This window comes from Alicycliphilus sp. T452, assembly GCF_054512775.1.
The window spans coordinates 54,934-111,749 of the sequence record NZ_JBTNEH010000015.1; the positions used below are offsets into that span (position 1 = coordinate 54,934).

Here is a 56,816-nt window from a genome sequence, read left to right on the forward strand (position 1 = left end):
TGAGCGTGGAGGGGTCGAGTTCGAGCACGTGAAAGGGCTGGCCGCTGCGCCGCAGCGCGCGCAGGTAGGGCGGGAAGGCGCCCACCAGCGCCACGCGCTGGCCGGGCGCGATGGCGAGCGCGTCGAACGCGTCCCCCTCCACCACACGCGCGCCGGGCGGCGGGCCGTCCCGCTGCCACAGCGTTTCGGCCAGCGCGTTGAGCGTGGCGATGGCGAGCGCGCGGCGCAGGTCCTGCGGGCGGTACAGGTCCTGCAGCACCTCGGCCGCGCTGCGCCCTGCGATGCGGCCCGGCACGGGCATGGCCAGCGCGGAGCTCGGGCAGCACACGGCCTCGGGCACGCTCTTGACGGGCGTGGCGCACAGGCCGCCCACGCCGTTGTCGAGTTGCACACCCGTGAAGAAGATGCCCAGCACGGCGCGCGCGATGCGCAGGCGCTCCAGGGCCTGCGCGCCCAGGGCGCCCGCCACGTCGGCATGCAGCTCGGCCAGCAGGCCGTCGGTTGCGGCGTTCAGCATCGTGGTTTCTCCCAGGAGATGAAGGCCCAGCGCATGGGCGGGCCCGCGCGCTCGGCGGGCGTTGCCTGCCCGTACCAGGCGCACAGGCGCGTGGTTTCCGCCACGCTCAGCTCGCCCAGCGACCAGGCCACGCGGCGCGCGTAGTCGTCGAAGTCCTGCGCGTCGGCCAGGCGGCTTTCCTGCGTAAGGTAGGACAGGCAGGGGTGGATGCCCATGCGGTGCAGGATGTTGACGAGGTAGATGTAGTCCGGCACGGTGGGCACGCTGCGGCCGATCACGCGCTGGATGGCCGGGTCGATGAAGTGCCCGCCCGCGGGGTGTGTGAGGTAGACGCGCAGGCGCGCCTTGGCGTCCAGCTTGGAGAGCGCGGCGGCGATGTCGTCCACCAGCGTGGCGCGCGAGGCGACGGCGACGTCGCACACGGACACGTCGCTCCAGTCGTCCTCCCAGGCGCGGAGCAGCGTCTCGACGTGGGTAAAGCCCTGCGCGGCGGCCTGCGCGCGCAGGGTGTCCAGCATGGCGGCGCTGTAGTCCAGCCCCACCACGCGCCGCAGGCGGTGCGCCACGGCCAGCGCGATGGTGCCGGGGCCGCAGCCCACGTCGAGCAGCGATTCGGCGCCCGTGAAGTCCATGCGCGCGACGAAGTCCCGCGTGTAGTTGCTGCGCAGCGCCTTGGCGGCCATGCCCGCCGCGCGGGAGTCCCAGGCGCTGGCGGTCTTGCGCGTGCGCGCGGCGATGGCGAGGTGGTCGCGGTACAGGCGGCCGAAGTCGATGGCTTCTATGGTCATGCGGTCATCCAGTTCAAAGAGGCGGCCACGGCGCTCTCGCTCACGCCGTAGAGCGCGGCGAGCTGCGCCGGGGTGGCCGTGGCGCGCGGCGCGCCGATGGCTTGCAGCCGCCCGCCGCCCAGCAGCGCGATGCGGTCGGCGATGCGCAGCGCGTGCTCGGGCTGGTGCGTGGTCATGAGCACGGCCATGCCCTCGGCGCGCAGGCGCTCGATGTGCTCCAGCACGCGGATCTGGTTGCCGAAGTCCAGGCTCGCCGTGGGCTCGTCCATCACCAGCAGCGCGGGTTCCTGCGCCAGGGCGCGGGCGATCAGCGCGAGCTGCCGCTCGCCGCCGCTGATGGCCGTGTAGACGCTCGCGCGCAGGTGGGCGATGCCGAGCATCTCCAGGCATTGCCGCGCGGCCTGCCGGTCCGCCGCGCCCGGCGCGGAAAAGCGCCCCACGCGCGCCGCACGGCCCATGAGCACCACGTCCTCCACGGTGAAGGGGAACAGGCCCGCGTGCGCCTGCGGCACGTAGCCCACGTGGCGCGCGAAGGCCGCGCGCGGCCATGCGGCCACGCTCTGCCCGCTGCAGCGCACCTCGCCCGCCAGCGGCGGCAGCAGGCCGAGCAGCGTGCGCAGCAGCGTGGTCTTGCCGCTGCCGTTGGCGCCCAGCAGGCACAGCACCTCGCCCGGCGCGAGCGCGAAGGCCAGCCCCTGCGCCACGCAGCGCCGGCCGTGGCCGATGGACAGGCTCTGCGCCTCCAGCACCGCGCTCATTCATGCCTCCCCGAGCGGGCCAGCAGGAACAGGAAGAACGGCGCGCCCACCAGCGCGGTGAGGATGCCCAGCGGCACCTCGATGCCCGCCACGGTGCGCGCCAGCGTGTCGGTCGCCACCAGGAAGCCCCCTCCCAGCAGCAGCGACGCGGGCAGCAGGCGCGAGAACTCCGGCCCCACCAGCAGCCGCGCCACGTGCGGCACCACCAGCCCCACCCAGCCGATGATGCCGGTGAGCGACACCGCCGCGGCCGTGGCCAGCGTGGCCGCGGCCACCAGCACGAGGCGCAGGCGCCCCACGGCCACGCCCAGCGCCAGGGCCTCCTCGTCGGGCAGGCCCAGCAGGTTGATGCGCCAGCGCAGCAGCGCCATGGGCACCAGCCCCGCGAGCAGCGCGGGCGCGGTGGCGGCCAGGTCGCCGGGCGTGACGGCGTTCAGGCCGCCGAGCAGCCAGAAGGTGATGGTGGGCAGCTGCGCCATCGGGTCGGCCAGGATCTTGACGAGCGAAATGCCCGCGCCCAGCAGCGCGCCCACGGCCACGCCCGCGAGCACCAGCACCAGCACCGGGTCGTGCCGCCGCACCAGGCCCGCCACCGCGAGCACCGCCCCCACGGCCAGCAGCCCGCCCGCGAAGGCCAGCGCCTGCACCGCCGCGATCGGCAGGCCCAGGTAGATGGCCACGACCGCGCCCAGCCCCGCCCCGGCCGACACGCCCAGGATGTCGGGCGAGACCAGCGGGTTGCGGAACATGCCCTGGTAGGCCGCGCCCGCCGCCGCCAGCGCCATGCCCACGAGCAGCCCGGCGGCCACGCGCGGCAGGCGGATGCTCCACACCACCGTTTCCACGGTGGCCGGCAGGCCCGACTCGGTGCCCGTGAGGCGCGCGGCCACGGCGCGCCACAGGTCGCCCGGCGCGACGGAGAACTTGCCCGAGGCGAAGGCCGCCAGCACCACGGCCGCGAGCAGCGCCACGGCCAGCAGCCAGCGCAGCGGCATTGCTATCGATACAGGAGCTTCCAGCGCTTGGTGAGATTGCGCTGGGGCCCGATTCGACTCATATTCCAAGCCCTAGCCCTCCAGCAGCCTGCGCACGTCCTGCGCCGACAGGCTGGCGCCGTAGAACGACTGGTAGAAGCGCCGCACGGCCTCGGGGAAAGGCTCCAGCGCGCGCAGCGCCGGGTGGCCGGGGTGCAGGCGCTCCAGCAGCCAGCGCACGCCGATCAGGCGGTTCACGCCCGGGGGACCGTCCAGCCAGCCGAAGGGCAGCGCGGGCGCGCAGTGCACCCGCCCCGCGCCCACGGCGGCGATGCCGCGCCACAGCGGGTCGGCGAGCACGCGGCGCGCGAAGGCCGCGTCCTGCGTGACGATGACCTCGGGGTTCCACAGCAGGAGCTGCTCCAGCGACACGCGCGTGAGCGAGCCCTGGCCCGTCTCGGCCGCCACGTTGCGGCCCGCGCAGAAGTCCAGCAGCTCCACGTTGATGGAGCCGGCGCGACCCGTCTCCAGCCCGTCCGCGCCGCGCCCGTAATACACGCGCGGGCGCTGGCCTGGCGGCACGCTGGCGCGCACCCGCCCTGCCAGGGCTATTGACGCTTCGGCTTCAAGGGCCAGCCGCTCGCCGCGTTCGGCCACGCCCAGCAGGCGGCCCACCTCGCGCAGCTGCGCGGCGTGGTCGGCGATGCGGCCCTGCACCAGCACCGTGGGCAGGCCGGTCTGCTCGCTCACGCGGCGCACGCCGGAGACGTAGGTGGCGTCCGCCGTACCCGCGTCCAGCACCAGGTCGGGCGCCAGCTGCAGCAGCGATTCGAGCGGCACCGTGCTACCGCGCCCCGACAGGCGCCCCGTGTGCGGCAGCGCGCGCAGCTGCGGCCCGAGCAGCGCGCGCGCCTCGTCGCCGAGCGTGAGCGGCCAGCCGAGCAGCTTTTCGGGCGCGAGCGCCGCCACCAGCACGCCCGCGGGCGGGCCCGCCGCGAACACCTTGCGCACGCGCCCGGGCGGGGGCAGCGCGCCCGAACGCCCGCCGAATTGCGCGACGATCACGCTTTCCGCGCCTTGGGCGCGAACGCGCGCGGCCGCGAGCGCCAGCGGCAGCTGCAACAGCAGGCGCCGGCGCATCATGCCGGCACCTCGCGGCCCACGGCCAGCGTGAACCAGGACCGCAGCGCGGCCATGCGCGGGGGCAGCTCCTCGCCCATTCCGCCCGTGAACCGGCGCCAGGCATCGAGGTGCTTGGCCGCGACCACGGTGAGCACGGGAATGCCCTCGCCCGCCAGCGCCGCCAGCTCGGCCGCATGGCCGCCGCCCGTGGCCTCCAGCGCGCCGAAGCGGTTGCCGACGGCCAGGTGCACCCGGTCGGCCAGCGCCTGGCGCAGCACGCCGCTGGCCTGCGCGACGCCGTCCGGGTCGAGGCAGCACGCGCGCGAGAGCGGCCCGAGGTCCTGCGAGATGGAGAACACCTGGCCCGTGCGCATGTCCACGAGCTGCAGGCGCGGCTTGCCGCCGCCAGCGGCCGGCACGCACTGCTGCGCGAGCCCACCCACGCGCCAGCCCGCGCGCTGCAGGTCCTGGCAGAACTCCAGCACCAGCGCGTCGGCCGCGTCGCCGCCGTCCATGTCGCCGCAATACACCAGGGCCGCCAAAGGATGTGTCGCCATGTCGGATCTCCGCACGCAACCGGCATGGCCCGGGCCAGCCGCCGCCGCGCAAGGGCCGCCCCGCCGCACTGGGGGACGGTCAGAATCGTCAGAATCTATAGGTGCCATTAAGGTACCAGAACCGTCCGGGCATGGGGTGGCCGTCGGCCAGTTCGTACCACTTGTCGCCCAGGTTGTTCACGCCGAAGTCGAGCGCGAAATCCTTCGCGGGCTTGTAGACCGCCTTGATCCCGGTGGTGCCGAAGCCGCCGAGCTGCCGGTAGGCGCCGTCGAAGTTCACGCGGCGGCCCTGCTCGGCCTCCAGCGTGGCATGCAGCTCCCACTGCGCGCCGGGCAGCCAGCTGACGGCCGCGAACAGGCGGTGGCGCGGCGTGTCCACCAGCGTCACGCTGCGGTTGCTCAGGTTGGTGCGCCGCAGGTAGGTGTAGCTGGCGTTCGCGCTCCACTGGGCCGAGAACTGCTGCGCCAGCGACAGTTCCAGCCCCTGATTGCGCGTGCGGCCCACGTTCTGCGCCTGGTCGCAGGTGGTGCCGCCGCAGGCGCCGGAGGGCACCACCACGGTCTGGATCTGGTCGTTCACGCGGCTGTGGAACACGGCCGCCTGGCCCTTGCCGCCCGCCCAGGGCCGGCCGCTCACGCCCAGCTCGAAGTGGTTGGCGACCTCGGGCTTGAGGTCGGGGTTGGGCAGCGCCCGGCCCATGCGCGCGGAGTAGCGGTCCTTGATGGTGGGGAAGCGCGTCTTGTGCGAGACCACGGCGTACACCTCGTCGCCCTGCTGGGTGAGCGCGTAGCCCAGCCGGGCCAGGCCGTTGGTGGCGTTGGTCGAGCCCTTGGGCCAGTAGTAGACCTCCTTGGCGTCGCGCTTCTCATGGCTCGCGCCCAGGGTCAGGCGCCAGCGGTCGGACAGGGTGATGGTGTCCTCGGCCACCAGCGAGGTGGTCACGTCGCGGTAGAACTGGCCGGCGTCGTCGTGCTCGTCGACCTTGTAATGCGCGGCGAAGCGCAGCTCGTGGCTGCGCAGGCTGTAGTTGGCCCACTCGATGGTCGCGCCCTTGCTCACGTCCTTGTAGGCGCTCGTGGGGTCGTGGCGCGAGTAGGTCGCGTCGTTGTAGATGTCCAGCCCGTTCTCGTAGGTGTCGTGGTACACGCGCGTCTTGAGCACGTTGTCGCCGCCGATGCGCGTGGTGCTCAGGAAGTAGATGCTGTCCTTGTCCCAGTACGGCCAGCGCCAGTAGCGCACGGCGTTCCTCTGCGCGGACTTGCCGGTATAGACCGGGTTGCCCTTCTCGCCCTCCTGGCGCACGTAGCCCAGTGCGTATTCGTCGGTGGCGTTGGGCGTCAGGCCCAGCTTGAACGACAGGCGCTCGTCGGTGCGGTAGGCATTCTCGCGGCTGCCGCCGGTGTCCGTGGGCTTGCTCTTGTAGTCCTTGAACCCCTTGGGCAAGGGGAAGCTGTCGGCGTCCAGGTACGAGGCGCCCAGCTGGTAGTACCAGCTGCCCTGGTTGCCGCCCAGGTTGACCGCCGCCTTGCGCGTCTGCCCCGAGCCGAAGCCCAGGCGCGCATCGCCCTCGAACGGCTTGACCGGCTTGCGCGTGACGAGGTTGATCGCCCCGCCCAGCGTGTTGGGGCCGTAGAGCAGCGAGGCATCGGCCTTGGCGACGCGGATCTCGGCCAGGTCGAACGTGGTGAAGCGGCCGAAGTCCACGTAGCCGTCATAGGGCACGTACAGCGGCACGCCGTCGACGAACACCGGCACCTGGCGCGAGTCGAAGCCGCGCACGTAGATCATTTCCTCGTTGCGGGCGCCGACGCGCGAAATGCTCACGCCGGGCAGCAGCCGCGCCGCATCGGACACGGTGTCGGCGTTGTAGCGCGTAATCTCCTCCTGGCCCAGCACGGCCTCGTCCGCCGCATGGCTCTTCACCGGCGCGCCGATCACGGTCACCGTGCCCAGCTCGAAGACCCCGTCCGCCGCCTGCACGGCCCCCGCGGAAAGCCCCAACGCCAACAGCACCGGACCAGCCCCGCTGCGCCCGCGCCCCCGTTTCGCCGATACCCTCTCTGCCATTTCGACCTCCTCGATTCGCTATAGAAATTTCTATATAGCGGTGGACAAAACACATGCCGCTGCCTGGCCCAGGCTTGGCAGTGGCACTCCATGGTTTTCGTAATATATATCCAGATATAACGAATTGTGACGATCCGCGCCCTGGCTCTGATGTGAATCAATTCCGGCGCCCATCCGGAAGGAGGCAGCCGCCGCGGGGCTCCGTCCTACACGGCAAAGCGCCCTCCTGGGACTGCACGGAAAACGCGCGCGCCCATACTGGAGGGCAACGATCGCCCTTCACGCCCGGAGTGACGCCATGCCATCGCCCGCGACAGCACGGACACGCGCTTACCGCCTGGGCCTGGCGTTGCTGCTGGCCGGCGGCCCCCTGTGCCCGGCGATGGCCCAGACGGGCTTTGTCCCGCCTGCCCCGGCCATGGCATCCATGGAAATCTCCGGCGCCGCCGCCCCCCTGGATACGCAGGGCGAATCCCTGCGCCTGGACGTCACGCGCTGGATGCCGCCCGGCCGCGCCGGCAGCCTGGGATTCTCGCTCGGCCTGGTGCTGCCCACCCAGGCCGACCTGCGGCCGTACACCACGGCCGTGGCCCCGTGGGGGAGCGACATCGGGGTGCGCTGGCGCACGCCGCTGGGCAGCGGCCGCCACCTGGACATGGCCGTCTGGGCCCGCACGGCCCGGCCCGCCCAGGAGGCCGACGCCATGGGCATGATCTGGCACCGCGAGCAAGGCAGCTACGGCACGCGGCTGGAGGTGCAGTGGACCACCTCGCGCACCCGCGGCCTGGTGCCCGAGTTCGGCGCCATCGGCGTGCAGCTGCAGGGCGACTCGCGCCTGCTGCTGCGTGCGCGGGGCGGCGGGCCCATGCTGTACTACCGCACCAAATTCTGAAGCAGATGCGCCGCGCCCTCGCCCGCCGCGCGGCCCGAGGCAAGGCAGGCGGTGAGGAGGTAGCCGCCCGTGGGCGCCTCCCAGTCCAGCATCTCGCCCGCGCAGAACACGCCGGGCGCGGCGCGCAGCATGAGCTGCGCGTCCAGCGCCTCGAAAGGCACGCCGCCGGCGGTGCTGATGGCCTCCTGCAGCGGGCGCGCCGCCACCACGGTGATGGGCAGGGCCTTGATGGCGCGGGCCAGCGCCGCCGGGTCGGTCATGCCGTCCTTGCCCAGTTGCTCGTAGAGGATGGCGGTCTTGATGCCGTCCAGCCCCAGGCGGCCCTTGAGGTGGCTGGGCAGGCTGCGCGAGCCGCGCGGGTGGCGCACCCCGGCCAGCACGCGCTCGGGCGTGTGGTCGGGCAGCAGGTCCAGATGGAAGGTCGCATGGCCGTGCGCCGCGATCTCGTCGCGCAGCAGGCTGGAGACGGCGTAGACCAGGCTGCCCTCCACGCCCGTGGCCGTGGCCACGAACTCGCCGCGGCGCTCGAACCGGCGGCCCTGGCTGTCGGTGAACGACAGCGCCACCGACTTGAACGGCTGGCCCGCGAAGCGCTCGGCGAAGAACGGCGTCCAGCCCACGGCGGGCGCGGGGCCGCGCCCCAGCAGTTCGAGGAAGAACGCGCGGCGCGTCTCGCCCACCGGAGCGTCCACACGCGGCACGTCGAAGCCGCAGTTGGCCGGCACCAGCGGCGCGATGTCCACGCCGCGCTGCTCCAGCAACGGCACCCAGGCCCCGTCGGAGCCCAGGCGCGGCCAGCTGGCGCCGCCCAGCGCCAGCACCACGGCGCGCGCATCCGCCAGCGCCTCGCCCGCGGGCGTGGCGAAACGCAGCCGCTGCACGCCATCGTCGGCAGCGCCATCGGCCCAGCCCAGCCAGCGGTGGCGCATGTGCAGCTGCACGCCCTGGCCGCGCAGGCGGTGCAGCCAGGCGCGCAGCAGCGGCGCGGCCTTCATGTCGGCGGGGAACACGCGTCCCGAGGTGCCGACGAAGGTCTGCGCCCCCAGCGCATCGGCCCAGGCGCGCAGCTGCTCCGGGCCGAAGGCCCGCAGCCAGGGCGCGAGCTGCGCCTGGCGCGCGCCGTAGCGCGACAGGAACTGTTCCAGGGGTTCGGAGTGCGTGAGGTTCAGCCCGCCCTTGCCCGCCAGCAGGAACTTGCGCCCCACGGAGGGCATGGCGTCGAACACATGCGCGCGCAGGCCCGCGGCGGCCACGGCCTCGGCGGCCATCAGGCCGGCCGGGCCGGCGCCGACGACGGCGACGTCGCAGTGCGGCGCGCGGGGGGAAGGATCGGAGGAATCGGCCGGAACGGAAGACATGCGCCGATCATCCCAGATCGTCCGGGCCTTCCGCCGGAAAGCCCCGGCTGCTTTTCATTTGATAGCTGCCAGCGCTTACCCCGACTGGCTTGCAGGCCAATTTCACTTCAAATTCAGAAAATCGCTCCATTTCCAGGACGATCTGGTGAAAAACAGGCTATTTATTTCCGATTGGCGCGCCCATACCATTCAATCATGCGCCGACACAGGGCCGGCGCGCCACGCAAGCCTGGAGAAACCATGAGCACCCCCTTCAAGCAAGTCCTGTCCACCCGCAGTGCGCCCGACCGCCACTGGGTGGGCGACGGTTTTCCGGTCCACGGCATGTTCGGCTACGACGGCGAGGGCGTGGCCGAGCGCAGCCCCTTCCTGCTGCTGGACTACGCGGCGCCCACCCGGTTCGACCCCCACACCGGCTACCGGCGCGGCGTGGGCCAGCACCCGCACCGCGGCTTCGAGACCGTGACCATCGTCTACGACGGCGAAGTGGAGCACCGCGACTCCACCGGCGCCGGCGGCGTCATCGGCAAGGGCGACGTGCAGTGGATGACCGCGGGCGGCGGCATTCTCCACGAGGAATTCCATTCGCAGGCCTACAGTCGCAGCGGCGGCCCGTTCGAGATGGTGCAGCTGTGGGTCAACCTGCCCGCCAGGGACAAGATGACGCCCGCGCACTACCAGGGCATCACGGATGCGCAGATCCCGTCCGTCGCCCTGCCCGGCGACGCGGGCCGCGTGCGCGTGATCGCCGGCGCGTTCGGGGGCGCGCAGGGCCCGGCACGGACCTACTCGCCCCTGAACGTATGGGACGTGCGCCTGGCCGCCGGCAAGCTGGCCGACCTGCGCCAGCCCGAGGGCTGGAGCACGCTGATCGTGGTGCTGGACGGCACGGTGGCGGTCAATGGCGCCACCGCGCTGCACGCCGCAGAGATGGCCACGCTGTCCAACGCCGGCACGGGCGTGACCATCGAGGCCCGGGACGATGCCAAGCTGCTCGTGCTGGCCGGCGAGCCCATCGCCGAGCCCGTGGTCGGCTACGGCCCGTTCGTGATGAACAGCCGGCAGGAGATCGCCCAGGCGGTCGACGACTTCAACCGCGGGCGCTTCGGCAGCATGGGCCGATAGCGGGCGGGAGCGCGGCGCCGCTCCCTGCCCCCTATTGCCGGCACAAGGCGCCATGCTGTGAAATACTCCATTGAACGAGCGGAGACCCCCATGACCGACACCTTCACCCGCATCCCCGCCCGCACCGCCGAGATCGGCGGCGGCGTGCCGGTGGCGCGCATGCTGCCCTCGCGGCACAGGCGCACCATCGGCGCCTGGTGCTTCCTCGACCACGCCGGGCCGGCCCGCTTCGCGGCGGGACAGGGCCTGCGCGTAGGCCCGCACCCCCACACCGGGCTGCAGACCTTCACCTGGATGCTGGAGGGCGAGGTGCTGCACCGCGACAGCCTGGGCAACGAGCAGGTCATACGCGCCGGCCAGGTCAACCTGATGACCGCCGGCCGCGGCATCGCGCACACCGAGGAGTCGGTGGCCGGCGAGACGCGGCTGCACACGGCGCAGCTGTGGATCGCGCTGCCCGAGCGCGTGGCCGACATGGCGCCGCGCTTCGACCATTACCCCGACCTGCCGCGCTGGAACGAGGGCGGCGCCGAGGCCGTGCTGCTGGCCGGCGCGTTCATGGGCCGGCAATCGCCCGTGCTGGTGCACACGCCGCTGGTGGGCGTGGACTGGCATGCGCCGCGGGACGCGGCGCTCACGCTGGCGCTCGACCCCGCTTTCGAATACGGCCTGGTGCCGCTCACCGGCCCCGCCACAGCGCAGGGGCAGGCCCTGGCGGCCGACGAGCTGCTGTACCTGCCGCCCGGCGCCGGCACGCTGCGCCTGGAGCTGCCCGCCGGCACGCGCGCGCTGCTCATCGGCGGCGCGCCGTTCCGCGAGGACATCACCATCTGGTGGAACTTCGTCGGCCACGGCAAGCCCTACATCGCGCAGGCGCAGCGCGACTGGCAGGCGCACAGCGAACGCTTCGGCGAGGTGCGCGGCTTCGACGGCCCGCGCATCGAAGCGCCGCCCGTGCCCTGGGCGCCATAGGACCTGTGAACACTATGGCGAATCAGCCCTCCTCCAGCCCCAGCTCCACCAGGCGCCCGTCCCCGCTCAGGAACGCGGCCCCCACCGCTTCGCCGGGCACCTGCGCCCGCACGGCCTCGCGGTAGCGCTGGAGCTGGGCGACGAGATCGCCCTGGCGCTCGGGCTGCGCGGCGCTCTTGTAGTCCAGCACCCACCAGCGCGCGCCGCCGCGCCTCTCGCGCAGGCAGACCAGGCGGTCCAGGCGCAAGCCCTGGCCCTGGTGGGTGAGCGGCGCCTCGTTCACGGCCAGCTCCAGCCGCGTCTCGTCCCAGGCCCAGGCGCCCGCGCCGTTGAGGATGGCCTGGGCCATGCGGGCGGCGGCCCGGGCGGCGGGCAGCGGCAGGGCGAACTCGCGCGCGAGCTGCGCCAGGCGCTCCTGGCCCCAGCCCCGGGCGCGGGCCTCGGCCAGCGGCAGGCCGGCCACGCCGACCTGCTCCAGCAGCGCGTGCATGGCCTGGCCCTGGCGGGATGCCAGGCTGTCCTGCGCCGGCTGCCGTGGCGCGGCCACGGGCAGGCCGGGCGCCGCGGGCAGGCGCGGCAGCTCCAGCAGGGTGAAGGTGCCGTCGCCCGCATCCTGCGCGCCCATGGCGCCGGCCTGCGGGTCCGCGTCCTGCTCCATGAGCGGCGCCAGGCGCGCCCACCAGCTGCCGGGGTTGGCGCTGCCCGATTGCACGCAGGACAGCGCCAGGCACTGCTTGGCGCGCGTGACGGCGACGTACAGGGTGTTGAGCGCCTCGCGCTGGCGCTCGGCCTGCTCCGCCGCCATGGCGCCCTCGGCGCTGGGCGGCGGGCTCGATTCGCTGGCCAGGAAGATGAAGCGCCGGGGCAGCGGCTCTTCGCCGGGCCAGTCGACGAGTACGGCCATGGTCTCGGCGTTCTTGGGGCGCGCGTCGGTGTCCAGCAGCAGCACGCTGTGGGCTTCCAGCCCCTTGGCGCCGTGCACGGTGAGCAGGCGCACGGCCTGGGCGTCGGCGCGCGCGGGCGCCGCGATGCCGCCCTTCCTGAGCGCGCGCACGAAGGCGTAGGGCGTGAGGTAGCGCCCGCCGTCCTGCTGCAGCGCGGCGCCCAGCAGCGCGCGCAGGTTGGCCAGCACGCCGGCGCGCTGCGGCGCGGGCGCGCAGGCGGCAAAGCGCGCCAGCACGTCGCCATGCTCGTAGATGGCCTGCAGCGCGTCGTGGGGGGGCAGCCTGTCCACCCATCCCCGGTATAGAGCCAGATCGGCCGCCAGGGCGCTGCAGTCAAGCGCCAGCAGCTCTTGTTTTTGCAGCAGATCGAACCAGCTCAGGTGCGCGTGCCGTTCCTGGCGGCGCAGCAGGGCCAGTTCGGTGAGCAGCGCGTCGTCGGCGCCGAACAGCGGCGACTTGAGCGCGCGCGCCAGCGACAGGTCGTGCGCGGGCGAGACCAGCGCGTCCAGCAGCGCGACGAGGTCCTGCACCTCGGGGGCCTGGGCCAGGTCGGCCTTCTCGGGCTGCACGCAGGGGATGTGCAGGGCGCGCAGGGCCTCTTCCATGCGCGCCAGGCGTTCGCGCTGGCGCGCCAGCACCATGATCTCGCTGGCGGGCAGGCCGGCGGCCAGCTGCGCCGCCACCCATTGCGCGGCCTGGGCGCTCTCGGCCATGCGCAGGGTTTCCTCGGCCTCGTGGCGCGGCGCGTTCAGGCTGTCGCGCCAGGCGAGCGGGTCGGCCGCGCCGCCTCCGGCGCGCGCGTCCGTCCGGGCGATGGGCGGCAGGCGCAGCAGCCGGCCCGCCTCCTGCGATTCGGTCGTGTGCGCGCGAAAGCCTTCGTATTCCCGCTGCGCCTGCGCGGCCTGCATGGCGGCGTTGACCACGCCGATCACGCCCTGCGCATTGCGCCGGGTGTGGTCGCAGGCCAGCAGGTCGCCGCCGAGCGCCTCGCGCACGAAGGCCTGCGCGGCCTTGAACACCTGGGGCTCGGCGCGGCGAAAGCGATAGATGCTCTGCTTGGGGTCGCCCACGATGAACACGCTGGGCGGGCGCTGCCCCCCGCCCGCGCCCGCGTAGCCCGCCAGCCAGGTGTGCAGCGCCTGCCACTGCAGCGGGTTGGTGTCCTGGAACTCGTCCACGAGCAGGTGGCGCACGCGCGCGTCCAGCCGCTCCTGCACCCAGCCGGAGAGCACGGGGTCGGACAGCAGCGTGAGCGCCGTGCGCTCCACGTCGTTCATGTCCACCCAGCCATGCGCGCGCTTGACCGCGCCGAAGCATTCGATCAGGCGGCGCGAGAGGCGCGCCATGCGCTGCTGGTGCAGCCATGCGGCGTGCTGGCGGCAGGCGTCGCGCAGCGTCTGCGCCTCGTCCTGCGCGGCGGTGACGGCCTCGGGGCGCGACTTGCCGAAGGCGCGCGGCGTGCCCTCGCCGTCCTTGGTGAACAGCGCGGCCAGCACGCCGCTCCAGTCGCCGGCCTGCAGGGCGGCCATCAGCTCCGCCCCCTTGGCGGCGAAGCTCGGTGCCAGCGGCATGAGCGCGCGCGCCGCGTCTTCGAGCATGGCCCGCCCGGCGGCGCGGCGCAGCAGCCAGTCGCCCGGGTGCTCCACGCCGGCCAGGCGTTCATAAACCTCGCCGAACGGCGGCACCGACGCATCGACGATGCCCGCCTCGTCCGACAGCAGGAACTCCACGCGCTTGTCCAGCGCCGCCTCCAGCGCCTTGTGCGTCTGCGAGCGGCCATGCGCGGCGACGACGGCCTCGTAGTCGGCGCGCAGCGCGTCGTCGCCGGCCACGGCCTCCAGGTACGGCCGCCAGACCTCGGCCTTGGCCTGCGCGTCGTCTTCGAGCAGTTCGTAGTGCGTGGGCAGGCCGCGCTCCTGCAGCAGCGCCAGCGGGGCCGTGGAGAGCAGCGCGGCAAACCAGCTGTGGAAGGTGCGGATCTGCAGCGGGCGGCCGCTGGCCAGCAGCTGCTGGTACAAGTTTCGTAGCTGCTCGCGCTTTCCCCGTGCGGCGTCAAGGCCGATTCCGCGTGCAACCAGCTCCCTTTCGAGATCCTCGGGCGCGACGTGGGCGAACTGCTCCAGCCATTCCTGCAGGCGCTGGCGCATCTCGCCGGCGGCCTTCTTGGTGAAGGTGATGGCCAGGATCTCGTGCGGCGCGCTGCCGTCGAGCAGCGCGCGCAGCATGCGCGAGACCAGCATCCAGGTCTTGCCCGCGCCGGCGCAGGCCTCCACCGCCACGCTGCGCGCGGGGTCGCAGGCGATGGCGTAGAAGGCTTCGCGCGAGACCGGGCGGCCGTTGTGTTCGTAGGCGGCTCTATTCATTCCAGAAATCCTTGCGGCACAGGCCGCGCGCGGCGCACCAGTCGCACACGCTGCCCTCGCCCAGCGCGGGCAGGCCCGCGCCCTGCGCGATGCGGTCGAAGTCGTCGCGTATGCCGGCCAGCAGCGCGTCGCGCAGCTGCTCCACATCGGACGCCTCGAAGGTCCTGGTCTCGCCGCGCTCGCCCACGTTCACGTAGGCGGCACGCAGGGGGCCGCGCCCTTCGGGCATGAGGGCGGCGTAGAAGGCGAGCTGGGTGTCTTCGGTGCCCGCCTGCACGCGCGCCCTGGTGGCCTGGCTGCCCTCGGTCTTGTAGTCGATGACCAGGGAGGCGGCGCGGCCTTCTGCGTCTTTGGCCTCGTCGATGCGGTCGAGCTTGCCCACCAGCTCCAGGCTGCCCTGCCCGAGCGCCAGGCGCTGCTGCGCCTGCACCTCGGCCTGGGCGAACTGCGCGCCGCCGGCCTCGTGCTCGTCCAGCCAGCGCAGGTAGCCGTCGCGCAGCTGCGGCCAGCCGCTCGCGTAGGGCAGGAAGTCGCTGCCGGCCAGGCCCAGCTGCTCGCGCGCCTGGCTGGCCGCGGCGTCCAGGCGCGCGCTGCGCTCGGCCGCGTCCCGCGTGGGCGCGTCGCGCAGGCCTTCGTGGAAGCGCTGCAGCACCGCGTGCAGCCAGGTGCCGAAGTCGCGCTTGTCCAGCTCGGACTCCAGCTCGTCCTGTTCCTGCAGGCCGAGCTGGCGCAGCGCGTAGAAGCGGTAGGGGCAGTGGCGCAGGTCGGCATAGGCCGATGCCGACAGCTGCGCCACGGGCAGGCGCGCGCCCACGGGCCAGGGGCGCGGCGTGGCGCCGGGCGCAACGGCGCGCGGCAGGCGGGTGTCCTGCGGCGCCTGCGCATGCAGGGCGGGCGGCAGCGCCAGCACCAGGGGGCTGGCCAGCAGCGGCTCTCCGCCCTCGCTGCCGCGCCACAGCACGTCTACCCAGGGGGTCTGCAGGGCGTCGGACCAGGCGGCGCGCTGGGCGGCCTCCAGCGCCTCGCGCGTGGGCAGGGCCAGGGCCTGGCGCTGGGCCTGGGTCCATGGCCCGGGGGGCTCGGGGGCGGCCTGCAGGCGCTTTTCGTCGCAGCCGGCCAGCACCAGGGCGGCGAAGGGGCGGGCCAGCAGCTGCGGCAGGGGCAGCACCACGAGGTCGGCGGCCGCGTCCTGCTCCCAGTCGGGCTTGAAGCGGGTGGCCTCCAGCACCTGGTCGGCCCAGTGGCCGAAGTCGCCCGGCGAGAGCCCGCGCCCCGCCCCTTCGGCGTCGGCCAGGCTGTCCTCCAGGCCCTCGGCCAGGTGCAGCTCCAGCAGCACGCGCTCGCCCGCGTCGTCCTGCTGCAATGCATCCCACTGGCCGCTGGCCTGCAGAAGCTGGCGCAGGCCGCGCAGCCATTCGGCCAGGGGGCGCGCGGCGCGCATCGGCGCGCGCAGGGCCTCGACCTGCGCGACGGTGGCGGCAATGGCGGGCCGGCCCTGGGCGCGGCCCGGGGCGCTGCTCCAGCGGCCCACGGCGTTGCGGCGCAGCCATTGCTCCAGGGCGCGCAGGGCCGGCTCCTCGATCGCGGGCACGGCCTTGAGCCAGTCGAGCACCGCATCGCTGCCCGCGTCCCAGGCGCAGGCGCGCAGCGCCGCCATGGCCTGGGCAGCGGCGCGGGTGGTGGACAGGGTCCAGCCGTTCTCGTCCCTGGCCGCGAGCCCCGCGCCCTGCAGCAGCGCGGTGATGCGCCGCACCAGCGCGCGGTCGGTGCCGGCCAGGGCCACGGGCACGCGGCCGGCCTGCACGTGGGCGATGGCGCAGGCGGCGGCGCGCTGGGCCTCGTCCTCGGCGTCCAGCGCGCGGTGCAGGCAGACCCGCCCCTGGCCCGCGGGCGCCTGCCACAGCGGCAGGGCCAGGGCCCTGTCGCCCCAGGCCGCGCACAGTGCCTGGGCCAGCGCGTCGGGCTGAAAGCCCTGCAGCAGCACCAGCGCATCCACGGCGGCGCGCACGCCGGGCTCGAACAGCACGTCGGTCGCATGGCGCGAGGCGGCCACCCATTCCAGCGCCACGCGCGCCACGGCGGCCTCGTAGCGCAGGGCGCTGCCCTCGCCCGCCAGGCCCAGCACACCGCGCTGGCGCTCAAGCCACTCGGCGCGCCGCCCCGGCGCCACGGCGGCGGCCACGGGGGCGAGCTGGCCGGCCGCCTCCAGCAGCGGGGCGAGCAGCATCTCGCGCTGCGCGGCGAGGCCCGCGCGCTCCAGCAGCGCGGCGCCGGTGAAGCGGTCGCGCGCCACGTCGTGCGCGAAGTCCAGGCCCTGGGGCACGAAGCCCGCCAGCTGCCGCGCCCAGTTGCGCGTGGTCTCGAAGCGCGGCGCAAAGCCGTCGCCCTGCCAGCGCGCCCATTGGCGCTGCGCCTCGGCCATGAGCTGGGCATAGGGCACGAGCACCACGGCGCGCGCCGGGTGCACGCCGCGGCGGCGGACATGGGCCTGCACCGCCTGCAGGGCGCCCCGCCACATGGGTGCGGCGGCGCGGGCATCGTCTTTCGCTATGACTGTCATAGCGTCTGGCGGGCCGGGCACACCGGCGGATGGGGGATTGGTTTCTGTCACAATGGTCCGAATTTAACCTCTGACCCATCCGCCAAATCCCAAGGAACACCCATGGCAAGCGACCTCATCAAGCAACTGTCTGACGCCAGCTTCGAAGCCGACGTGCTCAAGTCCTCCACGCCCGTGCTGGTGGACTACTGGGCCGAATGGTGCGGCCCCTGCAAGATGATCGCCCCCATCCTCGACGAAGTGGCCGGCGCCTACCAGGGCAAGCTGCAGGTGGCCAAGATGAACGTGGACGACAACCGCGAGATCCCCGCCAAGTTCGGCATCCGCGGCATTCCCACGCTGATGCTGTTCAAGGACGGCCAGCTGGCCGCCACCAAGGTCGGCGCCATGAGCAAGGCGCAGCTCACGGCCTTCATCGACCAGCAACTGGGGTGATGCGCCCCGCGCTGGCCAGCCCGGTGCGCGGCTGGCCGGCGTGCAGTGTGAAGGCGCGGGAATTTTCCTGTCATAATCCGCGCTGATCCCCTAGCCGCACATATCCAGCAGCGGCCGGTTCCGGTCACTGGCTCGCCAGGGCAACCCAAGGCCCGCATGGCACGCAGCCGCCTCCCTTCCAGTCCCAAGACATACATCCACTCCGCCGCAGGAGTCATTTCATGCACCTTAACGAACTCAAGGCACTGCACGTGTCCGAGGTCCTCAAGCAGGCCGAAGCCCTGGAAATCGAAAACGGCGGCCGCATGCGCAAGCAGGAGCTGATGTTCGCCATCATCAAGAAGCGCGCCAAGGCCGGCGAGCAGGTGTTTGCCGACGGCGTGCTCGAGATCCTGCCCGACGGCTTCGGCTTCCTGCGCAGCCCCGATTCCAGCTACACCGCCAGCACCGACGACATCTACATCAGCCCCAGCCAGGTGCGGCGCTTCAACCTGCACACCGGCGACATGATCGAGGGCGAGGTGCGCACGCCCAAGGACGGCGAGCGCTACTTCGCGCTGACCAAGCTCGACTCCGTCAACGGCGGCCCGCCCGAGCAGAACAAGCACAAGGTGATGTTCGAGAACCTCACGCCGCTGTTCCCCAAGGAGCAGATGAAGCTCGAGCGCGACATCAAGGGCGAGGAGAACATCACCGGCCGCATCATCGACATCATCGCCCCCATCGGCCGCGGCCAGCGCGCGCTCATCGTCGCGCCCCCGAAGAGCGGCAAGACGATGATGATGCAGAGCATCGCCCACGCCATCACGGCCAACCATCCCGACGTGCACCTGATGGTGCTGCTGGTGGACGAGCGCCCCGAGGAAGTGACCGAGATGCAGCGCTCGGTCAAGGGCGAGATCATCGCCTCCACCTTCGACGAGCCCGCCGCGCGCCACGTGCACGTGGCCGAGATGGTGATCGAACGCGCCAAGCGCCTCGTGGAGCTGAAGAAGGACGTGGTGATCCTGCTCGACTCCATCACCCGCCTGGCGCGCGCCTACAACAACGTCGTGCCCTCCAGCGGCAAGGTGCTCTCGGGCGGCGTGGACTCCAACGCGCTGCAGCGCCCCAAGCGCTTCTTCGGCGCGGCGCGCAAGGTCGAGGAAGGCGGCAGCCTGACCATCATCGCCACGGCCCTGGTCGATACCGGCAGCCGCATGGACGAGGTGATCTTCGAAGAGTTCAAGGGCACGGGCAACTGCGAAATCCACCTGAGCCGGCGCCTGTACGAGAAGCGCGTGTTCCCCGCCATCGAACTCAACAAGAGCGGCACGCGCCGCGAGGAACTGCTGCTCGCGCCCGAGATCCTGCAGAAGACCCGCATCCTGCGCCAGTTCATGTACAACATGGACGAGATCGAGGCCATGGAGCTCATGATCAAGAACATGAAGGCCACCAAGACCAACGTGGACTTCTTCGACATGATGCGCCGCGGCGGCTGAGCCGGGCGCGCAGCCGTTGTGCCATAATCGAGAGCTTTTTGCGGAAAGTACGCCAGGCTGGCTGGCACGGCTCCCGCTGACCTGAAAGAGAAATCATGAAAGAAGGCATTCACCCCAACTACCGCGAAGTGCTGTTCGTGGACCTGTCCAACGGCTTCAAGTTCGTGACCCGCTCCTGCGTGAACACGAAGGAAACCGACACCTTCGAAGGCAAGGAATACCCGCTGTTCAAGCTGGACACCTCGTCCGAATCCCACCCCTTCTACACCGGCACGCAAAAATCCGTGGACAACATGGGCGGCCGCGTGGAGCGCTTCCGCAACCGCTTCGGCAAGACCGCAGCGAAGTAAGCAACGCAGCCCCCGCCCACCGGCGCGTGGGCCCGTTGCAGCACGCCCCAAGGCAGCCCGGCTTCACCGCGCTGCCTTTTTTCTTGCCGCCAGGGCCCTTCCCGTCCAACCGCAACGCCGCGCAGCCCGAGTGATCCATCCCACGCCCGCCATCGTCGCCCAGAGTGCCGTGCGGCCCCTGCCCCGCTGGGCCCTGCTGCTGCTGTGCCTGGCCTATGCCATACCCGGCTTCGTCGGGCGCGCGCCCTGGCGCCATGCCGACGTGGCCTCGTTCGGCTACATGCATGAGCTGGCCCTGGGCCGCACGGACTGGATGAACCCGCTGCTGGCCGGCATGCCGCCCGATGGGGATGGCCTGCTGCCCTACTGGCTGGGCGCATGGGCCATCGACGCCCTGAATGGGTGGCTGTCGCCCGCGATGGCGGCCCGGCTGCCGTTCATCGCGCTGCTGCTCCTGACCCTGTCCGCCACCTGGTACGGCGTGTACTACCTGGCGCGCGGCCCTGGCGCCCAGCCCGTGGCCTTTGCCTTCGGCGGCGAGGCCAGGCCCGCCGACTATGCCCGCGCCATCGCCGATGCCGGCCTGCTGGCCCTCATCGCGAGCCTGGGGCTGGCCCAGCTGTCGCACGAAACCACCGGCTACCTGACCCAGCTGTGCGGCACGGCGCTGCTGTTCGCCGCCGGCGCCGCCATGCCCTGGCGCATGGCATGGCCGGTGGCCGCCGCCGTGGCCGGCCTGCTGGGCCTGGTACTCAGCGGCGCGCCGACGCTGGCCGTGCTGCTGGGGCTGGGCTGCGCCTGGCTGGTGTGGTGCGGCAAGGAGGCGCCCGCGACCCGGCGCGGCGCAGCGTCGGCAGTGCTGCTGGCATCGACGCTGGGCGCCGCCCTGCTGGCCTGGCTGCTGGACCTGTGGGCCTGGCGCATCGAGGGCTTGGGCGACGGCAAGGAGTGGCACAGCCTGCTGCGCCTGTTCATCTGGTTCAGCTGGCCGGCCTGGCCGCTGGCCCTGTGGACGCTGTGGCGCTGGCGCCGCCTGATCGTCAGCCGGCAATGGCACCGCCACCTGCTGCTGCCGCTGTGGTTCGTGCTGGTGGCCGTGGGCGCCACGCTGACCACGCGGCCCTCGGACCGCGCGCTGCTGCTGGGCCTGCCGGCGCTGGCGACGCTGGCGGCCTTCGCCCTGCCCACGCTGCGCCGCAGCATCTCGGCGCTGATCGACTGGTTCACGCTGCTGTTCTTCAGCGCGTCGGCCATCGCCATCTGGGTCATCTGGCTGTCGGTGCAGACCGGCGTGCCCGCCAAGCCCGCGGCCAACGTGGCCAGGCTGGCGCCGGGCTACGAGCCCGCGTTCTCGGCCCTGGCCTTCGGCGTGGCCCTGGCGGCCACGGCCGCCTGGTGCGCGCTGGTGGCCTGGCGCACGGCGCGCAACCGCCCGGCCATCTGGAAGAGCCTGGTGCTGCCCGCCAGCGGCGCCACGCTGGGCTGGCTGCTGATGATGACGCTGTGGCTGCCGCTGCTGAACTACGGCCGCAGCATGGAGGCGCAGGTGGCGGGCGTGGCCGCCGCCATCACCGACAGGCAGGGCTGCGTGGCCAGCTATGGCCTGAGCCGCGCCCAGATCGCGGCCCTCACGTACCACGGCCAGTTGCGCGTGGAGGCGGTCTCCGAGCTGCCGCTGTGCAACTGGGCCGTGGCCGACGCGGCCATGGGCCCGGCCGTGGCGACGCTGCTGCCGCCTGCGGAATGGCGCGCGGTGGCCAGCATCGGCCGCCCCACGGACCGCAACGACAGGATACTGGTGCTGCACCGCGTGGACGTGGAGCGCTGATGTCCGAGCTGTCCATCATCTCGCGCCACGCGTTCACCGTGCTGGCCGGGCAGCTGGCCGTGATGGCCTTCGGCGTGACCGACACCATCGTCGCCGGCCGGCATGCGCAGGAGTCGCTGGCCGCGCTGTCCATAGGCTCGGCCGTCTTCATCAGCGTGTACGTGGCGCTGATGGGCGTGCTGCAGGCGCTGCTGCCCGTCTGGGCCGAGCAGCGCGGCGCGGGCGCGCAGGGCGCCATAGGCGCAAGCGTGCGCCAGTCGCTGTACCTGTGGGCCGTGGCCTGCGTGCTGGGCATGGCGGTGCTGCTCTCGCCCGGCCCCATCCTGCAATGGACCGAGGTGCCGCCGCAGCTGCGCGCCGAGGTGCGCGCCTACCTCGCGATCCTGGCCTTCGGCCTGCCGCCGGCGCTGCTGTTTCGCATCTACAGCACGCTGAACCAGGCCCTGGGCCACCCGCAGCTCGTGACCTGGCTGCAGGTGGGGTCGCTGGCGCTCAAGGTGCCGCTGTCGATCTGGTTCACCTTCGGCGGCGCGGGGCTCGCCCCCCAGGGCGCGGCGGGCTGCGCCTGGGCCACGCTGGCGGTGAACTACGGCCTGCTGCTGGTGGGCTGGAAGATGCTGCGCGGCCACCCCATGTATGCGCCGCTCGCGCTGTGGCGCCCCATGGAGCGGCCCGACGGGGCGCAGCTGGGGCGCTTCATGCGCCTGGGGCTTCCGGCCGGGCTGTCGATCCTGGTGGAGGTCACCTCGTTCACGCTCATGGCGCTGTTCATCGCGCGCCAGGGCGCGCTGGCCTCTGCCGCGCACCAGATCGCATCCAACCTGGCCGCCGTGCTCTACATGGTGCCGCTGTCGCTGGCCATCGCCACCAGCGCGCGCGTGAGCTACTGGCGCGGGGCCGGCGACGAGCAGCGCGCCGGCGCCACGGCCTTGAAGGGTTTTTGGCTTGCAGCGCTCATGGGGTGTGCTCTTGCAGCTACGCTTTCAATAGCACGACAACCCATCGCCAGCCTGTATTCGACCAGCGCCGAGGTGGTGGCACTGGCCACTTCGCTGCTGCTGTGGGTGGCGGCCTACCACGTGGCCGATGCGCTGCAGACGCTGTGCATCTTCGTGCTGCGCAGCTACCGCATCACCCTCGCGCCGCTGCTGGTCTACGGCGTGCTGCTGTGGGGCGTGGGCCTGTATGGCGGCTACCGGCTGGCCTACCACGGCCTGGCCGGCTGGGGGCCGCTGCACTCCCCCGCCCCGTTCTGGGCCGCCAGTGCCGCGGCCCTGGGCGTGACGGCGCTGGTCTTCAGCGCGCTGCTGCTGGGCGTGCTCAGCCTGCAGCGGCGCCACTTTGCGCGGCGGGACTGACGCCGCGCACGCGCGCCGCCGGGAAGCGCACGCCGAACACCGAGCCCTGCCCCAGCACGCTGGAGATCTCCAGCGCGGCCCCATGGCGCTGCACCACGTGCTTGACGATGGCCAGGCCCAGGCCCGTGCCGCCCGTGTCGCGCGAGCGGCTGCGGTCCACGCGGTAGAAGCGCTCGGTGATGCGCGGCAGGTGCTCGGGCGCCAGGCCCGGGCCCGTGTCGCGCACCGTGAAGCGCGCGCCGCCGTCGGCCAGCAGCTCCCACGCCACGGTGATGCTGCCGCCCGCGGGCGTGTAGCGCACGGCGTTGTTGACCAGGTTGGCCAGGGCGCTTTGCAGTTCCGCGGCGATGCCCGCCACCTGGCCCGCCGCCTGCGCCTGCGCGGGCGTGGGAAAGACGAACCTGTGCTGCTGCGCCGGCGTGCGCGCGAGCGTGGCCGAGAGCGCGCGCGCCTCGTCCTCGCAGTGGCGCAGCAGAGCGCAGACCGGCACCCACTCGGCCATGCCCGGCGGGGGGCTGCCCTCCAGGCGCGACAGCGTCAGCAGGTCCTGCACCAGGTGCTGCATGCGCGCGGCCTGCTGCGCCATCAGGCCCAGGTAGCGCGCGCGCTCGTCCTCCTGCAGCGGCAGGGTCTGCAGGGTCTCGACGAAGCCGACCAGCACCGTGAGCGGCGTGCGGATCTCGTGCGAGACGTTGGCCACGAAGTCGCGCCGCATGGCCTCGGCCTGCTCCAGCGCGGTGACGTCGCGCGACAGCATGAGGCGGCGCCCGTCGCCGTAGGGGTGCAGCTGCACCGACAGCGTGACGGGGTGTGCGGCGCTGCTCTCGCGCCCCGGCAGCAGCACGCCCTGGGCGTAGTCGCCCGCGGCCAGGTAGTTGCTGAAGGCGGGGTCGCGCAGCAGGTTGCCCACGGACTGCATGAGGTCCCGCTCGGCCTGCAGGCCGAAATGCTGGGCCGCCGTCTGGTTGCACCATTCGATGCGGCCCTGGGCGTCGAGCAGGATGACGCCGTTGGGCGAGGCCTGCAGGGCCGCGAGGAATTCCTGCAGGCGCGCGTCGCTGGCGGCCGCCCGCTGCTCGCGCTGGCGCAGCAGGCGGCGCATGCGGTCGCAGGCCTCGCCCCACGGGCCGCGCAGCGCCGGGGCCCGGGCCGGCTCGCCGTCCTGGCGCAGCCAGCGCAGCACGCGCAGGCCCTGCCAGGATTCCCAGCCCCAGCACAGCCAGGACGCCAGCGCCACGCCCGCGGCCAGCCCCCAGGGGCCGGCGGCCCAGCCGCCCGCCGCCGCGCCCAGCGCCTGGGCGCACAGAAAGATCGCAAAGCGCCAAGGCATGCCGTGCTTACCGGTAGGTTTGAATGAAATAAGACTCTAGCGCAATACCATCAAGCGCTGGCAGCTATCATTTTCACTTTCCGCCCTGCGCCGTGAGGCGGTAGCCCGCGCCGCGCACGGTCTCCAGCATCGGGCTGGCCTCGCCCAGCGCCTCGCGCAGGCGCTTGACGTGCACGTCCACCGTGCGCTCCTCGATGTAGACGTGGTCGCCCCAGATCTTGTCGAGCAGCTGGGCGCGGCTGTGCACGCGCTCGGCGTGCTTCATGAGGTAGTGCAGCAGCTTGAACTCCGTCGGCCCGAGCTTCAGGGGCTGGCCCTGGAAGCTCGCGCGGTGCGTGGCGGCGTCCAGGCTCAGGGCGCCGATGGCGACGCTGTCGGCCACCTGCTCCGGCGCCCGGCGGCGCAGCACGGCGCGTATGCGCGCGAGCAGCTCCTGGGTGGAGAAGGGCTTGGTGATGTAGTCGTCGGCGCCGGCATCGAGCCCCGCCACCTTGTCGGGCTCGTCGCCGCGCGCCGTCAGCATCAGGATGGGCACGCCCTTGGTGCGCGCGGTGGAGCGCCACTTGCGCGCCAGCTGCAGGCCGCTCATGCCGGGCAGCATCCAGTCGAGCAGGATCACGTCGGGCAGCACGGCGTCCAGCTCGCGCTGGGCGGCCTCGGCGTCCTCGGCCCAGATGGGCGTGAAGCCGTTGTGGCGCAGGTTCACGGCGATGAGCTCGGCGATGGCGGCCTCGTCCTCGACGACGAGGACATGGGGAAAGGGTTTCATTGCACGACCGATTCGATGTCTTCCAGGGCGGTATGGCGCACGTCCTTGCCCTCCACCAGGTAGATGATGAGCTCGGCCACGTTCTTGGAGTGGTCGCCGATGCGCTCGATGGCCTTGGCCAGGAACAGCAGGTCCAGGCTCGCCGAGATGGTGCGCGGGTCTTCCATCATGTAGGTGATGAGCTTGCGCACGAAGCCGTCGAACTCGCGGTCGATCAGGTCGTCCTCCTTGAGGATGGCCAGCGCCGTGCGGGTATCGAGGCGCGCGAAGGCGTCCAGCGCCTTGCGCAGCAGGCCCGCGGCCAGGTCGGCCGCCATGCGCAGGTCGCTGCTGGGCAGCGAGCGCGCCGCGCCGCTCTCGATGATGGAGCGCACCATGCGCGCCATGCGCGTGGCCTCGTCGCCCATGCGCTCCAGGTTGGCCGTGGCCTTGGAGAACGCCATCAGCAGCCGCAGGTCGCGCGCCGTGGGCTGGCGCCGCGCGATGATGGTGGTGAGCTCGTGGTCGATCTCCACCTCCATCTGGTTGACGCGCTGCTCCAGCGTCTCGACCTGCGCGGCCGCCTCCAGGCTGAACTGCGACAGCGCGGCGATGGCCTGGCGGATCTGCGACTCGACCAGGCCGCCGAGCTCCATGACGCGGCCCGAGACCTGGTTGAGCTCGCTGTCGAACTGCGAGGAAAGGTGCTTGTCGGTCATCCGAATCTCCCTGTGATGTAGTCTTCCGTCTCCTTGCGCCGGGGCTTGAAGAACATCTGCTCGGTGGCGCCGAACTCCATCAGCTCGCCCAGGTACATGTAGGCCGTGTAGTCGCTGCAGCGCGCCGCCTGCTGCATGTTGTGCGTGACGATGACCACCGTGTACTCGTCCTTCAGCTCGGCGATCAGTTCCTCGATCTTGGCCGTGGAGATGGGGTCCAGCGCCGAGCAGGGCTCGTCGAGCAGCAGCACCTCGGGCCTGATGGCGATGCCGCGCGCGATGCACAGGCGCTGCTGCTGCCCGCCCGACAGGCCCGCGCCGCTCTGGTGCAGCTTGTCCTTCACCTCGCCCCACAGCGCGGCCTTCCTCAGCGCCCATTCCACGCGCTCGTCCATGTCGCTGGCGCTCAGGCTCTCGAACAGCTTCACGCCGAAGGCGATGTTGTCGTGGATCGACATGGGAAACGGCGTGGGCTTCTGGAACACCATGCCCACCTTGGCGCGGATCAGCGCCACGTCCTGGCGGCTGGCGAGCAGGTCGTCGCCGTCGAGCAGGATCTGCCCCTCGGCGCGCTGCTCGGAGTAGAGCTCGAACATGCGGTTGAAGGTGCGCAGCAGCGTCGACTTGCCGCAGCCCGATGGCCCGATGAAGGCCGTGACCTTGTTCTCGGGAATGTCGAGGTTGATGCCCTTCAAGGCATGGAACCTGCCGTAGTAGAAGTTCAGGTCGCGGACCGTGAGCTTGGGCCGCGCGGCGGCGGCGGTGTTCTTGGTGGAAGGCATGTGCGTCTTTCCAGGGAGCAATCCTGCTTCTTTACTTTTGGCGCGTGAGCACGCGGGCCAGTATGTTCAGCCCGAGCACCGCCAGCGTGATGAGGAACACCGCGGCCCAGGCCAGCTGCTGCCAGTTCTCGTACGGGCTCATGGCGAACTTGAAGATGGTGACCGGCAGGCTGGCCATGGGCTTGGAGAGATCCGAGTTCCAGAACTGGTTGTTGAGCGCCGTGAACAGCAGCGGCGCGGTCTCGCCCGAGATGCGCGCCACGGCCAGCAGCACGCCCGTGATGACGCCGGCGCGGGCGGCGCGCAGCGTCACCATGAGGATCACCTTCCACTTGGGCGCGCCCAGCGCGTAGGCGGCCTCGCGCAGGCTGGCGGGTACCAGTATCAGCATGTTCTCGGTGGTGCGTATCACCACCGGAATCACGATCAGCGCCAGCGCCATGATGCCCGCCCAGGCCGAGAAGCTCTTGAAACGGGCCACGACCACCGCGTACACGAACAGGCCGATGACGATGCTGGGCGCGGACAGCAGGATGTCGTTGACGAAGCGCGTGGTGGCCGCGAGCCAGCCGCGCGGGTCGTACTCGGCCAGGTACACGCCCGCCATGATGCCGATGGGCGTGCCCACGAAGGTGGCCAGCAGCACCATGACGAAGGAGCCGAAGATGGCGTTGGCCAGCCCGCCCGCCTCGTTGGGCGGCGGGGTCGTCTGCGTGAACAGGGACGCGCTCAGCCCCCCCAGGCCCAGGCGCATGGTCTCCCACAGGATCCACACGAGCCAGAACACGCCGAACGCCATGGCCAGCAGCGACAGGGCCAGCGCCACCTGGTTCATGCGCTTGCGCGCCGCGTAGCGGGCCTGGCGCGCCCGCGCCAGGTCGGCGCCTGCGATGAGTTTCTGCGAGGTGCTCATTGGATAACCTCCGTGCTTCGCACTGCGGTGCGAGCCCCCTTCGGGACGGCCGTGCGGGGGCTCATGCGCGCGCTCCTTCGTTCTTCTTCAGGCGTGCCAGCAACAGCTTGGACAGGGACAGCACCACGAAGGTGATGAAGAACAGCACCAGCCCCAGGTAGATGAGGGACGCCTGGTGCAGGCCCTCGCCGGCCTCGGCGAACTCGTTGGCCAGGGCCGAGGTGATGCTGTTGGCGGCCTCGAACATCGACAGCGAATTGAGCTGGTTCATGTTGCCGATCACGAAGGTGACGGCCATGGTCTCGCCCAGCGCGCGGCCCAGGCCGAGCATGACGCCGCCCAGCACGCCGGTCTTGGTGTAGGGCAGCACCACCTTCCACACCACCTCCCAGGTGGTGGCGCCCAGGCCGTAGGCCGACTCCCTGAGCAGGGCCGGCGTGACCTCGAACACGTCGCGCATCACCGAGGCGATGAAGGGAATGATCATGATGGCCAGGATGATGCCGGCCGACAGGATGCCTATGCCCACGGGCGGTCCCGACACCAGCGCCCCCAGGTACGGCACGCCGGAGAACAGCGCCTGCAGCGGCTGCTGCACCCAGGTGGCGAGAATGGGGCCGAACACCATCAGGCCCCACATGCCGTAGACGATGGAGGGCACGGCCGCCAGCAGCTCGATGGCCGTGCCCAGCGGGCGCTTGAGCCAGGCGGGCGAGAGCTCGGTGAGGAACAGCGCGATGCCGAAGCTCACCGGCACGGCGATCAGCAGCGCGATGAAGGACGTGGCCAGCGTGCCGTAGATCATCACCAGGCCGCCGTATTCGTTGCCCACCGGGTCCCACTGGCTGCGCACCAGGAAGTCCAGGCCGTAGCGCTCGATGGCCGGCCAGGCGCCATGCACCAGCGAGGCCAGGATGCCCAGCAGCAGCGCCAGCGTGAGCAGCGCCGCGCCGCGCGCCAGGGCGGCGAAGATGCGGTCGGCCAGGGCGCCGGAGAACATGCCGGCGCGCGGCGGCAGGGAGCCGCCGAAGGCGTCGGCGGCCGCCTGCGGCGGCGCCTGGCGGGTGGTCAGCGTAGTGGACACGGTGGTTGCCAGATTACTTCAGGACGATGGGCTGGCCCGCGCCGTCCTTGATATCGGCCCAGGACTTCATGATCACGGCCTTGACGCTCTCGGGCATGCTCACATAGTCCAGGTCGGCGGCGGTTTTGTCGCCCTCCTTGTACGCCCACGCGAAGAACTTCAGCGCCGTGGCGGCCTGCGCCGGCTTGTCCTGCGCCTTGTGCATCAGGATGAAGGTGGCCGAGGTGATGGGCCAGGCCTGCCTGCCGGGCTGGTTCGTGAGGATCTGGTAGAAGCTCTTGCTCCAGTCCGCGCCCGCGGCAGCCGCCTTGAACGTGGCCTCGTCGGGGGACACGAACTGGCCGGCGCCGTTCTGCAGCTGCGCGAACGTCAGCCTGTTCTGCTTGACGTAGGCGTACTCCACGTAGCCGATGGAGTTGGGCAGGCGGCCCACGAAGGCGGCCACGCCCTCGTTGCCCTTGCCGCCGGCGCCCAGGGGCCAGTTCACGGCCGTGCCCTCGCCCACCTTGTCCTTCCAGTCGGCGTTCACCTTGGACAGGTAGTTCGTGAAGCCGAAGGTGGTGCCCGAGCCGTCGGCGCGGCGCACCGGGGCTATGGTCGCGTCGGGCAGGTTCAGCCCGGGGTTCAGGGCCTTGATGGCCTCGTCGTTCCACTTGGTGATCTTGCCCAGGTAGATGTCGCCGAGCACCTGGCCGCTGAGCTTGAGCTGGCCGGGCTGCATGCCCTTGATGTTGACCACGGGCACGATGCCGCCGATCACGGTGGGGAACTGCACCAGGCCTTTCTTCGCGAGCTCGTCGTCCTTCAGCGGCGCGTCGGACGCGCCGAAATCCACCGTCTTGGCCTCGATCTGGCGCAGCCCGGCGCCCGAGCCCACGGACTGGTAGTTGATCTTCACGCCGGTCGCCTTGTGGTAGTCGGCCGCCCACTTGGCATACAGCGGCGCGGGAAAGCTGGCGCCCGCGCCCGTCGCTTCCTGCTGCGCCCAGGCGCCGGAAAACGCGCCCATGGCCACCACACCCGACGCCAGAACCCGAATCGCGGAGAGTTTCATGAAACAGACCTCTTGGTTGAAAAAACTCGATGCCGCCACTCTAGGTGCCGTTTGTGACATCGCCGTGACACCCGTCCGCCATCGCCTGAGCCCTGCCACGGGCATGTCACGCGGCTGTCGCAAACGCCGCGTACGCTCCCGCCGCCGGTCACGAAACACCCACTCCACCATGCCCCTCCAAGCCGCCCTGCCCCGCGCCGCCACGCCCCGCGGGGCGCTATGCTGCGGTGCTTGAAAACCCGCGCACAGCACGCATCCCCATGCAGGACGGAACATTGCTCGCGGCCGTGGACCTGGGCTCCAACAGCTTTCGTCTCGAAATCGGCCGCCTCGACCATCGGCAGATCCACCGCGTCGAATACCTCAAGGAAACGGTGCGCCAGGGCGGCGGCCTCGACGAAGACCGCAACCTGACGCCCGCCGCCATGCAGCGGGGCTGGGACTGCCTTGCCCGCTTCGCCGAGCGCCTGGCCGGGTTCCCGCGCCACCACGTGCGCGCGGTGGCCACGCAGACCCTGCGGGAGGCGCGCAACCGCGAGGACTTCATCGCGCGCGGCAGCGAGGTCCTGGGCTTTCCCATCAACATCGTCTCCGGCCTCGAGGAGGCGCGGCTCATCTACCAGGGCGTCGCCCGGCTGCTGCCGCAATCCGACGAAAGGCGGCTGGTGGTGGACATCGGCGGCCGCTCGACCGAGCTGATCCTGGGGCGGCAGTTCACGCCCGCCGCGGTGGCGTCCTGCCGCGTGGGCAGCGTCGCCTGGTCGGCGCGCCATTTCGCCGACGGCGCGCTCACGCGGCAGGCCTTCGAATCCGCGGAGACCGCGGCCAAGGCCGTGCTGGACGAGGCCATCGGCAGCTACCAGCGCGGCGCCTGGGACGTGGCCTACGGCGCCTCGGGGACCGTGGGCGCGGTGGGCGCCATCCTCGCGGCTGCGGGGGGAGAAAAGGGAGTGATCCGGCGCGACGGCCTGGAATGGCTGCAGGAGCAGCTGCTGCGCGCGCGCCATGTCGACCGTGTGCGCCTGGACGGGCTCAAGGACGACCGCCGCCCCGTGATCGGCGGCGGCGTGAGCATCGTGCGGGCCGTCTTCGAGCTGCTCGACATAGACCGGATGGCCGTGGCCCAGGGCGCGCTGCGCCAGGGAGCCCTCTACGACCTGCTCGACCGCGAGCAGCCGGAGACCGACCTGCGCTCGGACAGCGTGCGCGCGCTCATGCGGCGCTTCGCCGTGGACCACGAGCACGCCGAGCGCGTCGCGCAGCTGGCCTGCCGCCTTTTCACGGATGCCGCCCCGCCCGGCAGCGAGCGCGCCGCGCGCAAGCTCGGTTGGGCCGCCCGCCTGCACGAGATCGGCCGCCGCATCTCGCACGGCGACTACCACCACCACGGCGCCTACATCCTCGACCACGCCGACGCGGCCGGGTTCGCGCTGCCCGAGCTCCACCGCCTGAGCCTGCTGGTGCTGGGGCACCGCGGCAAGCTGCGCAAGCTGCAGGCCGCCGACCTCGGCGACCCGGTGTTCGCGCTGCAGCTCATGTGCCTGCGCACCGCCGTGGCCCTGTGCCACGCGCGCCGCGCGCCCGACGTGGAGGGCATCACCCTGCGCCTGGAGGGCCGCCGCTGCATCGTGCGGTCGCGCCAGGGCTGGTCCGCCAGCTATCCCCAGTCCGCGCATCTGCTGCGCGAGGAGGGGTGCGCGTGGCAGAAGACGCCCTGGGAGTTCGTGGCTGATCTTTCGTGATTTGGTCTTTGGAACGAATTTGGCTCCAGGGCTTGTCTGGCAATCGCTTGCAGCTATCTTTTCTGGTATGGGTTGTGGGTTTTCATGGCGCTGGCCGGGATGTGCGCCCGGCGGCGCACTCACTTTCTTTTGCTTCGCCAAAAGAAAGTGAGCAAAGAAAAGGCGACCCTGCTGTCCGTGTCCCTTCGCTTCGCTGCGGGCAACCTGCGGTGCTCGCGCATGGGGTGTGCCGCATAACTCACTGCGCGCTGCGCGCTCCGTTCGGACAAATGCGGCAAGTCAGTTCACGAAGCATGGGCGCTTCGACGCCCATGCCCACCCCATGCGCTGCGCTCCTCGGCACGGCCAGAAGGGAACCCGCGACACGGGCCATCGCTGCGCTCGGCCTGGATCGCGCGGGCGCTACGCGCCGCGAAGGCGGGGCCGAGCGCAGCGATGGCCCGTGTGGCGGTTCCCCCCTGTGGCCACGCCACAGGTTTGCCCCGTAGCGCAGCGTAGGGGTCGCAGACTTGGGGGCGTGTTCTTTGCTTCCTTTCTTGCACGAGCAAGAAAGGAAGTCGCCCGCCGGGGCGAGTCCCGGCCAGCAACATCCGCCTCAGAGATGATCCGGCGACTGCACCGCGAGCAGGATGGTTTCGACACTCTCCTGCCTCTGCCGGTGCCTCAGCCACCACACCGCCCCCTTGCGTATGGAGCATTCCTGCGCCCGCATGCCCAGCAGCCGCGCCACCACCTGGCCCAGCATGGGCTGGTGGCCCACGACGAGCACCGCGCCGCGCGTGCGGGGCCACTGGACCAGTTCCAGCAGGTCGTCGGAGCTGCCGCCGGGCAGCAGTTCGGCCCGCAGCTTGTACTTGCGGCCCAGCGTGCGGACTGTCTGCTCGGTGCGGCGCGCCGGGCTGGCCAGCACACGCAGGCCGTCGGGCAGCTGGCGGTCCAGCCATACGGCCATGCGGGCCGCCTGCTTCTCGCCGCGCGGCGTCAGGGGCCGCTCCAGGTCGCCGTCTTCGCCGGGCAGGTTTTCCGCCTCGGCGTGGCGCCACAGTATGAGATCCGTCATGCGCCCGCTGCCATGGGCGCGTAGCGCGCCATGAGCGCGCTCTGGGCGCCCTGACCGTCCAGCGCGCGGGGCGCGCGGCGGTAGCTGCCGCCGGGCTCCAGGCGCCATGCGTCCCGGTCGTCGTGCAGGTAGGCCACCAGGCACTCGTCGATGATGCGCTGGCGCAGCTTCCTGTCGGTCACGGGCCAGGCCAGCTCCACGCGGCGCAGCATGTTGCGGTTCATCCAGTCCGCGCTGGACAGGTACAGGTCTTCCTTCGCGCCGCCGCGGAAATAGAACACGCGCGTGTGCTCTAGGAACCGCCCTATGACCGAGCGCACGCGTATGTTGTCGGTCACCCCGGGCACGCCCGCGGGCAGCATGCAGGCGCCGCGCACGATGAGGTCCACGCGCGCGCCGCGCTGCGCGGCACGCATGAGCGCCTGCATCAGGGCGGCGTCCGTCAGCGCATTCATCTTGGCCACGATGCGGCCGCCTTCGCCCCGCTCGGCCGCAAGGCCCACGGCGTCTATCCTGCCGATCAGGAAGCCGTGCAGCGCGAACGGCGCGATCACGAGCTGCCGCAGCCTGGGCAGGCGGTTCTGGTTGGCCAGGTGGTCGAAGACCGCGTCCATGTCCGCCGTGAGTTCGGCGTTGGCCGTCAGGTAGCTGATGTCGGTGTACAGGCGCGCGGTGCGCGGGTTGTAGTTGCCGGTGGACAGGTGGCCGTAGCGCCGCAGGCGGCTGCCCTCGCGCCGCGTCACCAGCAGCATCTTGGCGTGGGTCTTGAGGCCCACGACACCGTAGACCACCTGTGCGCCGATCGACTCCAGCGCCTCGGCCCAGTTGATGTTGGCCTCTTCGTCGAAGCGCGCCTTGAGCTCCACCACGGCCGTCACCTCCTTGCCGCGGCGCACCGCCTCGCGCAGCAGCTCCATGAGCTCGGAGTCCGCGCCCGTGCGGTAGATGGTCTGCTTGATCGCCAGCACCTGGGGGTCGTTCACCGCCTCGCGCAGGAAGGCCACCACGCCCTCGAAGCTCTCGAACGGCTGGTGGATGAGCAGGTCGCGCCGGCGCATCTCGGCCATGACCGACGCGGAGCGCGGCAGCCGCGCCGGCCACGCCGGGCGCCAGGGCGGGAACAGCAGCGCCGGGTCGTTCACGAGGTCCACCATCTGCGCCAGCCGCACCAGGTTGACCGGCCCCTGCACCCGGTACAGGGCCGCGGCGGGCAGCCCGAACTGCGACTGCAGGAAGTCCGAGAGGAAGCGCGAGCAGCCGGACGACACCTCCAGCCGCACGGCCTGCCCGTAATGGCGGTGCTGCAGGCCCTGGCGCAGCACGGTGCGCAGGCTGCGCACGTCTTCCTCGTCCACCGCCAGGTCCGAATGGCGCGTCACGCGGAACTGCGAGAACTCGCACACCTCCCGCCCCGGGAACAGGTCCGCCAGGTGCGTGCGGATGATGCTGGAGAGACTGACGAACTGCACGCCCGCCGGGGCCACCTGCTGCGGCAGGCGCATGATGCGCGGCAGCGCGCGCGGCACCTTGACGATGGCGATCTCGTTCTCGCGCCCGAAGGCGTCGCTCCCGCGCAAGCGGACGATGAAGTTCAGCGACTTGTTCGCCACCTGCGGAAACGGATGGGCCGGGTCCAGCCCCACGGGGATCAGCAGCGGCCGCACGTCGCGCCGGAAGTACTCGCGCACCCAGCGCCGCTGCGCGGCCGTGCGCTCGCCATGCGAGACGATGCGTATGCCGCGCGCCGCGAAGGCGGGAATCAGCGAACCGTTGTACAGCGCATACTGCCGCTCCACTAGGTCGTGGGCCTTGACGGCCAGGGCCTCGAAGGAGTGCAGGCTGTAGCCCTCCTTGGCGTCCCCGCCCTCGGCCGCCGCCAGGTGGGCCGCGGCCCGCACCTCGAAGAACTCGTCCAGGTTGGACGAGACGATGCACAGGTAGCGCAGGCGCTCGAGCAGCGGCACGTCCTCGCGGACGGCCCAGTCCAGCACGCGCTCGTTGAACGCCAGGATGCTGTGGTCGCGGTCGAGCGGATGGAACGGGTGCGCGGGCGCCGGCGCCTTGTCCGCGGCGCGCCCGGCCGCCTCTTCCGCGTCCCGCCCCTCCACGGATTCAGCGGGGGCGGGCGAAGGCTGGAAAGGGGGCATGGCTTCAAGCAGGTAACGAACGTTGCCGGCCAGTATTTGCCCTGCAGGTGACAGGCGCGTGACAGCAGCGCCTGCCGCCGCACCGGCAGTACCTGGCATCGCGGTGCCGGGCCCGTGTCGGCGCCGTGTCGAACGGATCCGCCGATGCGTCTATTCCTTTACGGCAGCAAGGAATAGGGTTGGAGCTCTATACAATTTGGTACAAATAGCGGTTTACGTTCATCAACCCTCTGGACTCTCGTCCATGTCCCACCCCCTCGCCGCCCTCGCGCCCGGGCTGGCCTCCTCCACGGCGCTTCAACGCATCCTGCGCGAACAGCAGACGCTGCTGGACAGCGCCGGGGTGGGCATCGCCTTCATCCGCAGCCGCACGGTGCTGCGCTGCAACCAGCGCTGCGCCGAGATCTTCGGCCTGTCCTCGCCCGAAGAGGCCGTGGGGCGCAGCAGCGAAGGCCTGCACCCCAGCCGCGCCGCTTTCCGCGAACTCGGGCGCGCGGCATTCCCGGTCCTCTCCCGGGGGCAGGCCTACCGCGCCAAGCGCCAGCTCAGGCGCAGCGACGGCCGCCTGTTCTGGGCGCACCTGACGGCGCGGCTGATCAACCCGCACGACAGCGGCGAAGGCTCGCTCTGGATCATCGACGACATCGACGCGCAAAGGCATGCCCAGGCCCTGCTCGACAGCGCCATGGTGAGCAGGCTGCAGCGCGAGATCGAAGACCGCCGCAGCGACCAGGAGCGCATCTACCGGATGGCACACTACGACGCCCTGACGCAGCTGCCCAACCGCGTACTGCTGGCCGAACGGGGCGAGGGGGCCATCCGCCTGGCGCAGGAAAACGGCACGCCGCTGGCCGTGATGTTCCTCGACCTGGACAACTTCAAGCATGTCAACGATTCGCTGGGCCACCGCGTGGGCGATGCCCTGCTGATGGAGATCGCCCGGCGCCTGCAGGGCACCGTGCGCGAGCGCGACACCGTGGCGCGCCTGGGCGGCGACGAGTTCGTGCTGCTGCTGCCGCGCGCCAACGCCCAGGGCGCGGCGCGCGTGGCCGCCAAGATGCAGGCGGCCGCCATGCAGCCGGTGCAGGTGGGCCACCACGAGCTGTCGCTCGCCCTGTCCATGGGCATCGCCCTGTTTCCCGAGCACGGCAGCGACTTCGAGACGCTGATCCAGTGCGCCGACACCGCCATGTACCGCGCCAAGGCCGCCGGGCGCAACAGTTTTCGCTTCTTCACGCCGCAGATGCAGGAACAGTCGGCGCGCGCCCTGCAGCTGACCAACGCCCTGCGCCGCGCGCTGGAGCGCGGCCAGTTCTCGCTGCACTACCAGCCGCAGGTCTCGCTCGCCACGGGCGCCGTGCACGGCGTGGAGGCCCTGCTGCGCTGGAGCCATCCCGAGCTGGGCGCGGTCTCGCCGACCGAATTCATCCCCGTGGCCGAGGACAGCGGCCTGATCCTGCCCATCGGCGAGTGGGTGCTGCGCACCGCCCTCGCCCAGCTGCAGGCCTGGCATACAGCGGGGCTGCCGCAGCTGACCATGGCCGTGAACCTGTCGGCCACGCAGCTGCGCCAGCCTCAATTGCCGCAGCTGGTGGAGCAGCTGCTCGGCGAACACCGCATCGCCGCCCCCATGCTGGAGCTGGAGCTGACCGAGAACGTGGCCGTGGACGACCCCCACACGGCCATCGCCAGCATGGAGCAGCTGCACGCCATGGGGGTGCGGCTGTCCATGGACGACTTCGGCACGGGCTATTCGTCGCTCAGCCAGCTCAAGCGCTTCCAGATCTACCGCTTGAAGATCGACCAGTCGTTCGTGCGCGACCTGGACCACGACGGCAACGACCGCGCCATCGTCAGCGCCATCATCCGCATGGCCCAGGCCCTGGGCATGCGCACCACGGCCGAAGGCGTGGAGACGGCGGACCAGCTGGCCTTCCTGCGCGAGCAGGGCTGCGACGAGGCCCAGGGCTATTACTTCAGCCGCCCCCTTCCGGCCGCGGAGCTGGAGCAGCACCGGCTGCGCCAGGCTTTTTGAAGCAAAAAACGCATCAACCGCTCATGGGGCAAGCGCAATAAGCTCTTATTTCAAGAGCACCATCGCCCCCTTGCTCACCCCGCGCGGGCCGCATCCGCCAGGCGCTGGGCACAGCGGCTGGCCTGTTCCGCGTCGCGCGCCTCGACCATCACGCGCAGCAGGGGCTCGGTGCCGCTGGCACGCACCAGCACGCGGCCGTTGCCGCCCAGGTCGGCCTGCACCTCGCTGGTCGCGCGCGCCAGGGCGTCATTGGTCTTCCAGTCCTGCCCCGGATTGAGCCGGACGTTGAGCAGCACCTGCGGGAACAGCGGCACGTCGGCCAGCAGATGCGCCAGCGTCTTCTGGCTGCGCACGCAGGTCTGCAGCACCTGCAGCGCGCTGACCAGGCCATCGCCCGTGGTGTGGCGGTCCAGCACCAGCAGATGCCCCGAGCCCTCGCCGCCCAGCAGCCAGCGCTGGCGCTGCAGCTCCTCCAGCACGTAGCGGTCGCCGACCTTGGCGCGCACGAACTTCACGCCGCGGCGCAGCAGCGCCTCCTCCACGGCCATGTTGGTCATCAGCGTGCCCACCACGCCGGGCACATGCTCGTCGCGGGCCAGCCGGTCGGCCGCCATGAGGTAGAGCAGCTCGTCGCCGTTGTACAGGCGCCCGTCGGCGTCCACCATCTGCAGGCGGTCGGCATCGCCATCGAGCCCGATGCCGAAGTCCGCGTGGTTGGCGCGCACGGCGCGCACCAGCGCCTCCGGGTGCGTGGCGCCCACCTCGTGGTTGATGTTCAGGCCATCGGGCGCACAGCCGATGGCGACGACGTCGGCGCCCAGTTCATGGAACACCTTGGGCGCGATGTGGTAGGCAGCGCCATGGGCGGCATCCACCACGATCTTCAGGCCGCGCAGCGTGAGGTCGTGCGCGAAGGTGCTCTTGCAGAACTCGATGTAGCGGCCCGCCGCGTCGTCGAGCCTGCGCGTCTTGCCGAGCGTCGCGGAATCGGCCCACACGGGCGGCTCGTCCATCGCGGCCTCCACCTCCTGCTCCCATGCGTCGGGCAGCTTCGCGCCCTGGGCGCTGAAGAACTTGATGCCGTTGTCGGGGTACGGGTTGTGGCTGGCGCTGATGACCACCCCCAGGCTGGCGCGCTGCGCGCGCGTGAGGTAGGCCACGCCGGGCGTGGGCAGCGGCCCGAGCAGGATCACGTCCACGCCGGCCGAATTGAAGCCCGACTCCAGCGCCGCTTCGAGCATGTAGCCCGAGATGCGCGTGTCCTTGCCGATCAGCACCGTGGGGCGCTCCTCGGAGCGGCGCAGCACGCGCCCCACGGCATGCGCCAGGCGCAGCACGAAGTCGGGAGTGATGGGGGCTTGCCCCACCGTGCCGCGGATGCCGTCGGTGCCGAAATATTTACGCGTCATGGCCTGGTTCTTCCTTGTCGATGGGTGTTGGCGGCGCATCCGCGCGGGCTGCGCCATGGCTTTGTGATTGCACCGCCTGCCAGACGGCCAGGGCCGCGACGGTCTCGCGCACGTCGTGCACGCGCACGATGCGCGCGCCCCGCTCCACGGCCAGCACCGCGGCCGCGACGCTGGGCGCCAGGCGCTCCTGCACGGGCAGGCCCGTGACGCTGCCCAGCGACGACTTGCGCGACCAGCCGGCCAGCAGCGGATAGCCCAGGGCCAGCAGTTCCTGCTGGCGCGCGAGCAGCGCGAAGTTCTGCTCCACGGTCTTGCCGAAGCCGATGCCGCAGTCCAGCACGATGCGGGATCTTTCGACCCCCAGGGCCCGCAGGTCCAGCGCCGAGCGCTCCAGGAACGAGAGCACCTGGGGCACCACGTCGCCCTCCATGGGGGCGCTTTGCATGGTCTGCGGGTCGCGGTGCATGTGCATCAGGCACACGCCGCAGCGCGCATGGCGCGCGACGACCTGCGCCGCCCCGGGGCGGCGCAGGGCCCAGATGTCGTTGACGATGTCGGCCCCCAGGTCCAGCACGGCCTGCATGACCTCGGGCTTGTAGGTATCGACGGAAATGGGGGCGCCCAGGCGCACGGCCTCGCGCACCAGCGGCACGACGCGTTCGAGCTCCTCGGCCAGGGGCACGGCCGGGCTGCCGGGGCGGGTGGACTCGCCGCCGATGTCGAGGATGTCGGCGCCCTCCTCCAGCAACCGCTCGCAGTGGCGCAGCGCGGCCTGCGTACCGGCGTGCCGGCCGCCATCGGAGAAGGAGTCGGGCGTGACGTTGACGATCCCCATGACCCGCGGGCGCGCCAGATCCAGGTCGAAGCGGGAGGTTTGCCAGAGCATGGTGGGGAGGCGGGCCGGTAGACGGCAAAACGGGGCACGAGGCCCCGTTGGACGCATGGCGCGGCGATCAGGCCGCCGACGGTGCAGGATCGGGCTTCACCGCAGGGGTGCCGCCACCGGAGCCGTCGCCACCCGACGAGGGAGTGCGCGGCGTCCAGTCCTTCGGGGGACGGGGCGCGCGGCCGGCCATGATGTCGTCGAGCTGCTCGGCGTCGATGGTCTCCCACTCGAGCATGGCCTTGGCCATGGCGTGCATCTTGTCCTGGTTGTCCTCGATCAGCTTGCGGGCCAGGGCATATTGCTCGTCGATGATGCGGCGCACCTCGGCGTCCACCTTCTGCATGGTCTCTTCGCTGATGTTGGTGGTCTTGGTGACCGAGCGGCCCAGGAACACCTCGCCCTCGTTCTCGGCGTACACCATGGGGCCCAGCGCCTCGCTCATGCCGTACTTCATCACCATGTCGCGCGCCAGGTTGGTGGCGCGCTCGAAGTCGTTGGAAGCGCCCGTGGTCATCTGGTGCATGAACACCTCTTCGGCGATGCGGCCGCCGAACAGCATGGCGATCTGGTTGAGCATGTACTCCTTGTCGTAGGAATAGCGGTCTTTCTCGGGCAGGCTCATGGTCACGCCCAGGGCGCGGCCGCGCGGGATGATGGTGACCTTGTGCACGGGGTCGCACTTCGGAAGAAGCTTGCCGATGAGCGCGTGGCCGGCCTCGTGGTAGGCGGTGTTGCGCCGCTCCTCCTCGGGCATGACCATGCTCTTGCGCTCGGGGCCCATGATGATCTTGTCCTTGGCCTTCTCGAAGTCCTGCATCTCCACGGTGCGCGCATTGCGGCGCGCGGCCATCAGGGCAGCCTCGTTGCACAGGTTGGCCAGGTCGGCACCGGACATGCCGGGCGTGCCGCGCGCGATGATGGCGGGGTTCACGTCCTGGCCCACGGGGATCTTGCGCATGTGCACGTTCAGGATCTGCTCGCGGCCGCGGATGTCGGGCAGCGTCACGTAGACCTGGCGGTCGAAACGGCCGGGGCGCAGCAGGGCCGCGTCGAGGATGTCGGGGCGGTTGGTGGCGGCCACCACGATCACGCCCAGGTTGGTCTCGAAGCCGTCCATCTCCACGAGCATCTGGTTCAGCGTCTGCTCGCGCTCGTCGTTTCCTCCCCCCAGGCCCGCGCCACGCTGGCGGCCCACGGCGTCGATTTCGTCGATGAAGATGATGCAGGGGGCGTTCTTCTTGGCGTTCTCGAACATGTCGCGCACGCGGGCCGCGCCCACGCCGACGAACATCTCGACGAAGTCCGAGCCCGAGATGCTGAAGAACGGCACCTTGGCCTCGCCCGCGATGGACTTGGCCAGCAGCGTCTTGCCGGTGCCCGGCGGGCCGACCAGCAGCAGGCCGCGCGGGATGCGGCCGCCGAGCTTCTGGAACTTCTGCGGGTCCTTGAGAAAGTCCACGACCTCCTTGACCTCTTCCTTGGCCTCGTCGCAGCCCGCGACGTCGGCGAAGGTGACGGTGTTGTTGTTCTCGTCGAGCATGCGCGCCTTGCTCTTGCCGAAGCTGAACGCGCCGCCCTTGCCGCCGCCCTGCATCTGGCGCATGAAGTACACCCACACGCCGATGAGCAGCAGCATGGGGCCCCAGCTGACCAGCAGGGTCATGAGCAGCGACCCCTCCTCGCGCGGCTTGACGTCGAACTTGACGTTGTTGTTGATCAGGTCGCCCACGAGGCCGCGGTCCAGGTAGGTGGCCGTGGTGCGGATGCGGCGGTCATCGTTGGTCGTGGCCAGGATCTCGGTGGCGCCGCCGGGCCCCTCCTGGATCGTGACGCTCTTGATGCGGTGGCTGCGCACATCCTCCAGGAACTCGGAATAGCCGATGGAGCCCGCGCCCGCGCCCACCCGGGTGTCGAACTGTTTGAACACCGTGAAGAGCACCATGGCAATGACCAGCCAGACGGCGACTTTTGAAAACCACTGATTGTTCAAGCGGGGCTCCAGATTCAGAAAGGGTGAACGGCCATGACGGCGTCATGCAGGCGTCCTGGCGCAATTGGGGTTCATTTTAGGCGTTTCAACCCTGGTCCAGGGACCATTAACCCCGGCATGGCCCATGGTCAACCCTTGAGCCCGATCCCCAGCAGAAAAGTCTCCGACGACTTGTCCCGCGACGCCTTGGGCTTGACCGGCTTGACCACGCGGAAGGTGTCCTTGAACAACTGCACCAGCTGGGTGTAGCCGCTGCCGTGGAACAGCTTGACGACCAGCGCGCCGTCGGGCTTGAGATGGTGCACCGCGAAATCGACGGCCAGCTCGATCAGGTGGGCGATGCGCACGGCATCGACCGACTCCACGCCCGAAAGGTTGGGCGCCATGTCCGACACCACCACGTCCACAGGGCGGCCCTGCACCGCCTGCTGCAGGCGCGCGAGCACCTCCTCGTCGCGGAAGTCCCCCTGCAGGAAGGCCACGCCCTCGATGGGCTCCATGGGCAGGATGTCCAGCGAGATGATGGTGCCGTCCAGCTGCCCCATGGCGGCGCCCCCCGGCGACAGGCGCCTGCGCACGTACTGGCTCCATGCGCCCGGGGACGACCCCAGGTCCACCACCACGTGGCCCGGCTTGATGAGCCCGAACTGCTCGTCGATCTCCTTGAGCTTGTAGGCCGCGCGGGCGCGGTAGCCCTCCTTCTGGGCGAGCTTCACATAGGTGTCGTTGACATGGTCGTTGAGCCACGCCTTGTTCACCTTCTTGCTTTTTGTCTTGACTTTCATGCGGTTGAGATAATACGGCCATGCCCCAAATTCAACTGACCCCGGCCGAGCGCCGGGAACACCGCGCCAATGCCCACCACCTGGACCCCGTGGTCCTGATCGGAGGGGACGGCCTCACGCCCGCCGTGCAAAAGGAGGTCGATGCGGCGCTCGCCGCCCACGGCCTGATCAAGGTGCGCGTGTTCAACGACGACCGCGCGGCGCGCGAGGCGATGTACCAGCAGCTGGCCCATGACCTGGGCGCGGCGCCCATACAGCACATCGGCAAGCTGCTGGTGCTGTGGCGCCCCGTCGCCCAGAAGCAGAAGGCCGCGGACGAGGACCGCAAGCCCGGCCCGCGCGACGTGAAGGTGCTCAAGTTCGGCCGCCCCGGCCAGCGCCCCGAGGTCAAGCAGCTGCGCGTGCTGGGCAACCAGCGCCTGACCAGCGGCGGGCAGGTCAAGCGCGCCAAGCCCAAGAAGAAATCGGTCAAGAAGGGCCAGGCGGACTGATGGCCGCCCCCGCCGCGCCGCAGCGCCATGTGATCTGCATGAAGTGGGGCACGAAGTACGGCCCCGAGTACGTCAACCGGCTCTACGCCATGGTGCGCCGCCACCTTTCCGGCGACTTCAACTTCGTCTGCCTGACGGACGACACCATGGACATCAGGAACGAGGTGCAGTGCCTGCCGATTCCGCCGCTGAAGCTGCCCTCCGGCATCCCCGAGCGCGGCTGGAACAAGCTGGCCACCTTTGCCGCCGACCTGTACGGCCTCAAGGGCACGGCCCTGTTCCTGGACGTGGACGTGGTGGTGGTGGGGCCGCTCGACGATTTCTTCACCCAGCCCGGCGAGTTCCTCATCATCCACGACTACAAGCGGCCCTGGCGCATCACCGGCAACTCATCGGTGTACCGCTTCGAGCTGGGGGCGCACCCGGACGTGCTGGAGTACTTCCGCGGCCACTTCGAGGAGATCCGCCGCCGGTTCCGCAACGAGCAGGCCTACCTGTCCGACATGCTGCACAGGCAGGGCAAGCTCGCCTACTGGCCCCAGGACTGGTGCCCCAGCTTCAAGTACCACTGCATACCGCGCTGGCCCGCGAACTACTGGAAGCCGCCCTTCGTGCCCCAGGGTGCGCGCGTCGTGATCTTCCACGGGGAATGCAACCCGCCCGACGCCCTGGCCGGCCGGCGCAACCGGCGCTTTCGCCATATCGAGCCCGCCCCCTGGGTGGCCGAGCACTGGCGCGAATGACTAGGAGCGCGCGGTGCTCCACAGCACGCGCAGCGCGCACAGCCACTGCAGCGCATACATGGCGCTGCCCGCGCCATGCCACAGGCGCAGGTTCTGGCGGGCGACGATGCGCGGCGCCACGCCGTACTGCACCAGCAGGGCCAGCAGCAGGCCCGCGATCACGAAAACCATAGCTGCTTGCGCCCACTCCTCGGGCTTTTCAGCATGTTTTTTCTTGGAAATGACCAGCAGCAGCGCGCAGCACGCTATGGAAATGTAAGTCTGCGCCTCGAACAGGCGTGCCGCCATGTTTCCCGCCATCGCCGGCGTGGGCAGGTGGGCGAACAGCAGCGGCACGGCCACGAAGCCGATGGCCGACAGGCTGCCCCACCACAGCGCGGCCGCGAGGACCGGCAAGCGCGCGCCCATGGTCAGACGTAGCTCACCGACACGACCTCGTAGCGGCGCACGCCGCCCGGGGCCTGCACCTCGGCGGTGTCGCCCTCCTCCTTGCCGATCAGGGCGCGGGCGATGGGGCTGGACACGTTGATCAGACCGTGCTTGAGGTCGGCCTCGTCCTCGCCCACGATCTGGTACCTGACGGCCTCGCCCGAGTCCTCGTCCGCAAGCTCCACGGTGGCGCCGAAGACCACGCGGCCGCCGGCGTCCAGCGCGGACGGGTCGATGATCTGAGCCGCCGACAGCTTGCCCTCGATCTCGAGGATGCGGCCCTCGATGAAGCCCTGGCGGTCCTTGGCGGCCTCGTACTCGGCGTTCTCGCTCAGGTCGCCCTGGGCGCGCGCCTCGGCGATGGCGTTGATCACGGCGGGCCGTTCGACGGTCTTGAGCCGGTGCAGTTCCTGCTTGAGTTGTTCGGCGCCGCGCTTGGTGATGGGAATGGTGGCCATGGGTCAGTCTCCGGATTCCAGAAGCAAAAAGCAAACCGCCGCGCGTTGCCGCGCGGCGGTATTCAGTGATGGATGGATTATGCCGCGTTTGCCGCGGCAATCATCCGTCGCAACCCGGCACGGGACTCAGGCCGCGGCGGCAAGGCGCGCGTGCAGTTCCTGCACCGAGTACACGTCGAGCGTGTCGAGGTGCTTCATGCCCTCGACGGCCGCCTCGGCGCCGAAGATGGTCGTGAACGTGGTCACGCGCGCGGCCAGCGAGCTGGTGCGGATGGCGCGCGAGTCGGCGATGGCGTTGCGGCGCTCCTCCACCGTGTTGATGACCATGGCGATCTCGTCGTTCTTGATCATGTCCACGATGTGCGGCCGGCCCTCGGTGACCTTGTTGACCACCTGCACGGACACGCCGGCCTCGGCGATCGCGGCGGCCGTGCCCTTGGTGGCCAGCAGCTCGAAGCCCATGGCCGCCAGGTCGCGAGCGATGGATACGGCGCGCGGCTTGTCCGCGTTCTTCACGGTCAGGAACACCTTGCCCGAGCGCGGCAGGCGCGTGCCGGCGCCGAGCTGGCTCTTGACGAAGGCCTCGCCGAAGGTCGTGCCCACGCCCATGACCTCGCCGGTGGACTTCATCTCGGGGCCGAGGATGGTGTCCACGCCGGGGAACTTCACGAACGGGAACACGGCCTCCTTCACGCTGAAGTACGGCGGCGTGACCTCGCGGGTCACGCCCTGGCTCGCCAGGCTCTGGCCGGCCATGCAGCGCGCCGCGACCTTGGCCAGCTGGATGCCCGTGGCCTTGCTCACGAAGGGCACGGTGCGGCTGGCGCGCGGGTTCACCTCCAGCACGTAGATCACGTCGCCCGCATCGGTCTCCTGGATCGCGAACTGCACGTTCATCAGGCCGACGACGTTCAGGCCATGGGCCATGGCCGTGGTCTGGCGCTTGATCTCGGCCACCGTCTCGGCCTTGAGGTAGTACGGCGGCAGCGAACAGGCCGAGTCGCCCGAGTGCACGCCGGCCTGCTCGATGTGCTCCATCACGCCGCCGATGAACACCGCTCCGGTAGCATCGCGCACGCAGTCCACGTCACACTCGATGGCGTTGGAGAGGAAGCGGTCCAGCAGCACGGGCGAGTCGTTGGAGACCTTCACGGCCTCGCGCATGTAGCGCTCCAGGTCGCGCTGCTCGTGCACGATCTCCATGGCGCGGCCGCCGAGCACGTAGCTGGGGCGCACCACCAGCGGATAGCCCAGGGCGGCGGCCTTCTCCAGGGCCTCGGCCTCGGTGCGGGCCGTGGCGTTGGGCGGCTGGCGCAGGCCCAGGTCGCCCAGCAGCTTCTGGAAGCGCTCGCGGTCCTCGGCCGCGTCGATCATGTCGGGCGTGGTGCCGATGATGGGCACGCCCTCGGCCTCCAGGCCCAGCGCGAGTTTCAGCGGCGTCTGGCCGCCGTATTGCACGATCACGCCCTCGGGCTTTTCCTTGTCCACGATCTCCAGCACGTCCTCGAGCGTGAGCGGCTCGAAGTACAGGCGGTCGGACGTGTCGTAGTCGGTGGACACGGTCTCGGGGTTGCAGTTGACCATGATGGTCTCGTAGCCGTCCTCGCGCATGGCGAGGGCCGCGTGCACGCAGCAGTAGTCGAACTCGATGCCCTGGCCGATGCGGTTCGGGCCGCCGCCCAGCACCATGATCTTCTTCTTGCCGGTGGGAGCCGCCTCGCATTCCTCGTCGTAGGTGGAATACATGTAGGCGGTGTTGGTCGGGAACTCGGCCGCGCAGGTGTCCACGCGCTTGTAGACCGGGCGCACGTTGAGCGCGCGGCGCGCGTCGCGCACGGCCTTCTCGCTGGTGTGCAGCAGCTTGGCCAGGCGCCGGTCGGAGAAGCCCTTCTGCTTGAGCGCGCGCAGCGTCGCGGCATCGAGCGCGGCCAGCGCGGCGTCGCCCTTGTCGGCGTAGAGCTTGTCCAGGTCGAGCTCGATCTTCACGATCTGCTCGATCTGCACCAGGAACCAGCGGTCGATCTTCGTGAGCTCGAACACCTCGTCGACCGACATGCCCTGGGCGAAGGCATCGCCCACATACCAGATGCGCTCGGGGCCGGGCTCGCCGAGCTCCTTCTCCAGGAGTTCGCGGTCCTGGGTCTTCTCGTTCATGCCGTCCACGCCCACTTCCAGGCCGCGCAGCGCCTTCTGGAAGGACTCCTGGAACGTGCGGCCCATGGCCATGACCTCGCCCACGCTCTTCATCTGCGTGGTGAGGCGCGAGTCGGCGGCGGGGAATTTCTCGAACGCGAAGCGCGGGATCTTGGTGACCACGTAGTCGATGGTGGGCTCGAACGAAGCCGGCGTGGCGCCGCCCGTGATGTCGTTGCGCAGCTCGTCAAGCGTGTAGCCCACGGCCAGCTTGGCCGCCACCTTGGCGATCGGGAAGCCCGTGGCCTTGGAGGCCAGCGCCGAGGAGCGCGACACGCGCGGGTTCATCTCGATGACGATCATGCGCCCGTCCTTGGGGTTGACCGAGAACTGCACGTTGGAGCCGCCGGTGTCCACCCCGATCTCGCGCAGCACGGCGATGCTGGCGTCGCGCAGGATCTGGTACTCGCGGTCGGTCAGCGTCTGCGCCGGCGCCACCGTGATGGAGTCGCCCGTGTGCACGCCCATGGGGTCGAGGTTCTCGATCGAGCAGACGATGATGCAGTTGTCCGCCTTGTCGCGCACCACCTCCATCTCGTACTCTTTCCAGCCCAGCAGCGACTCCTCGATCAGCAGCTCGTTGGTGGGCGATGCCTCCAGGCCGCGCTTGCAGATGGTCTCGAATTCCTCGGGGTTGTAGGCGATGCCGCCGCCCGTGCCACCCAGCGTGAAGCTGGGGCGGATCACCGTGGGAAAGCCCACGTTCTTCTGCACGGCCCAGGCCTCGTCCATGCTGTGCGCGATACCGGAGCGCGCGGATTCGAGGCCGATGCGCGTCATCGCGTCCTTGAACTTCAGGCGGTCCTCGGCCTTGTCGATGGCCTCGGGCTTGGCGCCGATGAGCTCCACGCGGTACTTGTTCAGCACGCCGTTGCGCCACAGGTCCAGCGCGCAGTTGAGCGCCGTCTGGCCGCCCATGGTGGGCAGGATGGCGTCGGGCCGCTCCTTGGCGATGATCTTCTCGACCGTCTGCCAGGTGATGGGCTCGATGTAGGTCACGTCGGCCGTGGCCGGGTCGGTCATGATCGTCGCGGGGTTGCTGTTGATCAGGATGACGCGGTAGCCCTCCTCGCGCAGCGCCTTGCAGGCCTGCACGCCGGAATAGTCGAACTCGCAGGCCTGGCCGATGATGATGGGGCCGGCGCCGATGATGAGGATGCTTTGGATGTCTGTGCGCTTGGGCATTATTTCTTCTCCTGGGCTGCTGCTGCCATGGATGCCATGAAGCGGTCGAACAGGTGGCCGATGTCGTTCGGGCCGGGTGCAGCCTCGGGGTGGCCCTGGAAGCTGAAGGCGGGCTTGTCGGTGCACTCCAGGCCCTGCAGCGTGCCGTCGAACAGGCTGACGTGGGTGGCGCGCACGCCGGCCGGCAGCGTGGCCGCCTCGACGGCGAAGCCGTGGTTCTGGCTGGTGATGCACACGTGGCCGCTGGCCAGGGTCTTCACGGGATGGTTGCCGCCATGGTGGCCATGGGGCATCTTGAAGGTCTGCGCGCCCAGGGCCAGTGCCATGATCTGGTGGCCCAGGCAGATGCCGAAGAGCGGGATGCCGGCCGCCAGGAAGGCGCGCGTGGCCTCGATGGCGTAGGTGCAGGGCTCCGGATCGCCGGGGCCGTTGGACAGGAAGATGCCGTCGGGCCTGAGCGCCAGCGCCTCCTGCGCCGTGGTCTGCGCGGGCACCACGGTGAGCTTGCAGCCGCGCTCGGCCAGCATGCGCAGGATGTTGCGCTTGACGCCGAAGTCATAGGCCACGACATGAAAGCGCGGCTCCTCGACGCGGCCGAAACCCTTGCCCAGCGTCCACTCGGTCTGCTCCCAGACATAGGGCTTCGGGGTGCTGACCACCTTGGCCAGGTCCAGCCCGCTCATGCCGGGGGCCTTCTGCGCGGCGGCCACGGCCGCGGCGATGCGCCCGGGCGTGGCGGCCTCGCCGGCCGCCAGGCCGACGATGGCGCCGTTTTGCGCGCCCTTCTCGCGCAGCAGGCGCGTGAGCTTGCGGGTATCGATGTTGGCAATGGCCACCGTGCCCTGGGCGTTCAGGAACTCGGGCAGGGTCTGCTGCGCGCGGAAATTGCTGGCCACCAGCGGCAGGTCGCGAATGACCAGGCCGGCGGCCTGCACCTTGGCGGACTCCATGTCCTCGTCATTGACACCGTAGTTGCCAATGTGCGGATAGGTCAGGGTGACGATTTGCTGGCAGTAGCTGGGGTCTGTGAGGATTTCCTGGTAGCCGGTCATGGCGGTGTTGAACACCACTTCGCCGACGGTGGTGCCGATGCTACCGATGGAATTGCCGATAAAGACCGTGCCGTCTGCGAGCGCCAGGATGGCTGGCGGGAAAGCTGCCTTGAGAGACGAAAGCACTGGGTTCTCCGAAATGAGTCGGGTCGCCCGGAATCCGCAAAAAACGTTCTTGCGGACTGCTGCTTGTTGGGGGATTTGCTTTGGATGCGGCCGGGCGACGTTTTTGCGGGAAAGCCTCTCATTATAGTGCGAGAGCCACCTTCCGGCGGCGTATGCAGCCTTGGCCGGGGCCGCCACGACCGTGCCCGGAACGCGGCACAAGGCTCCGAAAGGGCCGATCTCAACCCGCCGCCTGCTCGGCCAGCGCCTCAGCCGCAGTGCGAGCGGGCCGCCGCCCCCAGTTCATGACGGCCGTACCCGCCACGGCCATGGCACCACCCAGCAGCATGGGCGCGTCGACCGCCTCGCCCAGCAGCAAGGCCGAGAAGACCACGCCGAACACCGGAACCAGCGTGATGTAGCCCGAAGCCGCGCCCGCACCCAGCGCCTTGACGCCGTCGAAGTACCATGCATAGGCCAGCACTGTGGCGCCCAGCACCAGGAACGCCATCGCGCCCCAGGCCTGCGGGCCGCTATGCAGGGCGCCCCGCAGGCCTGCCGCACCCTCCACGGCCAGGCTGGCCACGAGCAGCATCAGCGCGCCAAAGCAGCTGGTGATGGTGGTGGCGGAGAGCGCATCCACCCCCGCGAGCACCCAGCGGCCGATCAGCGTGTAGCCCACCCAGCAGGCCACGCAGCCGAGGATCAGCACCTCGCCCACACCCACGTTGCCGCCCAGCAGGTCCAGCGGATGCCCGTGCGTGATGACGATGACCGCCCCCGCCGCCGCCAGCGCCATGCCGATGCCGATCACGCGGTTGATGCGCTCCCTGAACAGCCACGCCGCCAGCAGCAGCGTGGCCACGGGGTTGAGCGTGATGAGCAGCGCTGCCTTGCCCGCCGGAATGTGCTGCAGCCCGATCAGGAAGAACGCCGCATAGCCGAACACCCCCACCGCCCCCGCAGCAGCCATGCCCAGCCAGCGCCGGCGCGGCCAATGCGGCAGGCCCGCGAATGCGCCGCTGCGGTACATCCAGGGCAGCAGCACCATGACCGCCAGCAGAAAACGCAAAGCCGCAGCCGCCAGCGGCGGCATGGCCTGGGCGATCACCCGCCCAGCCGGCCACGATGCGCCCCACAGCACGGCCATGCCCGTCAGGCGCATGTGGGGGCCCCACCAGGTATTCGATTGCATGGTGCGCACTATGCTATGTCTTCAAACGAGCATCCAAGCGGCCCCCGTGGCATTTGCCCCGAGGCTGCAAAAAGAAAAACGGACTACAGTGTTGAATCTGTAGTCCGTTTTGGATAATGGTCGGCGTGGCGGGATTCGAACTCGCGACCCCTTGCACCCCATGGAAATATACGTGAAATCTTGCGAGATTTCCTGGGACGTTATGAGACAACTTTTTTTGTTTTAAATCATATAGATACAAAGAATACTTGATCCCAAGTCGTCCCACAAAATACACTGACAGCGTTTTTTCGGTTTACCCCCGGGTTTACCCCCCAGGACCTGTATGACGCGATATCCGAAGTCAGGAAAAGGCAAAAAGTGGACGGCTCTGGAGCTCAAGGCCGTGCCCCTGGCGTGGCGCGGCGACATGCTGAGCGACGGCGACGGACTGACCGGCGAAGTCCGCGTTGTCGGCGACCAGACCATCTCCATCCACTTCAAGTTCGCCTTCAAATGGAACGGCAAAGTGGCCTGGCACTACTGTGGCACCTGGCCCACCCTGTCCATGGAACAGATCCGCCGGCAACGCGATGAGGCGCGTGATCTGGTCCGCTCCGGCGTCAACCCCAACGACCAGAAGAAAGCCGAACGCATTGAGAACCAGGCCGCGGTCGAAGCGACGATCGCGCAGGCCGCCGCCGAGGCCAGCCAGAACAAGCCCTTCAAGAACATGTTCGACGCTTGGTTGGCCGATGGCGTCGCCCGCAAGGACGGCAATGCCGAACTGCGCCGCTCATTTGAAAAGGACGTGCTGCCCGTGCTGGGCGAGAAGCCCGTGCGCAGCATCACCGAGCACGACCTGCGCAAGGTCCTGCGAACCATGGTGGCCCGCGGTGTGAACCGCATGTCCGTGCGCGTGCACCAGGACCTGGTGCAGCTGTTCGCCTGGGCCGAAAAGCGTCAGCCCTGGCGCGGCCTGCTGATCGAAGGCAATCCGGCCGACCTGATCGAGATCCGCAAGATCGTGTCCAAGGATTTCGACATGGTCAACGAGCGCGACCGCGTACTGACGGCCAAGGAGCTGCAGGAACTGCAGTCGATCTTTCAGCGCATGGAGGCGGACTACGAAGAGACCCCGGCCGGCCACAAATACGAGGTGCCGCGCCCGCTCAAGCGGGAGACCCAGCTGGCGATCTGGATCTGCCTGGGTACGCTGTGCCGCATCGGCGAGCTGCTGATGACCCGCTGGGAAGACGTGGACCTGGTGGAGCGCTACTGGACCATCCCGATCGAGAATGTCAAGGGACCGATGGGCAAGAAGCAAGGCCACCGGGTCTACCTCTCGGAGTTCTCTCTGCGCCAGTTCCAGGCGCTCAAGGCACTGACCGGAAACTCGCCCTACTGCTTCCCGGCCCGCAACCACAAGGAAGACACCCACATCGACGTCAAGACCGTGTCCAAGCAGGTGGGCGACCGCCAGATCCAGTTCAAGGTCCGCAAGGACCTGTCACGTCGGGCCAACGACAACGCGCTGGTGCTCAAGAGCGGCAGCCACCGCGAGTGGACGCCGCACGACATGCGGCGCACCGGCGCCACCATGATGCAGGCGCTGGGCATCCTGCCCGACATCATCGACCGTTGCCAGAACCACGTGATGGCCGGCAGCCGGGTGCGGCGGCACTACATGCACCACGAGTTCGCCGACGAGAAGAAGGCAGCCTGGGAGAAGCTGGGGCAGCGGATTGATGACATCCTGGGGCATAGCGCTCCATCGTCTGCGGTGTCCGCATGAGCTTCGGCGCGACTGGTCGGAATCCCTAAGTCGGACCAACCTAACACACTATTGCACGATAACACTGTTAATGTTATTGTTCAAATTCCATGTTATGAAAGACTGATCGTTGACGCTTGTAGCCGCCACCCGGAAGTACCTCAACGAGGTGTTGGGCATTCCCACGCCCAAGGAAAAGCCCTGGGCGCAAGCCGGCGCGCTGCCGTATTTCCTTCAAGACGCGTTCCAGTTTGCCGAGCTTGAACTGCTGGGCCATCCCATCGTGCTCGCGATCACTCCATCCAGCGAAGAACAAGCCCTGGGGGACATCCGTACCCGGCTGGACAAAGTGCGCGCGCAGGGAGAGCCGCCGGTTGTGTTCGTGACTGATGCCTTGGCGTCGTACGAGCGAAAACGCCTGATCGAGCAGAAGGTTCCGTTCATCGTGCCAGGCAACCAGCTCTACCTGCCCGACCTGGGCCTGGACCTTCGCGAACACTTCAGGCAGCGGGCGCCAACCACAGGTACCGCCCTGAGCCCATCGACGCAGGCGATCCTCATCGCTGCGTTGATGAACGAACCCCTGGCCACCGACTGGCATCCCGCCCGCCTGGCATCGCCCATGGGCTACACCCCCATGACCTTGTCTCGGTCGGTCAGGGAACTGAACGCGGCGGGCCTCGCCGCGACGCGCAAGGTGGGGCGTTCGCAGTATCTGCACCGCGAGTTGCCACCACAGGAAATCTGGGAAATGGCAAGACCCTTGCTCCGCAGCCCTGTGCGCCGGACGTTGTGGGCCGTGAGCGATACCTTGCCATCAGGCCGCCAGTGGCGGCTGGCTGGCCTGAGCGCACTCGCACGCGATTCCATGCTCACGGAGCCACGACAACCGGTGTACGCCACCACCTTCGCAGAATGGCGGGAGGCCCTGAAAGCCGGTGCCCGCGAGGCGCCGGAACCATCCGAAGACACACAAGTGCTTGAGCTCTGGATCTACGATCCGGCGCTGGTGCCAGGTCAGGCGACTGTCGACCCACTGTCGTTGACCCTCAGTCTGCAGGACAGCACCGATGAGCGAGTCCTGCAGGCCCTGGACGAACTGAAGGGACAACTCCCATGGTGAGAGGGCTGGATCTTTTCCGTGACTGGTTTGCGGCGTACACCGATCAGTACCTGCTGATTGGTGGAACCGCCGCGAGCCTGACGATGGAAGACGCCGGGCTTCCCTATAGGGCAACCAAGGATCTGGACATCGTCCTGCATGTGGAGGTGCTGACCCCGTCTTTTGGCGAGGCGTTCTGGCAGTTTGTGAATGCAGGGGGCTATCAGCTACAGCAGGTCAGCGACACCGGAAAGCCGAAGTTCTACCGCTTCCAGAAGCCCGCGGACGAACGCTACCCGGCCATGATCGAACTGTTTGCACGGGCTCCCGATGGTTTGACACCCGCCGGGGGCAGCCAGCTCACCCCGATTCCGCTGGATGAGGCTGTGTCCAGTCTTTCTGCCATCTTGCTGGATGAAACCTACTACGCGTTCATCCTCGCTGGCAGACGTGAGATGGGAGGCCTGTCCTGGGTAGGAGAAGACCGGCTGATTCCGCTGAAGGCCATCGCATGGCTGGATCTGAAGGCACGCAAAGACCAGGGCGCCGTCATCGATGCCAGAGATATCCGCAAGCATCTCAACGACGTGCTGCGCCTGTCGCAACTCCTGGCGCCCACCACCCGCATTCCACTCGACCCCAAAATCGGTTCGGACCTCGCCCGGTTTCTCGCCGAGGTAGTCGCGGACACCTCCATCGATCCGCAGGTCCTTCAGCTCGGGAAGGTCAGCGTGGCCGAACTGGTGGCGCGTATTGCGCAGGCCTATGGGCTACAGGCCCCTGTTTGAGTGACCATATGAGATCCGGGCACGCAATGTGCGCTGGTGCAGTGGTGAAGCCATTCGGCCCACCACTGAAACGACTCATCCGATGTCTTCTAGGTAAGGCCGTATCACGTTGGCCACACGGCAGACCTTGGCGTAACGCCATATCTCGTCCACCGACGCTTTGTTCCTCGAACGCGCATCCTTGAGCGCCTCCAGAGCCACGTCCAGACCGATCTTGTTCCGGTGCTTGAAACTGTCCGCTACCGTCTTGGCCACGCCGTAGACCCGCAGCCGGACGCCATCGCGTTCCACTTCTTCGACCCCCGCGGAGAAGGCCTCACCCGTGAACTGCACCATCTTGATCGGCGGGTAGTCGATCCGGGGCGAGTGGCTCCCGCGTGGCATGGCGATCCAGACCTGGCGCGGCAGGTGGGTGGTCAGTTCATGGAACTGCAGCGCAGTGAACAGGCAGAACACGGCCTGTGGCACCTTGGCAGCGACTGCACCGAGGCTCTCGAACTCTGACACCTGTGCATCTGTCAGGCGATAGAGACCACGTCCAACCCGCTCCAGCAGCCCAGCGCCATTGAGCCGCGTGAGGACGACCCGTGGTGCGCCGATGGCATCCAGTTCACTGGCGCGCAGGAGGCCCCTCTGACCGGCCAGATCAAGGACACGCTGGCTATGGGTTTCGGAAGACATGCCGCAGTATGTTCCTTTACTTCGTCGAATGAAAGTAATCGACGCGAGATTGGAACAAACGATCTCCGGGCTTGGTTCACGCCAGGAACACCTATCCGCATAAAAAAATCGTCGCAGTTGACCCAGGAGGACAACTGTCGCAAGAAAAACATCCATCCAGTCGACCTGGCAAGACGGCCCATCGATTCACGTCGCCCCGCCCAGAGACGTACCCTGCCCTCACCGCATCAAGCCAGAAAATCGCCCCAGCGCTCACGGCCCAACGCTTCCTCTTCAAAAACCAGCCCGGGACCTAGGATGATCGGCACATGGAAGCGTCCGACACCACCACACAACGCAACTACTACGACGACCTGGCCAGACGCGCCGTGGGCCTCGGTCATCCCCTTGAAGCGGCCATCGAGCAGGCTGCAAGCGCCTATCTGGATGGCAAGCGCGCGACACAAGGGAAACGCAAGCTCACCAGAAGGGAACGCGACAGCCAGTTCTGGTTGAGTCGCACGGTGAAAGACTGCCCCACCAGTGCCTGGTCCACCGAACCCATGGTGCTGGCCCTGGCCCGTTACCTCAGTCAGGAGCAGCTTGCGGTCGAAGGCCTGATCAACGCGGTCGCTCGAATCGCGCCCGATGCCCTGATCCGGGCGGTCAGGTACTCCGGGCTGGTCCTGAACCAGGAATCACCCCGGCGAGCGGAACTCACGCTGGCGGGAGAAAGCTGCCCGGCAGTCGGAGAGCTGTGCCGCGTGCTGGACATCTTTGATCAGGCGAATCGGCTGCGAGTGAAGGCTGTGCAGACCGCAAAAGACCGATTGACCCACCTCTCGGCCTTCGACTTCCTGGTCTATGCGAGCCTCTACGCCTTCGAGTGCCTGGTGGGCAAAGACATCGCGGCCATGAAGGCCGGGCAAGCGACTGAAAGCCGCACCGAGCTTGCCTGGCATGCCATCAATGATTTACTGGCTTGGAAGCTGGAGACGGCGGATGAGTCGTCATTGAGGCTGAACGATGCAAGCATTGGTCTGTCCCTCGCCCGACATCTCCGCCCCATTCTGTTCGACGAAGAACGTGGCGGTGCAAGCGAAGCAGTACAGGCTTTCCATGCGTTCCACGCGCTGCTGGATGCGCAGATCGAGCTGAACGAGTTCATCAGTCGGTCTGCGGATGCCTTCTGCTACGACGATTCCATCAGGTTTGTGCGACACGAAGATCGCCTGGAGATCGTGGAGGTTGATCCAGCAGCTCGGACCGCCTGGCAGAACGACGGCCACAAGCTCAGGCGTTTGCACGACTACTGGTTTCACCGTGCAATAGACGAGTTTGTCGAATACGTTGCAGAAGATCCAGGGCGATGGGACATCGGACGACCAGAAAACGCCGATGCCAACCGGATGGCCTGGCTCCGTGCCCTGCAAACCAAGCTTCGTCTTCAAGAGGTCTACGGCATCGCAGACGAGGTGGTGACGGACTCGGGTGAGCCCGTCAATGTGTTCCAAGCGTGCCTGTCACTCAATCTGATGTCAGCCCACTTTGAACGTGACTTCCTCGTGGCCTTCACTGATCGACTCGGATCGGCAGGCGAATGGCGTTCTGCGCTTCGGCAAATGACCATGGAGGGCCTGCTCAACGGGATGCAGAACCGTCTGCCCATCACCTGGTCGGGGCGCGAAGCGAAGATCACCAACATCACCGGTTGGACGGTCAACGAATCCCAGCCCAAGGGAAGTCCCAGGATGGCGTCTGCGATCCTGGACTTCTGGACCTACGACATGGCAGTCCTGGCTGCAAGGATGCAAAAAAGCGAGCCAGGACTCCAGCCCCACCTGTTTGAACGCCCGGTACTGAAGTTCGGCGCCACCCTGGTCCAGTTGCCCTGGATTGTCGGTATGCAGAACAACAGCACCGCTTCCATCAACAACCTGCGGCGGCTGGGCTCTCGGCGCGGCAACGTCAAGGAAGAGACTCAACGGATCGAAGCCAGCGTGGCCGAGGCACTCGAATCCCGTGGATTTTGGGTCTTGCTCAACTGGCAGCCCCCGCGAGAAGAGGCACTCGACGATCCTGGTGAAGTGGACGTGATAGCAACACGCGACGGTCACCTGTTCGTGCTGGAGGTGAAGTCGACCTTCATTCGCCGATCACAACGTGATGCCTGGGTGCATGCCACAACGACGCTGAGGAAAGCCGGGTTGCAGTTGCAACGCAAGATGGCAGCGGTGTTGCGTGCAGTTGAAAGTACCGCCGAGTTCCGTATGGCCATTGGCCTGAACGACGAACGGAGCATCACGTATCACCATGGGTGGATCGTCGACACTTCCATCGAAAGCGATCACCAGCGCTTCTCCGGTTTTCTCAAGATCTCGGTCGAGGAAATGCTCATCGCCCTTCGCGATGATCGCCACCTGCTGAAAGACCTCTCCGAGTTTCGGACTGCATCGCCAGAACTCACCGAATCCCTTGATCCAGACGAGTCATACAGCAGGACGACGATGTACCCCGATGGATTCAGTGCTGAGCGCTTCGTAGAAGTCATAGAAGCAGGTGTAGCGTGGGAGGAGGTTGGAGATGATGGCCAGGCTATGCAGGGTCAAGGTTTCCTTGCCTGCTAGTGACCTGCCTATACGCATCATCGAACAGTCGTCGAAGGCCACTTGGCTGCATGATATTCGGCTGAATCCAGCGGCCAGCGCCGGATTCTCTGCCCCATAGTGAAGGCGTCGCTTCTATCAGGGGTGCGCCATGCAACATCTTCAAACAGGCTCATTGACCGATCATCGAGATCAGCCGGCGCTTGTCTTCTTGCGAATGCACGCGGTCATGAAGATCACGGGGCTCGGACGGTCAACCATCTACAGGTTGATCGCAAGCAAACAGTTTCCCAGCCCGGTGCGTCTGACTTCCCATGCGGTCGCATGGCGGAGCACCGACATAGAAGCGTGGAGCGAGACCCGTCCGATGGCGGCTCACTGAGTGCAACGCTGAGTGGGGGGTGCCATGAGCCTGATTCACGATCCGAACACCACACAGTGGCAGCCAGGCGATCTGGTCATCCACGATTCAGACGCTAAGCGCGCGGACATGCTCATGATCGTATTGGGACAAGACGCTACCGGTGCCTTTCGAACCCGATACGCTTTCCCTTGGGCCCAACCACGCCCGTGGCGCCGGAAGGTCTGGCGCAACACGATGGAGTGGCTTCATGATCCGGCCCGCTTCGGAATCAGCGCCTCCCGCCTTTCTCAGCCCTCAAGCGGCAAGCCTGAGGGCAAAGCCCATCATCAACAGCCCGAGAACTACCCCACCCCATCGCCAGGTGGTGAAGTGGTAGCGGTGGTTGAAAGCGATGGCGCGGCGAAGCCGGGCCACCGACAGCGCTAAAGCCGCGACGGTCAACACAGGGCCAACGACTCCAAGCGGTTGATTCGACAGCAGGATCGAGAAAGCGGCGGCCAGAGGCCACGCAACCGCGTCCAGCGCAGCAAGACTTGTTCTGCCCGGCCAATGGGG

48 protein-coding genes (1 of these 48 running past the window's edge) are annotated in these 56,816 nt (G+C 69.3%); 19 read left to right on the plus strand and 29 right to left on the minus strand.

Going from position 1 to position 56,816, the window contains the following annotated elements; genetic code table 11:
* From ACX12L_RS14215 to ACX12L_RS14245, 7 genes are all read right to left on the minus strand, one after another.
* On the minus strand, positions 1-517 hold the 5' portion of the coding sequence (locus ACX12L_RS14215; protein WP_459263186.1) for a Rossmann-like domain-containing protein. It extends 323 nt beyond the left edge of the window; only the first 517 of its 840 coding nucleotides appear in the window; the start codon lies at positions 515-517; the stop codon falls past the left edge of the window.
* Positions 511-1,305, minus strand: a complete 795-nt coding sequence (locus ACX12L_RS14220; protein ID WP_459263187.1) for a class I SAM-dependent methyltransferase — start codon at positions 1,303-1,305, stop codon at positions 511-513. The genes ACX12L_RS14215 and ACX12L_RS14220 overlap by 7 nt, the downstream gene beginning before the upstream one ends.
* The gene (locus ACX12L_RS14225) at positions 1,302-2,063 is read right to left on the minus strand and encodes an ABC transporter ATP-binding protein (protein ID WP_459263188.1); all 762 of its coding nucleotides are present in this window, start codon (positions 2,061-2,063) and stop codon (positions 1,302-1,304) included. The genes ACX12L_RS14220 and ACX12L_RS14225 overlap by 4 nt, the downstream gene beginning before the upstream one ends.
* Positions 2,060-3,058 (minus strand): FecCD family ABC transporter permease, encoded by a 999-nt coding sequence (locus ACX12L_RS14230; protein ID WP_459263189.1) that lies wholly within the window; start codon positions 3,056-3,058, stop codon positions 2,060-2,062. Before ACX12L_RS14230 ends, ACX12L_RS14225 begins: the two co-directional genes overlap by 4 nt.
* A gap of 72 nt (positions 3,059-3,130) precedes the next feature.
* The gene (locus ACX12L_RS14235; RefSeq protein WP_459263190.1) at positions 3,131-4,180 is read right to left on the minus strand and encodes an ABC transporter substrate-binding protein; all 1,050 of its coding nucleotides are present in this window, start codon (positions 4,178-4,180) and stop codon (positions 3,131-3,133) included.
* Complete coding sequence (locus ACX12L_RS14240) at positions 4,177-4,716, minus strand: DUF2478 domain-containing protein (protein ID WP_459263191.1); 540 nt, start codon at positions 4,714-4,716, stop codon at positions 4,177-4,179. The genes ACX12L_RS14235 and ACX12L_RS14240 overlap by 4 nt, the downstream gene beginning before the upstream one ends.
* A gap of 88 nt (positions 4,717-4,804) precedes the next feature.
* Positions 4,805-6,784, minus strand: coding sequence for a TonB-dependent receptor plug domain-containing protein (locus tag ACX12L_RS14245; RefSeq protein ID WP_459263192.1), 1,980 nt, complete (start codon positions 6,782-6,784; stop codon positions 4,805-4,807).
* Between the two features lie 298 nt (positions 6,785-7,082).
* On the opposite strand from ACX12L_RS14245, the gene ACX12L_RS14250 reads away from it, so the two are divergent.
* Complete coding sequence (locus tag ACX12L_RS14250; protein ID WP_459263193.1) at positions 7,083-7,676, plus strand: hypothetical protein; 594 nt, start codon at positions 7,083-7,085, stop codon at positions 7,674-7,676.
* Here the strand turns inward: ACX12L_RS14250 and ACX12L_RS14255 are convergent.
* Entirely contained in the window at positions 7,658-9,034 is a 1,377-nt protein-coding gene (locus ACX12L_RS14255; RefSeq protein ID WP_459263194.1) for a TIGR03862 family flavoprotein, read from the minus strand. The two genes, ACX12L_RS14250 and ACX12L_RS14255, sit on opposite strands and share 19 nt — an antisense overlap.
* Between ACX12L_RS14255 and ACX12L_RS14260 the strand changes: the two genes are divergently transcribed.
* From ACX12L_RS14260 to ACX12L_RS14270, 3 genes are all read left to right on the plus strand, one after another.
* Positions 9,033-9,278, plus strand: coding sequence for a hypothetical protein (locus ACX12L_RS14260; protein WP_459263195.1), 246 nt, complete (start codon positions 9,033-9,035; stop codon positions 9,276-9,278). The two genes, ACX12L_RS14255 and ACX12L_RS14260, sit on opposite strands and share 2 nt — an antisense overlap.
* The gene (locus tag ACX12L_RS14265) at positions 9,275-10,159 is read left to right on the plus strand and encodes a pirin family protein (RefSeq protein ID WP_459263196.1); all 885 of its coding nucleotides are present in this window, start codon (positions 9,275-9,277) and stop codon (positions 10,157-10,159) included. Before ACX12L_RS14260 ends, ACX12L_RS14265 begins: the two co-directional genes overlap by 4 nt.
* Before the next feature lie 90 nt (positions 10,160-10,249).
* Positions 10,250-11,131 (plus strand): pirin family protein, encoded by an 882-nt coding sequence (locus ACX12L_RS14270; RefSeq protein ID WP_459263197.1) that lies wholly within the window; start codon positions 10,250-10,252, stop codon positions 11,129-11,131.
* Positions 11,132-11,153: 22 nt separating this feature from the next.
* On the opposite strand, the gene ACX12L_RS14275 is transcribed toward ACX12L_RS14270, so the two are convergent.
* Complete coding sequence (locus ACX12L_RS14275) at positions 11,154-14,438, minus strand: UvrD-helicase domain-containing protein (RefSeq protein WP_459263198.1); 3,285 nt, start codon at positions 14,436-14,438, stop codon at positions 11,154-11,156.
* Entirely contained in the window at positions 14,431-16,998 is a 2,568-nt protein-coding gene (locus ACX12L_RS14280; protein WP_459263199.1) for a PD-(D/E)XK nuclease family protein, read from the minus strand. Before ACX12L_RS14280 ends, ACX12L_RS14275 begins: the two co-directional genes overlap by 8 nt.
* Positions 16,999-17,100: 102 nt before the next feature.
* Here ACX12L_RS14280 and trxA point away from each other — a divergent pair, with 102 nt between their 5' ends.
* From trxA to ACX12L_RS14305, 5 genes are all read left to right on the plus strand, one after another.
* Complete coding sequence (gene trxA, locus ACX12L_RS14285; protein ID WP_059401122.1) at positions 17,101-17,433, plus strand: thioredoxin TrxA; 333 nt, start codon at positions 17,101-17,103, stop codon at positions 17,431-17,433.
* A gap of 221 nt (positions 17,434-17,654) precedes the next feature.
* Positions 17,655-18,917: a transcription termination factor Rho gene (gene rho, locus ACX12L_RS14290; protein WP_459263200.1), complete on the plus strand. Its 1,263-nt coding sequence runs from the start codon at positions 17,655-17,657 to the stop codon at positions 18,915-18,917.
* Between the two features lie 95 nt (positions 18,918-19,012).
* The gene (locus ACX12L_RS14295) at positions 19,013-19,267 is read left to right on the plus strand and encodes a type B 50S ribosomal protein L31 (RefSeq protein ID WP_013519305.1); all 255 of its coding nucleotides are present in this window, start codon (positions 19,013-19,015) and stop codon (positions 19,265-19,267) included.
* A gap of 130 nt (positions 19,268-19,397) precedes the next feature.
* Positions 19,398-21,095, plus strand: a complete 1,698-nt coding sequence (locus tag ACX12L_RS14300) for a hypothetical protein (protein ID WP_459263201.1) — start codon at positions 19,398-19,400, stop codon at positions 21,093-21,095.
* Entirely contained in the window at positions 21,095-22,453 is a 1,359-nt protein-coding gene (locus tag ACX12L_RS14305; RefSeq protein WP_459263202.1) for an MATE family efflux transporter, read from the plus strand. Before ACX12L_RS14300 ends, ACX12L_RS14305 begins: the two co-directional genes overlap by 1 nt.
* Here the strand turns inward: ACX12L_RS14305 and phoR are convergent.
* The 7 genes from phoR to pstS all read right to left on the minus strand — a co-directional run bounded on the left by phoR (position 22,416) and on the right by pstS (position 29,083).
* Positions 22,416-23,783 carry a phosphate regulon sensor histidine kinase PhoR gene (gene phoR / locus ACX12L_RS14310; RefSeq protein ID WP_459263203.1) on the minus strand — a complete coding sequence of 456 codons (1,368 nt, stop codon included), beginning with the start codon at positions 23,781-23,783 and terminating at the stop codon, positions 22,416-22,418. The genes ACX12L_RS14305 and phoR overlap by 38 nt on opposite strands.
* 73 nt (positions 23,784-23,856) lie before the next feature.
* On the minus strand, positions 23,857-24,552 hold the full coding sequence (gene phoB / locus ACX12L_RS14315; protein ID WP_459263204.1) for a phosphate regulon transcriptional regulator PhoB: 696 nt from the start codon (positions 24,550-24,552) through the stop codon (positions 23,857-23,859).
* The gene (phoU, locus tag ACX12L_RS14320) at positions 24,549-25,250 is read right to left on the minus strand and encodes a phosphate signaling complex protein PhoU (RefSeq protein ID WP_459263205.1); all 702 of its coding nucleotides are present in this window, start codon (positions 25,248-25,250) and stop codon (positions 24,549-24,551) included. Before phoU ends, phoB begins: the two co-directional genes overlap by 4 nt.
* Complete coding sequence (gene pstB, locus ACX12L_RS14325; RefSeq protein WP_459263206.1) at positions 25,247-26,032, minus strand: phosphate ABC transporter ATP-binding protein PstB; 786 nt, start codon at positions 26,030-26,032, stop codon at positions 25,247-25,249. Before pstB ends, phoU begins: the two co-directional genes overlap by 4 nt.
* Before the next feature lie 31 nt (positions 26,033-26,063).
* The gene (gene pstA, locus ACX12L_RS14330) at positions 26,064-26,945 is read right to left on the minus strand and encodes a phosphate ABC transporter permease PstA (protein ID WP_459263207.1); all 882 of its coding nucleotides are present in this window, start codon (positions 26,943-26,945) and stop codon (positions 26,064-26,066) included.
* Between the two features lie 61 nt (positions 26,946-27,006).
* Entirely contained in the window at positions 27,007-27,945 is a 939-nt protein-coding gene (gene pstC / locus ACX12L_RS14335) for a phosphate ABC transporter permease subunit PstC (protein ID WP_459263246.1), read from the minus strand.
* A 97-nt stretch (positions 27,946-28,042) separates the two neighbouring features.
* Positions 28,043-29,083, minus strand: coding sequence for a phosphate ABC transporter substrate-binding protein PstS (pstS, locus tag ACX12L_RS14340; RefSeq protein ID WP_459263208.1), 1,041 nt, complete (start codon positions 29,081-29,083; stop codon positions 28,043-28,045).
* A 260-nt stretch (positions 29,084-29,343) separates the two neighbouring features.
* On the opposite strand from pstS, the gene ACX12L_RS14345 reads away from it, so the two are divergent.
* The gene (locus tag ACX12L_RS14345; RefSeq protein ID WP_459263209.1) at positions 29,344-30,825 is read left to right on the plus strand and encodes a Ppx/GppA phosphatase family protein; all 1,482 of its coding nucleotides are present in this window, start codon (positions 29,344-29,346) and stop codon (positions 30,823-30,825) included.
* A gap of 595 nt (positions 30,826-31,420) precedes the next feature.
* On the opposite strand, the gene ACX12L_RS14350 is transcribed toward ACX12L_RS14345, so the two are convergent.
* Together ACX12L_RS14350 and ppk1 are read right to left on the minus strand one after the other, a co-directional pair.
* Positions 31,421-31,885, minus strand: a complete 465-nt coding sequence (locus tag ACX12L_RS14350; protein WP_459263210.1) for a SixA phosphatase family protein — start codon at positions 31,883-31,885, stop codon at positions 31,421-31,423.
* Positions 31,882-34,032 carry a polyphosphate kinase 1 gene (ppk1, locus tag ACX12L_RS14355; protein ID WP_459263211.1) on the minus strand — a complete coding sequence of 717 codons (2,151 nt, stop codon included), beginning with the start codon at positions 34,030-34,032 and terminating at the stop codon, positions 31,882-31,884. Before ppk1 ends, ACX12L_RS14350 begins: the two co-directional genes overlap by 4 nt.
* A gap of 244 nt (positions 34,033-34,276) precedes the next feature.
* Between ppk1 and ACX12L_RS14360 the strand changes: the two genes are divergently transcribed.
* Positions 34,277-36,067 (plus strand): putative bifunctional diguanylate cyclase/phosphodiesterase, encoded by a 1,791-nt coding sequence (locus ACX12L_RS14360; RefSeq protein WP_459263212.1) that lies wholly within the window; start codon positions 34,277-34,279, stop codon positions 36,065-36,067.
* 74 nt (positions 36,068-36,141) lie between these two features.
* Here the strand turns inward: ACX12L_RS14360 and glmM are convergent, their stop codons facing one another.
* The 4 genes from glmM to ACX12L_RS14380 all read right to left on the minus strand — a co-directional run bounded on the left by glmM (position 36,142) and on the right by ACX12L_RS14380 (position 41,137).
* On the minus strand, positions 36,142-37,476 hold the full coding sequence (glmM, locus tag ACX12L_RS14365; protein ID WP_459263213.1) for a phosphoglucosamine mutase: 1,335 nt from the start codon (positions 37,474-37,476) through the stop codon (positions 36,142-36,144).
* Positions 37,466-38,362 (minus strand): dihydropteroate synthase, encoded by an 897-nt coding sequence (folP, locus tag ACX12L_RS14370; protein ID WP_459263214.1) that lies wholly within the window; start codon positions 38,360-38,362, stop codon positions 37,466-37,468. The genes glmM and folP overlap by 11 nt, the downstream gene beginning before the upstream one ends.
* A 67-nt stretch (positions 38,363-38,429) precedes the next feature.
* Positions 38,430-40,352: an ATP-dependent zinc metalloprotease FtsH gene (gene ftsH / locus ACX12L_RS14375; RefSeq protein WP_459263215.1), complete on the minus strand. Its 1,923-nt coding sequence runs from the start codon at positions 40,350-40,352 to the stop codon at positions 38,430-38,432.
* 128 nt (positions 40,353-40,480) lie between these two features.
* Complete coding sequence (locus tag ACX12L_RS14380; RefSeq protein ID WP_459263216.1) at positions 40,481-41,137, minus strand: RlmE family RNA methyltransferase; 657 nt, start codon at positions 41,135-41,137, stop codon at positions 40,481-40,483.
* A gap of 20 nt (positions 41,138-41,157) precedes the next feature.
* On the opposite strand from ACX12L_RS14380, the gene ACX12L_RS14385 reads away from it, so the two are divergent.
* Both ACX12L_RS14385 and ACX12L_RS14390 read left to right on the plus strand, forming a co-directional pair.
* Complete coding sequence (locus tag ACX12L_RS14385; protein WP_459263217.1) at positions 41,158-41,628, plus strand: YhbY family RNA-binding protein; 471 nt, start codon at positions 41,158-41,160, stop codon at positions 41,626-41,628.
* On the plus strand, positions 41,628-42,371 hold the full coding sequence (locus ACX12L_RS14390; protein ID WP_459263218.1) for a glycosyltransferase: 744 nt from the start codon (positions 41,628-41,630) through the stop codon (positions 42,369-42,371). The genes ACX12L_RS14385 and ACX12L_RS14390 overlap by 1 nt, the downstream gene beginning before the upstream one ends.
* Here the strand turns inward: ACX12L_RS14390 and ACX12L_RS14395 are convergent, their stop codons facing one another.
* The 5 genes from ACX12L_RS14395 to ACX12L_RS14415 form a co-directional block, all read right to left on the minus strand.
* Positions 42,372-42,779, minus strand: coding sequence for a DUF4149 domain-containing protein (locus ACX12L_RS14395; RefSeq protein ID WP_459263219.1), 408 nt, complete (start codon positions 42,777-42,779; stop codon positions 42,372-42,374).
* 2 nt (positions 42,780-42,781) lie between these two features.
* On the minus strand, positions 42,782-43,258 hold the full coding sequence (gene greA / locus ACX12L_RS14400; protein ID WP_459263220.1) for a transcription elongation factor GreA: 477 nt from the start codon (positions 43,256-43,258) through the stop codon (positions 42,782-42,784).
* Between the two features lie 126 nt (positions 43,259-43,384).
* Positions 43,385-46,636 (minus strand): carbamoyl-phosphate synthase large subunit, encoded by a 3,252-nt coding sequence (gene carB / locus ACX12L_RS14405; RefSeq protein WP_459263221.1) that lies wholly within the window; start codon positions 46,634-46,636, stop codon positions 43,385-43,387.
* Positions 46,636-47,814 carry a glutamine-hydrolyzing carbamoyl-phosphate synthase small subunit gene (carA, locus tag ACX12L_RS14410; RefSeq protein ID WP_459263222.1) on the minus strand — a complete coding sequence of 393 codons (1,179 nt, stop codon included), beginning with the start codon at positions 47,812-47,814 and terminating at the stop codon, positions 46,636-46,638. Before carA ends, carB begins: the two co-directional genes overlap by 1 nt.
* A gap of 220 nt (positions 47,815-48,034) precedes the next feature.
* Complete coding sequence (locus ACX12L_RS14415; protein ID WP_459263223.1) at positions 48,035-48,988, minus strand: DMT family transporter; 954 nt, start codon at positions 48,986-48,988, stop codon at positions 48,035-48,037.
* Between the two features lie 385 nt (positions 48,989-49,373).
* Between ACX12L_RS14415 and ACX12L_RS14420 the strand changes: the two genes are divergently transcribed.
* The 3 genes from ACX12L_RS14420 (at position 49,374) to ACX12L_RS14430 (ending at position 52,631) form a co-directional block, all read left to right on the plus strand.
* Positions 49,374-50,762, plus strand: coding sequence for a tyrosine-type recombinase/integrase (locus tag ACX12L_RS14420; RefSeq protein ID WP_459263224.1), 1,389 nt, complete (start codon positions 49,374-49,376; stop codon positions 50,760-50,762).
* Between the two features lie 109 nt (positions 50,763-50,871).
* Entirely contained in the window at positions 50,872-51,864 is a 993-nt protein-coding gene (locus ACX12L_RS14425) for a hypothetical protein (RefSeq protein WP_459263225.1), read from the plus strand.
* Positions 51,858-52,631 (plus strand): hypothetical protein, encoded by a 774-nt coding sequence (locus ACX12L_RS14430; RefSeq protein WP_459263226.1) that lies wholly within the window; start codon positions 51,858-51,860, stop codon positions 52,629-52,631. Before ACX12L_RS14425 ends, ACX12L_RS14430 begins: the two co-directional genes overlap by 7 nt.
* A gap of 75 nt (positions 52,632-52,706) precedes the next feature.
* On the opposite strand, the gene ACX12L_RS14435 is transcribed toward ACX12L_RS14430, so the two are convergent.
* The gene (locus ACX12L_RS14435; RefSeq protein ID WP_459263227.1) at positions 52,707-53,312 is read right to left on the minus strand and encodes a type IV toxin-antitoxin system AbiEi family antitoxin domain-containing protein; all 606 of its coding nucleotides are present in this window, start codon (positions 53,310-53,312) and stop codon (positions 52,707-52,709) included.
* Between the two features lie 308 nt (positions 53,313-53,620).
* On the opposite strand from ACX12L_RS14435, the gene ACX12L_RS14440 reads away from it, so the two are divergent.
* The 3 genes from ACX12L_RS14440 (at position 53,621) to ACX12L_RS14450 (ending at position 56,687) form a co-directional block, all read left to right on the plus strand.
* Positions 53,621-55,918, plus strand: a complete 2,298-nt coding sequence (locus ACX12L_RS14440) for a hypothetical protein (protein ID WP_459263228.1) — start codon at positions 53,621-53,623, stop codon at positions 55,916-55,918.
* Between the two features lie 196 nt (positions 55,919-56,114).
* Positions 56,115-56,279, plus strand: coding sequence for a helix-turn-helix transcriptional regulator (locus ACX12L_RS14445; RefSeq protein ID WP_276202434.1), 165 nt, complete (start codon positions 56,115-56,117; stop codon positions 56,277-56,279).
* A 24-nt stretch (positions 56,280-56,303) separates the two neighbouring features.
* On the plus strand, positions 56,304-56,687 hold the full coding sequence (locus ACX12L_RS14450) for a hypothetical protein (RefSeq protein WP_459263229.1): 384 nt from the start codon (positions 56,304-56,306) through the stop codon (positions 56,685-56,687).
* The last annotated feature ends 129 nt before the right edge of the window (positions 56,688-56,816 follow it).

Bases quoted from the DNA above. Each gene is read 5' to 3' on its own strand.
- ACX12L_RS14240 (WP_459263191.1), bottom strand. From the start codon at position 4,716: ATGGCGACACATCCTTTGGCGGCCCTGGTGTATTGCGGCGACATGGAC.
- ACX12L_RS14265 (WP_459263196.1), top strand. From the start codon at position 9,275: ATGAGCACCCCCTTCAAGCAAGTCCTGTCCACCCGCAGTGCGCCCGAC.
- pstS (WP_459263208.1), bottom strand. From the start codon at position 29,083: ATGAAACTCTCCGCGATTCGGGTTCTGGCGTCGGGTGTGGTGGCCATG.
- carB (WP_459263221.1), bottom strand. From the start codon at position 46,636: ATGCCCAAGCGCACAGACATCCAAAGCATCCTCATCATCGGCGCCGGC.
- ACX12L_RS14360 (WP_459263212.1), top strand. From the start codon at position 34,277: ATGTCCCACCCCCTCGCCGCCCTCGCGCCCGGGCTGGCCTCCTCCACG.
- ACX12L_RS14435 (WP_459263227.1), bottom strand. From the start codon at position 53,312: ATGTCTTCCGAAACCCATAGCCAGCGTGTCCTTGATCTGGCCGGTCAG.
- ACX12L_RS14305 (WP_459263202.1), top strand. From the start codon at position 21,095: ATGTCCGAGCTGTCCATCATCTCGCGCCACGCGTTCACCGTGCTGGCC.
- ACX12L_RS14295 (WP_013519305.1), top strand. From the start codon at position 19,013: ATGAAAGAAGGCATTCACCCCAACTACCGCGAAGTGCTGTTCGTGGAC.
- ACX12L_RS14270 (WP_459263197.1), top strand. From the start codon at position 10,250: ATGACCGACACCTTCACCCGCATCCCCGCCCGCACCGCCGAGATCGGC.
- ACX12L_RS14245 (WP_459263192.1), bottom strand. From the start codon at position 6,784: ATGGCAGAGAGGGTATCGGCGAAACGGGGGCGCGGGCGCAGCGGGGCT.
- ACX12L_RS14445 (WP_276202434.1), top strand. From the start codon at position 56,115: ATGCACGCGGTCATGAAGATCACGGGGCTCGGACGGTCAACCATCTAC.
- ACX12L_RS14225 (WP_459263188.1), bottom strand. From the start codon at position 2,063: ATGAGCGCGGTGCTGGAGGCGCAGAGCCTGTCCATCGGCCACGGCCGG.
- ACX12L_RS14415 (WP_459263223.1), bottom strand. From the start codon at position 48,988: ATGCAATCGAATACCTGGTGGGGCCCCCACATGCGCCTGACGGGCATG.
- pstC (WP_459263246.1), bottom strand. From the start codon at position 27,945: ATGTTCTCCGGCGCCCTGGCCGACCGCATCTTCGCCGCCCTGGCGCGC.
- phoU (WP_459263205.1), bottom strand. From the start codon at position 25,250: ATGACCGACAAGCACCTTTCCTCGCAGTTCGACAGCGAGCTCAACCAG.
- ACX12L_RS14395 (WP_459263219.1), bottom strand. From the start codon at position 42,779: ATGGGCGCGCGCTTGCCGGTCCTCGCGGCCGCGCTGTGGTGGGGCAGC.
- phoB (WP_459263204.1), bottom strand. From the start codon at position 24,552: ATGAAACCCTTTCCCCATGTCCTCGTCGTCGAGGACGAGGCCGCCATC.
- ACX12L_RS14345 (WP_459263209.1), top strand. From the start codon at position 29,344: ATGCAGGACGGAACATTGCTCGCGGCCGTGGACCTGGGCTCCAACAGC.
- trxA (WP_059401122.1), top strand. From the start codon at position 17,101: ATGGCAAGCGACCTCATCAAGCAACTGTCTGACGCCAGCTTCGAAGCC.
- glmM (WP_459263213.1), bottom strand. From the start codon at position 37,476: ATGACGCGTAAATATTTCGGCACCGACGGCATCCGCGGCACGGTGGGG.
- ACX12L_RS14280 (WP_459263199.1), bottom strand. From the start codon at position 16,998: ATGACAGTCATAGCGAAAGACGATGCCCGCGCCGCCGCACCCATGTGG.
- folP (WP_459263214.1), bottom strand. From the start codon at position 38,362: ATGCTCTGGCAAACCTCCCGCTTCGACCTGGATCTGGCGCGCCCGCGG.
- ACX12L_RS14380 (WP_459263216.1), bottom strand. From the start codon at position 41,137: ATGAAAGTCAAGACAAAAAGCAAGAAGGTGAACAAGGCGTGGCTCAAC.
- ACX12L_RS14385 (WP_459263217.1), top strand. From the start codon at position 41,158: ATGCCCCAAATTCAACTGACCCCGGCCGAGCGCCGGGAACACCGCGCC.
- ACX12L_RS14440 (WP_459263228.1), top strand. From the start codon at position 53,621: ATGGAAGCGTCCGACACCACCACACAACGCAACTACTACGACGACCTG.
- ACX12L_RS14390 (WP_459263218.1), top strand. From the start codon at position 41,628: ATGGCCGCCCCCGCCGCGCCGCAGCGCCATGTGATCTGCATGAAGTGG.
- pstB (WP_459263206.1), bottom strand. From the start codon at position 26,032: ATGCCTTCCACCAAGAACACCGCCGCCGCCGCGCGGCCCAAGCTCACG.
- rho (WP_459263200.1), top strand. From the start codon at position 17,655: ATGCACCTTAACGAACTCAAGGCACTGCACGTGTCCGAGGTCCTCAAG.
- ACX12L_RS14430 (WP_459263226.1), top strand. From the start codon at position 51,858: ATGGTGAGAGGGCTGGATCTTTTCCGTGACTGGTTTGCGGCGTACACC.
- ppk1 (WP_459263211.1), bottom strand. From the start codon at position 34,032: ATGCCCCCTTTCCAGCCTTCGCCCGCCCCCGCTGAATCCGTGGAGGGG.
- ACX12L_RS14220 (WP_459263187.1), bottom strand. From the start codon at position 1,305: ATGACCATAGAAGCCATCGACTTCGGCCGCCTGTACCGCGACCACCTC.
- ACX12L_RS14450 (WP_459263229.1), top strand. From the start codon at position 56,304: ATGAGCCTGATTCACGATCCGAACACCACACAGTGGCAGCCAGGCGAT.
- ACX12L_RS14230 (WP_459263189.1), bottom strand. From the start codon at position 3,058: ATGCCGCTGCGCTGGCTGCTGGCCGTGGCGCTGCTCGCGGCCGTGGTG.
- pstA (WP_459263207.1), bottom strand. From the start codon at position 26,945: ATGAGCACCTCGCAGAAACTCATCGCAGGCGCCGACCTGGCGCGGGCG.
- ACX12L_RS14350 (WP_459263210.1), bottom strand. From the start codon at position 31,885: ATGACGGATCTCATACTGTGGCGCCACGCCGAGGCGGAAAACCTGCCC.
- ACX12L_RS14250 (WP_459263193.1), top strand. From the start codon at position 7,083: ATGCCATCGCCCGCGACAGCACGGACACGCGCTTACCGCCTGGGCCTG.
- ACX12L_RS14255 (WP_459263194.1), bottom strand. From the start codon at position 9,034: ATGTCTTCCGTTCCGGCCGATTCCTCCGATCCTTCCCCCCGCGCGCCG.
- ACX12L_RS14235 (WP_459263190.1), bottom strand. From the start codon at position 4,180: ATGATGCGCCGGCGCCTGCTGTTGCAGCTGCCGCTGGCGCTCGCGGCC.
- greA (WP_459263220.1), bottom strand. From the start codon at position 43,258: ATGGCCACCATTCCCATCACCAAGCGCGGCGCCGAACAACTCAAGCAG.
- ACX12L_RS14275 (WP_459263198.1), bottom strand. From the start codon at position 14,438: ATGAATAGAGCCGCCTACGAACACAACGGCCGCCCGGTCTCGCGCGAA.
- phoR (WP_459263203.1), bottom strand. From the start codon at position 23,783: ATGCCTTGGCGCTTTGCGATCTTTCTGTGCGCCCAGGCGCTGGGCGCG.
- ACX12L_RS14260 (WP_459263195.1), top strand. From the start codon at position 9,033: ATGCGCCGATCATCCCAGATCGTCCGGGCCTTCCGCCGGAAAGCCCCG.